The sequence below is a fragment of the Pseudomonas sp. ABa2 genome (assembly GCF_056676075.1).
Genome location: NZ_CM155239.1, coordinates 3,505,069 through 3,561,415, shown reverse-complemented (window position 1 = coordinate 3,561,415; position 56,347 = coordinate 3,505,069). Strand labels below are relative to the sequence as shown.

Annotated in this window: 49 protein-coding genes and 2 pseudogenes (2 of these 51 running past the window's edge); 27 read left to right on the top strand and 24 right to left on the bottom strand. The window is 66.9% G+C overall.

Annotated features, from left to right (window positions below; genetic code table 11):
- From AC1G9C_RS17300 to AC1G9C_RS17280, 5 genes are all read left to right on the top strand, one after another.
- Positions 1-171: the end of an aldo/keto reductase gene (locus tag AC1G9C_RS17300; RefSeq protein WP_480408303.1), read on the top strand. 693 nt of this gene lie to the left of the window's left edge; 171 of the gene's 864 nt are visible here — the last part of the coding sequence; the start codon falls outside the window, past its left edge; its stop codon occupies positions 169-171.
- A gap of 89 nt (positions 172-260) precedes the next feature.
- Positions 261-1,337: an ArsO family NAD(P)H-dependent flavin-containing monooxygenase gene (locus AC1G9C_RS17295; protein WP_480408302.1), complete on the top strand. Its 1,077-nt coding sequence runs from the start codon at positions 261-263 to the stop codon at positions 1,335-1,337.
- A 66-nt stretch (positions 1,338-1,403) separates the two neighbouring features.
- On the top strand, positions 1,404-2,756 hold the full coding sequence (locus tag AC1G9C_RS17290; RefSeq protein ID WP_480408301.1) for a permease: 1,353 nt from the start codon (positions 1,404-1,406) through the stop codon (positions 2,754-2,756).
- An 8-nt stretch (positions 2,757-2,764) separates the two neighbouring features.
- Entirely contained in the window at positions 2,765-2,995 is a 231-nt protein-coding gene (locus tag AC1G9C_RS17285) for a thioredoxin family protein (protein ID WP_397496485.1), read from the top strand.
- Between the two features lie 18 nt (positions 2,996-3,013).
- On the top strand, positions 3,014-4,333 hold the full coding sequence (locus AC1G9C_RS17280; RefSeq protein ID WP_397496486.1) for a hypothetical protein: 1,320 nt from the start codon (positions 3,014-3,016) through the stop codon (positions 4,331-4,333).
- Here AC1G9C_RS17280 and arsJ read toward each other — a convergent pair whose 3' ends face one another.
- The 11 genes from arsJ to AC1G9C_RS17225 all read right to left on the bottom strand — a co-directional run bounded on the left by arsJ (position 4,334) and on the right by AC1G9C_RS17225 (position 14,508).
- A complete protein-coding gene (gene arsJ, locus AC1G9C_RS17275; protein ID WP_480408300.1) occupies positions 4,334-5,551 on the bottom strand; it encodes an organoarsenical effux MFS transporter ArsJ in 1,218 nt (405 codons plus the stop codon).
- 148 nt (positions 5,552-5,699) lie between these two features.
- A complete protein-coding gene (locus AC1G9C_RS17270; protein ID WP_397496489.1) occupies positions 5,700-6,704 on the bottom strand; it encodes an ArsJ-associated glyceraldehyde-3-phosphate dehydrogenase in 1,005 nt (334 codons plus the stop codon).
- A 19-nt stretch (positions 6,705-6,723) separates the two neighbouring features.
- A complete protein-coding gene (locus AC1G9C_RS17265; protein WP_457789838.1) occupies positions 6,724-7,224 on the bottom strand; it encodes a cyclin-dependent kinase inhibitor 3 family protein in 501 nt (166 codons plus the stop codon).
- A gap of 15 nt (positions 7,225-7,239) precedes the next feature.
- On the bottom strand, positions 7,240-7,956 hold the full coding sequence (gene arsH / locus AC1G9C_RS17260) for an arsenical resistance protein ArsH (protein WP_457789840.1): 717 nt from the start codon (positions 7,954-7,956) through the stop codon (positions 7,240-7,242).
- Positions 7,953-9,023 carry an ACR3 family arsenite efflux transporter gene (gene arsB, locus AC1G9C_RS17255; RefSeq protein WP_480408299.1) on the bottom strand — a complete coding sequence of 357 codons (1,071 nt, stop codon included), beginning with the start codon at positions 9,021-9,023 and terminating at the stop codon, positions 7,953-7,955. Before arsB ends, arsH begins: the two co-directional genes overlap by 4 nt.
- On the bottom strand, positions 9,020-9,502 hold the full coding sequence (locus AC1G9C_RS17250; protein WP_397496493.1) for an arsenate reductase ArsC: 483 nt from the start codon (positions 9,500-9,502) through the stop codon (positions 9,020-9,022). Before AC1G9C_RS17250 ends, arsB begins: the two co-directional genes overlap by 4 nt.
- A 17-nt stretch (positions 9,503-9,519) precedes the next feature.
- Positions 9,520-9,876, bottom strand: a complete 357-nt coding sequence (locus AC1G9C_RS17245) for a metalloregulator ArsR/SmtB family transcription factor (RefSeq protein WP_397496494.1) — start codon at positions 9,874-9,876, stop codon at positions 9,520-9,522.
- A 7-nt stretch (positions 9,877-9,883) separates the two neighbouring features.
- The gene (locus AC1G9C_RS17240; protein ID WP_397496495.1) at positions 9,884-10,297 is read right to left on the bottom strand and encodes an arsenate reductase ArsC; all 414 of its coding nucleotides are present in this window, start codon (positions 10,295-10,297) and stop codon (positions 9,884-9,886) included.
- Positions 10,298-10,689: 392 nt separating this feature from the next.
- The gene (gene malE / locus AC1G9C_RS17235; protein ID WP_480408298.1) at positions 10,690-11,934 is read right to left on the bottom strand and encodes a maltose/maltodextrin ABC transporter substrate-binding protein MalE; all 1,245 of its coding nucleotides are present in this window, start codon (positions 11,932-11,934) and stop codon (positions 10,690-10,692) included.
- A 169-nt stretch (positions 11,935-12,103) separates the two neighbouring features.
- On the bottom strand, positions 12,104-13,027 hold the full coding sequence (locus AC1G9C_RS17230) for a MalM family protein (protein ID WP_397496497.1): 924 nt from the start codon (positions 13,025-13,027) through the stop codon (positions 12,104-12,106).
- 209 nt (positions 13,028-13,236) lie between these two features.
- A complete protein-coding gene (locus AC1G9C_RS17225) occupies positions 13,237-14,508 on the bottom strand; it encodes a maltoporin (protein WP_397496498.1) in 1,272 nt (423 codons plus the stop codon).
- A 363-nt stretch (positions 14,509-14,871) separates the two neighbouring features.
- Between AC1G9C_RS17225 and AC1G9C_RS17220 the strand changes: the two genes are divergently transcribed.
- The 4 genes and pseudogenes from AC1G9C_RS17220 to AC1G9C_RS17205 all read left to right on the top strand — a co-directional run bounded on the left by AC1G9C_RS17220 (position 14,872) and on the right by AC1G9C_RS17205 (position 19,388).
- The gene (locus tag AC1G9C_RS17220; protein WP_397496499.1) at positions 14,872-16,542 is read left to right on the top strand and encodes a glucan 1,4-alpha-maltotetraohydrolase domain-containing protein; all 1,671 of its coding nucleotides are present in this window, start codon (positions 14,872-14,874) and stop codon (positions 16,540-16,542) included.
- 58 nt (positions 16,543-16,600) lie between these two features.
- Positions 16,601-17,737, top strand: a pseudogene (locus tag AC1G9C_RS17215) (hypothetical protein); the annotation flags it as partial.
- A 198-nt stretch (positions 17,738-17,935) separates the two neighbouring features.
- Positions 17,936-18,640 carry a methyl-accepting chemotaxis protein gene (locus tag AC1G9C_RS17210; RefSeq protein WP_480410420.1) on the top strand — a complete coding sequence of 235 codons (705 nt, stop codon included), beginning with the start codon at positions 17,936-17,938 and terminating at the stop codon, positions 18,638-18,640.
- Between the two features lie 217 nt (positions 18,641-18,857).
- Complete coding sequence (locus AC1G9C_RS17205) at positions 18,858-19,388, top strand: REP-associated tyrosine transposase (protein WP_397496500.1); 531 nt, start codon at positions 18,858-18,860, stop codon at positions 19,386-19,388.
- Between the two features lie 284 nt (positions 19,389-19,672).
- On the opposite strand, the gene AC1G9C_RS17200 is transcribed toward AC1G9C_RS17205, so the two are convergent.
- On the bottom strand, positions 19,673-20,752 hold the full coding sequence (locus AC1G9C_RS17200; RefSeq protein ID WP_397496502.1) for a protein kinase family protein: 1,080 nt from the start codon (positions 20,750-20,752) through the stop codon (positions 19,673-19,675).
- A gap of 56 nt (positions 20,753-20,808) precedes the next feature.
- Positions 20,809-22,872, bottom strand: coding sequence for an alpha-amylase (locus AC1G9C_RS17195; RefSeq protein ID WP_397496503.1), 2,064 nt, complete (start codon positions 22,870-22,872; stop codon positions 20,809-20,811).
- A gap of 254 nt (positions 22,873-23,126) precedes the next feature.
- Here AC1G9C_RS17195 and malE (AC1G9C_RS17190) point away from each other — a divergent pair, with 254 nt between their 5' ends.
- The 6 genes from malE (AC1G9C_RS17190) to malK all read left to right on the top strand — a co-directional run bounded on the left by malE (AC1G9C_RS17190) (position 23,127) and on the right by malK (position 32,804).
- Positions 23,127-24,314, top strand: a complete 1,188-nt coding sequence (malE, locus tag AC1G9C_RS17190; RefSeq protein WP_125881655.1) for a maltose/maltodextrin ABC transporter substrate-binding protein MalE — start codon at positions 23,127-23,129, stop codon at positions 24,312-24,314.
- 101 nt (positions 24,315-24,415) lie between these two features.
- Positions 24,416-25,948, top strand: coding sequence for a maltose ABC transporter permease MalF (malF, locus tag AC1G9C_RS17185; protein ID WP_480410419.1), 1,533 nt, complete (start codon positions 24,416-24,418; stop codon positions 25,946-25,948).
- Between the two features lie 10 nt (positions 25,949-25,958).
- Positions 25,959-26,849, top strand: a complete 891-nt coding sequence (gene malG / locus AC1G9C_RS17180) for a maltose ABC transporter permease MalG (RefSeq protein WP_445580682.1) — start codon at positions 25,959-25,961, stop codon at positions 26,847-26,849.
- A gap of 77 nt (positions 26,850-26,926) precedes the next feature.
- On the top strand, positions 26,927-29,671 hold the full coding sequence (malT, locus tag AC1G9C_RS17175; RefSeq protein WP_457789851.1) for an HTH-type transcriptional regulator MalT: 2,745 nt from the start codon (positions 26,927-26,929) through the stop codon (positions 29,669-29,671).
- Positions 29,672-29,961: 290 nt separating this feature from the next.
- A complete protein-coding gene (locus AC1G9C_RS17170) occupies positions 29,962-31,590 on the top strand; it encodes an alpha-glucosidase (protein WP_480408297.1) in 1,629 nt (542 codons plus the stop codon).
- Positions 31,591-31,688: 98 nt separating this feature from the next.
- Positions 31,689-32,804: a maltose/maltodextrin ABC transporter ATP-binding protein MalK gene (gene malK / locus AC1G9C_RS17165; RefSeq protein WP_480408296.1), complete on the top strand. Its 1,116-nt coding sequence runs from the start codon at positions 31,689-31,691 to the stop codon at positions 32,802-32,804.
- Positions 32,805-33,032: 228 nt separating this feature from the next.
- On the opposite strand, the gene AC1G9C_RS17160 is transcribed toward malK, so the two are convergent.
- From AC1G9C_RS17160 to AC1G9C_RS17150, 3 genes are all read right to left on the bottom strand, one after another.
- Positions 33,033-33,392 carry a RidA family protein gene (locus tag AC1G9C_RS17160; RefSeq protein ID WP_480408295.1) on the bottom strand — a complete coding sequence of 120 codons (360 nt, stop codon included), beginning with the start codon at positions 33,390-33,392 and terminating at the stop codon, positions 33,033-33,035.
- A 24-nt stretch (positions 33,393-33,416) separates the two neighbouring features.
- On the bottom strand, positions 33,417-34,661 hold the full coding sequence (locus tag AC1G9C_RS17155) for an NAD(P)/FAD-dependent oxidoreductase (RefSeq protein WP_480408294.1): 1,245 nt from the start codon (positions 34,659-34,661) through the stop codon (positions 33,417-33,419).
- Between the two features lie 380 nt (positions 34,662-35,041).
- Positions 35,042-36,463, bottom strand: coding sequence for an aminotransferase-like domain-containing protein (locus AC1G9C_RS17150; protein WP_480408293.1), 1,422 nt, complete (start codon positions 36,461-36,463; stop codon positions 35,042-35,044).
- 160 nt (positions 36,464-36,623) lie between these two features.
- Between AC1G9C_RS17150 and dctP the strand changes: the two genes are divergently transcribed.
- The 4 genes from dctP (at position 36,624) to AC1G9C_RS17130 (ending at position 40,051) form a co-directional block, all read left to right on the top strand.
- The gene (dctP, locus tag AC1G9C_RS17145; RefSeq protein ID WP_480408292.1) at positions 36,624-37,637 is read left to right on the top strand and encodes a TRAP transporter substrate-binding protein DctP; all 1,014 of its coding nucleotides are present in this window, start codon (positions 36,624-36,626) and stop codon (positions 37,635-37,637) included.
- A gap of 21 nt (positions 37,638-37,658) precedes the next feature.
- On the top strand, positions 37,659-38,177 hold the full coding sequence (locus AC1G9C_RS17140; protein WP_480408291.1) for a TRAP transporter small permease: 519 nt from the start codon (positions 37,659-37,661) through the stop codon (positions 38,175-38,177).
- Entirely contained in the window at positions 38,174-39,478 is a 1,305-nt protein-coding gene (locus AC1G9C_RS17135) for a TRAP transporter large permease (RefSeq protein WP_480408290.1), read from the top strand. Before AC1G9C_RS17140 ends, AC1G9C_RS17135 begins: the two co-directional genes overlap by 4 nt.
- Positions 39,479-39,580: 102 nt before the next feature.
- On the top strand, positions 39,581-40,051 hold the full coding sequence (locus AC1G9C_RS17130) for a hypothetical protein (RefSeq protein ID WP_480408289.1): 471 nt from the start codon (positions 39,581-39,583) through the stop codon (positions 40,049-40,051).
- A 235-nt stretch (positions 40,052-40,286) separates the two neighbouring features.
- Here the strand turns inward: AC1G9C_RS17130 and AC1G9C_RS17125 are convergent, their stop codons facing one another.
- Both AC1G9C_RS17125 and AC1G9C_RS17120 read right to left on the bottom strand, forming a co-directional pair.
- Complete coding sequence (locus AC1G9C_RS17125; protein ID WP_480408288.1) at positions 40,287-40,682, bottom strand: hypothetical protein; 396 nt, start codon at positions 40,680-40,682, stop codon at positions 40,287-40,289.
- An 11-nt stretch (positions 40,683-40,693) separates the two neighbouring features.
- Complete coding sequence (locus AC1G9C_RS17120) at positions 40,694-41,773, bottom strand: alkene reductase (protein ID WP_480408287.1); 1,080 nt, start codon at positions 41,771-41,773, stop codon at positions 40,694-40,696.
- 124 nt (positions 41,774-41,897) lie between these two features.
- Between AC1G9C_RS17120 and AC1G9C_RS17115 the strand changes: the two genes are divergently transcribed.
- A complete protein-coding gene (locus AC1G9C_RS17115; RefSeq protein WP_480408286.1) occupies positions 41,898-42,770 on the top strand; it encodes a LysR family transcriptional regulator in 873 nt (290 codons plus the stop codon).
- Positions 42,771-42,842: 72 nt separating this feature from the next.
- Here the strand turns inward: AC1G9C_RS17115 and AC1G9C_RS17110 are convergent, their stop codons facing one another.
- On the bottom strand, positions 42,843-43,718 hold the full coding sequence (locus tag AC1G9C_RS17110; RefSeq protein ID WP_122107415.1) for a LysR family transcriptional regulator: 876 nt from the start codon (positions 43,716-43,718) through the stop codon (positions 42,843-42,845).
- A gap of 96 nt (positions 43,719-43,814) precedes the next feature.
- Here AC1G9C_RS17110 and AC1G9C_RS17105 point away from each other — a divergent pair, with 96 nt between their 5' ends.
- A complete protein-coding gene (locus AC1G9C_RS17105; protein ID WP_122107414.1) occupies positions 43,815-44,315 on the top strand; it encodes a lactoylglutathione lyase family protein in 501 nt (166 codons plus the stop codon).
- Between the two features lie 23 nt (positions 44,316-44,338).
- Here AC1G9C_RS17105 and AC1G9C_RS17100 read toward each other — a convergent pair.
- The 5 genes and pseudogenes from AC1G9C_RS17100 to AC1G9C_RS17080 form a co-directional block, all read right to left on the bottom strand.
- Positions 44,339-44,440, bottom strand: a pseudogene (locus AC1G9C_RS17100) (IS110 family transposase); the annotation flags it as partial.
- Between the two features lie 803 nt (positions 44,441-45,243).
- Positions 45,244-46,806, bottom strand: coding sequence for a DHA2 family efflux MFS transporter permease subunit (locus AC1G9C_RS17095; protein WP_480408285.1), 1,563 nt, complete (start codon positions 46,804-46,806; stop codon positions 45,244-45,246).
- Positions 46,803-47,882 (bottom strand): HlyD family secretion protein, encoded by a 1,080-nt coding sequence (locus AC1G9C_RS17090; protein WP_480408284.1) that lies wholly within the window; start codon positions 47,880-47,882, stop codon positions 46,803-46,805. Before AC1G9C_RS17090 ends, AC1G9C_RS17095 begins: the two co-directional genes overlap by 4 nt.
- Before the next feature lie 83 nt (positions 47,883-47,965).
- On the bottom strand, positions 47,966-48,379 hold the full coding sequence (locus tag AC1G9C_RS17085; protein WP_480408283.1) for a cupin domain-containing protein: 414 nt from the start codon (positions 48,377-48,379) through the stop codon (positions 47,966-47,968).
- Positions 48,380-48,448: 69 nt separating this feature from the next.
- Positions 48,449-49,210, bottom strand: a complete 762-nt coding sequence (locus AC1G9C_RS17080) for an SDR family oxidoreductase (RefSeq protein WP_480408282.1) — start codon at positions 49,208-49,210, stop codon at positions 48,449-48,451.
- 259 nt (positions 49,211-49,469) lie between these two features.
- Between AC1G9C_RS17080 and AC1G9C_RS17075 the strand changes: the two genes are divergently transcribed.
- The 6 genes from AC1G9C_RS17075 to AC1G9C_RS17050 all read left to right on the top strand — a co-directional run.
- Entirely contained in the window at positions 49,470-51,062 is a 1,593-nt protein-coding gene (locus AC1G9C_RS17075; RefSeq protein ID WP_480408281.1) for a winged helix-turn-helix domain-containing tetratricopeptide repeat protein, read from the top strand.
- A gap of 351 nt (positions 51,063-51,413) precedes the next feature.
- Complete coding sequence (locus AC1G9C_RS17070; RefSeq protein WP_480408280.1) at positions 51,414-51,797, top strand: alpha/beta fold hydrolase; 384 nt, start codon at positions 51,414-51,416, stop codon at positions 51,795-51,797.
- 119 nt (positions 51,798-51,916) lie between these two features.
- Complete coding sequence (locus tag AC1G9C_RS17065) at positions 51,917-52,426, top strand: ProQ/FinO family protein (RefSeq protein ID WP_021442373.1); 510 nt, start codon at positions 51,917-51,919, stop codon at positions 52,424-52,426.
- Positions 52,427-52,533: 107 nt separating this feature from the next.
- Positions 52,534-53,646, top strand: a complete 1,113-nt coding sequence (locus AC1G9C_RS17060) for a sugar diacid recognition domain-containing protein (RefSeq protein WP_480408279.1) — start codon at positions 52,534-52,536, stop codon at positions 53,644-53,646.
- A 209-nt stretch (positions 53,647-53,855) separates the two neighbouring features.
- The gene (locus tag AC1G9C_RS17055) at positions 53,856-55,223 is read left to right on the top strand and encodes a GntP family permease (protein WP_480408278.1); all 1,368 of its coding nucleotides are present in this window, start codon (positions 53,856-53,858) and stop codon (positions 55,221-55,223) included.
- 55 nt (positions 55,224-55,278) lie between these two features.
- Positions 55,279-56,347, top strand: the 5' portion of a protein-coding gene (locus tag AC1G9C_RS17050) for a glycerate kinase (protein ID WP_480408277.1). It continues 59 nt past the right edge of the window; the window shows 1,069 of its 1,128 coding nt (coding positions 1-1,069); its start codon is at positions 55,279-55,281; the stop codon falls past the right edge of the window.

Sequence of the window (56,347 nt, the reverse complement as noted above, 5' to 3'; positions counted from 1 at the left end):
ATGCAAGTCGCCCTGGCCTGGCTGCGCCGCCTGCCGGGGCGGCCGCTGCCGATCTTGGGCAGCCTGCGCGAGGCGCGCATCGAGGAGGCCCTGGCCGGCGCCGAGCTGCAACTGGACGCGCCGACCTGGTTCCATCTGGCCGAGGCGGCGCGCGGCGTCAGGGCGCCCTGACGCCAGACATATCCGCAGTTGCCGCAGATCATGCCCCGGCCGCCGCGAGTCGCCTATGCTGTCGGCTCCTTCAGTTCGGGAAGCCAGGCATGTCCTCCATCCCCACAGTCGATGTGCTGATCGTCGGTGGCGGCCAGGCCGCCCTGTCGGTCGCCTATTTCCTGCGGCGCACGCCGCTGTCGTTCCTGATCCTCGACGCCGAGCAGGGGCCTGGCGGCGCCTGGCGCCACGGCTGGGACTCGCTGCGGCTGTTCTCGCCGGCCACCTGGAGCTCCATCGCCGGCTGGATGATGCCGCCGGTGGCCGATACCTACCCCGGCCGCGACCACGTGCTGAACTACCTGGCCGAGTACGAGCGGCGCTACCGGCTGCCGGTGCAACGCCCGGTGTGGGTCGAGGCGCTCGCGCGCGACGGCGACCGGTTGCTGGCACGCGCCGCCGATGGCCGGCAGTGGCGGGTGCGGGCGGTGGTCAGTGCCACCGGCACCTGGCGTGCCCCCTATGTGCCCGAATACCCCGGCGCCGAGCTGTTCGCCGGGCGCCAGCTGCATTCGGCGGATTATGTCGAGCCACAGGCCTTCGCCGGCCAGCGGGTGCTGGTGGTGGGCGGCGGCAACTCCGGGGCGCAGATCCTCGCCGAGCTGTCGAAGGTGGCCGAGACTACCTGGGTGACGCCTAACGAGCCGCTGTTCTTGCCCGACGAGGTCGACGGCCGGGTGCTGTTCGAGCGTGCCACCGAGCGCTGGAAGGCGCAGCAGCAGGGGCGGGTGGTCGAGCAGCCGGTAGGCGGCCTGGGCGACGTGGTGATGGTGCCGCCGGTGCGCGAGGCGCGCGAGCGCGGCGTGCTGCACGCGGTGCGGCCCTTCGTGCGGTTCACCGAGCACGGCGTGGTCTGGGCCGACGGCAGCGAGTCGGCGGTGGATGCGGTGATCTGGTGCACCGGTTTTCGCCCGGCGCTCGGCCACCTCGCCCCGCTCGGCGTGCTCAACCAGGAGGGCAAGGTGGATGTCGTCGGTACCCGTGCGCGGCAGGAGCCGGCGCTGTGGCTGGTGGGCTATGGCGAATGGACCGGCGCGGCCTCGGCGACGCTGATCGGCGTCGCCCGTACCGCGCGCAGCACGGTAGAGGAGATCCTCGCCTGCCTGGCGCCCGAAGCGGAGCGTTGATCCCGGTCATCCGGACCTGGCTCGTAGCGGACTAAGCTGAAAACACTCCGTCCGCGAGGCTGCGCCATGACGCCCAACCCTCCCGCACCATCCGGCCTGGGCCAGCACCTGCTGGCCTTCTGGCGCGCGCAGCCCGGCGAGGCACGCCTGCTGCTGGGCATGTGCGGGCTGTTTCTGCTGATCTTCTTCCTGCCGGTGGGCCAGCCGCGTTTCGACAATGCGGTGCTCGAGGGGCTGAGCCTGGTGCGCTGGTACGCCCGCGAGCACGTGATCCTGTGCCTGCTGCCGGCCTTCGTCATCGCTGGTGCCATGGCGGTCTATATCAGCCAGGGCGCGGTGATGAAGCATCTCGGGCCGCAGGCACCCAAGCCGCTAGCCTTCACCGTCGCCTCGGTGGCCGGCACCCTGCTGGCGGTCTGTTCCTGCACCGTGCTGCCGCTGTTCGGCGGCATCTACCGCCGCGGCGCCGGCCTGGGCGCGGCCATCGCCTTTCTCTATGCCGGGCCGGCGATCAACGTCATGGCCATAGTGGTCACCGCCAAGGTGCTGGGGGCCGAGCTGGGCATCGCCCGGGCGCTGGGGGCGATCGGCTTCGCCCTGATGATCGGCGCGGCGATGCAGCTGCTCTACCGCCGCGAGGAGGCGGCCCGGGCGACCGTGGGTGCGCGGGGCTTCGCCGAGGCGGATGACGGCCATCCGCTGCGCGACGTGGTGGCCCTGTTCGGCCTGATGCTGGGCATCCTGGTGTTCGCCAACTGGGCGCCTGCCGACAGTGGCCCATGGATGCTGATCCATGCCTGGAAATGGCCGGTCACCGCGCTGCTGGCGGCGCTGCTGGGCTGGCTGCTGGTGGTGCGCTGGCATTGGTCGCCACGCCCGCTATTGCTGATTGCGGCGCTGATCGCGCTGGTGGCGGTGGCCGCGCCCGCGTGGCCGGAACTGGCCATGGTCATCGGCATCGCCGGGCTGATGCTGCAGGCCAGCCGCGAGAATGACGCGGGCCGCGAGTGGGTCGGGCAGAGCTGGGACTTCACCAAGCAGATCATGCCGCTGCTGCTCGGCGGCGTACTGATCGCCGGCCTGCTGCTCGGCCGCCCCGGCCATGAAGGCCTGATCCCCGCAAGCTGGGTGGTGGCGGCGGTGGGCGACAACAGCCTGGCCTCGACCCTGCTGGCGGCGCTGCTGGGCGCCTTCATGTACTTCTCCACCCTGACCGAGGTGCCGATAGTCGAAGGCCTGCTCGGGGCGGGGATGGGCAAGGGCCCGGCGCTGGCCATTCTGCTCGCGGGGCCGGCGCTGTCGCTGCCCAACATGCTGGTGATCCGCACCGTGCTGGGGACCGAGAAGACTCTGGTGTACTGCGCGCTGGTGGTGGTGATGGCCACCCTCAGCGGCTATCTCTATGGCCAACTGATGTGAGGCAGGCGATGAAACTGACGATCTATGGTTCCGGCTGCGCCAAGTGCCAGCAACTGACCGCCAACGCCGAGGCGGCCGCGCGCCGGCTGGGCCTCGCGTTCGAGGTGGAGAAGGTCACCGAGCTGAACGCCATCATCGACGCCGGGGTCATGCGTACCCCGGCGCTGGCGGTGGACGACGAGATCCTGGTCGAGGGCAAGGTGCCGAGCAGCGACGAGATCCAGACGCTGCTCGGCTGAGCGGGCGGGAGCCGAGCAATGCACGAGAGTCTATCCGAGGCGCCGCTGGCGCAGCTGGCTTCGCTGGCCGGGCTGAGCGTCGAGACGCTGAACAGCCGCTGCTTCTGCATCAGTCTCGATGACGAGGCGCTGCGCACCGCGCTGGAAAGCAATCTGGGCCGGCCGGAGCTGTACCGCCTGCTGCGCGAGCGCTGCCCCTACCTGTTCGCCGCCCAGCCGGTGTTCGTCGCCCCGGCTCAGCTGCAGCGCATGGCCGCGGTGATCGCCGCCATCGAGGCGGTGGTGGCGCTGCCGGCCTACCGCGAGCGGGTGCTGGCGCGGGCGCCGGCCATCGCCCGGCACGATCCCGGCGCGCGGGGCGTGTTCTTCGGCTACGACTTCCATGTCACCGAGACCGGCTTCGGTCTGATCGAGATCAACAGCAACGCCGGCGGCGCCATGCTCAACGCGTTGCTGGCGCGTGCGCAGCGCGCCTGCTGCCCGGCCCTGGAACGCCTGCTGCCGCCGGCGCGCCAGGCAGAGGCGCTGGAGCAGGCGATCATCGCCATGTTCCGCGAGGAATGGACCCTGGCCGGGCAGTCGCGCCCGCTGCGCAGCATCGCGATAGTCGACCAGGCGCCCGAGCAGCAGTACCTCTATCCGGAGTTCCTGCTGTTCCAGCAACTGTTTCAACGCCATGGTCTGCAGGCGGTGATCAGTGACCCGGGCGACCTGCAGCTGCGCGACGGCCGGCTGTGGCACGGCGAGCTGGCCATCGACCTGGTCTACAACCGGCTGACCGACTTCGCCCTGCAGGCGCCGGAGCTTGGCACCTTGCGCCAGGCCTACCTGGACGGCGCGGTGCTGCTCACCCCGCATCCGCGCGCCCATGCGCTGTACGCCGACAAGCACAACCTGGCACTGCTCGGCGACGCCCGCGAGCTGCAACGGCTCGGCGTGCCACCGGCCACCTGCGCCCTGCTGCAGGCGGCGATCCCGGCCACCGAGGCGGTGGGCCCGGGCAACGCCGAGCGCCTGTGGCGCCAGCGCAAGCAGCTGTTCTTCAAGCCCTGCGCGGGCTATGGCAGCCGCGCTGCCTACCGCGGAGACAAGCTGACCCAGCGGGTCTGGCAGGAGATCCTGGCCGGCGACTACGTGGCCCAGGCCCTGGTGCTGCCGGGGCAGCGCGCACTGTCGGAGGCGGCGCCGGCGCTCAAGTACGACCTGCGCGCCTACGTCTACCAGGGCCAGGTGCAGTGGCTGGCGGCGCGCCTGTACCAGGGCCAGACCACCAACTTCCGCACCCCCGGCGGCGGCTTCGCGCCGGTCTACCCGGGGGCCGCCGAGGGCTGCAGCTGATCAGACCGGTCGGTGTCGCGGCAGCCCCAGCGAGATCAGCGCTGCGGCCAGCACGAAGGCGCTCGACACCCACAGGCAGGCCGCCAGGCCCCAGCTCTGGAACACCCAGCCGGAGAGCAGGGTGCCGAGCAATCGGCCGAGGGCGTTGGACATGTAGTAGAAGCCGACGTCCAGCGACACGCCGTCTTCCTGGGCGTAGCTGACGATCAGGTAGCTGTGCAGCGAGGAGTTGACCGCGAACAGCACGCCGAACGCCAGCAGGCCGCCGATCAGCACCGCCTGCGCCGGTAGCGCGCTGCCCAGGCCGAGGGCGATGGCCGCCGGCAGGCCGGCCAGCAGCGCGGCCCAGACGAAAGCGGCGCGGCCGTCCGGCACCTGGCCGCTGCGCTTGCCGGTGATCGCCGGGGCCAGGCTCTGGACGATGCCATAGCCGATGATCCAGACGGCGAGGAAGCCGCCGACCCACCAGAAGTCCCAGCCGAACACAGTGGCCAGGTACACCGGCAGGGCCACCACGAACCACACGTCGCGCGCGCCGAACAGAAACAGGCGGGCGGCCGAGAGGATATTGATCGCCCGGCTCTTGGACAGCAGGTCGCGGAACTTGGGTTTGGCCTTGGCCTTGCCCAGGTCCTTCTTCAGCAGCGCCAGGCTGGCCAGCCAGATGGCGCCGAGCGCCAGGGCCATGGCCAGCACCGCGCCGGCGAAGCCGAGCAGGCTGAGCAGGGCGCCGCCGAGAAAGAAGCCGACGCCCTTGAGCGCGTTCTTCGAGCCGGTCAGGCGCGCGACCCAGGCGTACAGGGTGGCCTGCCGGTCGCCGGGCACCAAGAGCTTGATCGAGCTCTTGGCGCTCATCTTGTTGAGATCCTTGGCGATGCCCGACAGCGCCTGCGCGCCCATCACCCAGGGTACCGTGAGCATGGCCGCCGGCACCGTGAGCATCAGCAGGGCCAGCACCTGCAGCGCCAGGCCCAGGTTCATGGTGCGGTTCAGGCCGATGCGCGCACCCAGCCAGCCGCCTACCAGGTTGGTGACCACGCCGAAGATCTCGTAGAACAGAAACAGCGCGGCGATCTGCAGCGGCGTGTAGCCCAGGCTGTGGAAATGCAGCACCACCAGCATGCGCAGCGCGCCGTCGGTGAGGGTGAAGGCCCAGTAGTTGCCGGTGACCAGCAGGTACTGGCGGACTTCGGGGGTGAGCCGGGCGAGGGCGTGCATAAGATTATCCAGTAGGGTGTCGCGGGGCCGCCTAGGCTGTGCGCACCGTTGAGGAACATGACCTGTGGGAGCGGCTGGGCGGCATTTCGCTTTAGCCGCGACTTGTGGCGCTCCGGTCGCGGCTAAAGCCCCTCCCACAAGAGCAGAGTCAGCTGGCCAGACCGACCAGGCGCGCCAGCTCCACCGCGCGGTTGGCGTAGCCCCATTCGTTGTCGTACCAGGCGTAGATCTTCACCTGGGTGCCGGCCACCACCAGGGTCGACAACGCATCGACGATGGAGGAGCGCGGATCGGTGCGGTAGTCGATGGACACCAGCGGGCGTTCCTCGTAACCCAGGATGCCCTTGAGCGGCCCTTCGGCGGCGGCCTTGAGCAGGGCGTTGACCTCCTCGGCGGTGGTGGCACGCTCGACCTCGAACACGCAGTCGGTCAGCGAGGCGTTGGCCAGCGGCACGCGCACCGCGTGGCCGTTGAGCTTGCCGCGCAGCTCGGGGAAGATCTCGGCGATCGCCGTGGCCGAGCCGGTGGTGGTCGGGATCAGGCTCATGCCGGAGGCGCGCGCCCGGCGCAGGTCCTTGTGCGGTTGGTCGAGGATGCTCTGGGTATTGGTCAGGTCGTGGATGGTGGTGATCGAGCCGTGACGGATGCCCAGTGCCTCGTGGATCACCTTGACCACTGGCGCCAGGCAGTTGGTGGTGCAGGAGGCGGCGGTGACGATGCGGTGCCGGGCCGGGTCGAACAGCTGCTGGTTGACCCCCATCACCACGTTGAGCGCACCGGCCTGCTTGACCGGCGCGCAGACCACCACGCGCTTCACGCCCTGGTCCAGATAAGCCTGCAGCACCTCGACCGTCTTCATCTTGCCGCTGGCCTCGAGCACCAGGTCGCAGCCGCTCCAGTCGGTGTCGGCGATGGCCTTGTTGGCCGTCACCTGGATGCGCCGGCCGCCCACCACCACGCAGTCGCCGTCGCTGCCCGCCTCGTGCTGCCAGCGGCCGTGCACCGAGTCGAAATTCAGCAGGTGGGCGTGGGTGGCGGCGTCGCCGGCCGGGTCGTTGATCCGTACGAACTCGAGTTCCGGCCAGTCCCAGGCGGCGCGCAGGGCCAGGCGGCCGATGCGGCCGAATCCGTTGATACCGACTTTGATGCTCATGTGCTGGTCTCCGCTGGGGTCAGTGAGTGGCGTCGAACTGGTTGATCCAGTCGACGTGCGCCGGGTGTTGGATGGCCTTGGGGCGCAGCGCCTGGACCAGGGCGATGGCCTCGCTGCGCGCTACGCCGGCCTCGATCAGCAGGCGCGCGGCGATCAGCCCGGTGCGTCCGGATCCACCCTTGCAGTGCAGGGCCAGGCGCTGCCCGGCGCGCAGGCGTGCCAGGATGGCGGCGCTGGACTGCTGCCAGGCCGCGGCGAAGTCGTCCAGCGGCACCTGTTCGTCGGCCACCGGCAGGTGGAACCAGGCCAGGCCCAGGGCCTGGCAGCGCGCGTCGATGGCTTCGACCGCATTGGCGGCCAGTTCGCTGTGCGGCATCAGGCTGATCACCGCGCTGGCGCCGGCCTGCTGCAGGGTGGCCAGGGCCTCGTCGAGCGAGCTGCCCTTGGTGCCGGGGCAGGGGGTGAAGATCAGCTGGCCGGCGCAGCCGGGAATGCTCAGCAGGTCGTAGGGATGGCTCATGCAGGCTTCCTTTATTCAGATGGCGCGCTGGTTGACCCGCGCGGACAGTTGTTCGGCGGATTCCTTGCGCTCGGAGTAGCGGTCGACCAGGTAGTCGGTGCGCTCGCGCAGCAGCAGGGTGAACTTGACCAGTTCCTCCATCACGTCCACCAGGCGGTCGTAGTAGGACGAGGCTTTCATCCGCCCCTGCCCGTCGAATTCGAGGAAGGCCTTGGGCACCGAGGACTGGTTGGGGATGGTGAACATGCGCATCCAGCGCCCGAGCACGCGCAGCTGGTTGACCACGTTGAACGACTGCGAGCCGCCGCACACCTGCATCACCGCCAGGGTCTTGCCCTGGGTCGGGCGCACCGCGCCCATGGCCAGCGGCACCCAGTCGATCTGCGCCTTGAACACCGCGGTCATCGCCCCGTGACGCTCCGGCGAGCACCACACCTGGCCTTCGGACCACTGCATCAGCTCGCGCAGCTCCTGCACCTTGGGGTGGCTGTCCGGCGCGTCGTCCGGCAGCGGCAGGCCGGCGGGGTGGAAGATACGGGTCTCGGCGCCGAAGCGCTGGAGCAGGCGCGCGGCTTCCTCGGTCAGCAGGCGGCTGAACGAGCGCTCGCGGTTGGAGCCGTACAGCAGCAGGATGCGCGGCTTGTGGGCAAACTGCCGGGCGATGTCGAGGCGCTCGGCGCTGGGCGGTTGGGCCAAGTCGGCAGCGAGTTGGGGGATGTGATCGTCGTTCATTTGCTCTGCTCCTGGGCCAGTGCGGCCTCGTCGCTATCGAACCAGCGGCGTTTGAGCCACAGCGCCACGCCGACCAGGGCGATCAGCACCGGTACTTCCACCAGCGGGCCGATCACCGTGGCGAAGGCCACCGGCGAGGCCAGGCCGAAGGTGGCGATGGCCACGGCGATGGCCAGTTCGAAGTTGTTGCTGGCGGCGGTAAAGGCCAGCGAGGTGGTGCGCGGATAGTCGGCGTCGAGCAGCCTGCCCATGGCGAAGCTGATGGCGAACATCACCACGAAGTAAATGGTCAGCGGGATGGCGATGCGCAGCACGTCCAGCGGCAACTGCAGCACCATGTCGCCCTTGAGACTGAACATCGCCACTATGGTCAGCAGCAGCGCCACCAGGGTCAGCGGGCCGATGCGCGGGATAAAGCGTTCGCTGTACCACTGCTCGCCGCGGCGCGCGATCAGCAGCTTGCGGGTGAGGAAGCCGGCGAGGAAGGGGATGCCCAGATAGATCAGCACCGACTCGGCGATGGTCAGGAAACTCACGTCGATCACGTTGCCTTGCAGCCCCAGCAGCGGCGGCAGCACGCCGAGGAACAGCCAGGCGTAGAGGCTGAAGAAGGCGATCTGGAACAGGCTGTTGAAGGCCACCAGGCCGGCGACGTACTGGTTGTCGCCGCCGGCGATCTGGTTCCACACCAGCACCATGGCGATGCAGCGCGCCAGGCCGATAAGGATCAGCCCGGTCATGTACTCGGGCTGATCGCGCAGGAAGATCACCGCCAGGGCGAACATCAGCAGCGGGCCGATCAGCCAGTTCTGCACCAGCGACAGCGCGAGGATGCGCTTGTCGCGGAACACCTGCGGCAGCTCCTCGTATTTCACCTTGGCCAGCGGCGGGTACATCATCAGGATCAGGCCGATGGCGATGGGGATATTGGTGCTGCCGAGCGACAGGCTGTCGAGCCAGGCCGGCAGGCCTTCGAACCGGCTGCCCAGGCCCACGCCCAGGCCCATGGCGAGGAAGATCCACAGAGTCAGATTACGGTCGAGAAACGACAGACGGCTGTTGCTCATGGTCGGGCTCCCAGGGTGCCGATGCGGGCCAGTTCGGCCTGCAGCTGCGCGCGGCTCAGGTGTTGCAGCGGCAGGGCGAGAAAGGCCTCTACACGGGTACGGATGATCGTCAGGGCGCTATCGAAGGCTGCTTCGATCTCCCTGGTGCAGCCTGTCAGCTCGGACGGGTCGCACAGGCCCCAGTGCGCCTTCGCCGCCGGGCCGAAGAACACCGGGCAGGACTCGCCGGCGGCCTTGTCGCATACCGTGATGACCAGGTCCGGGGCGAGCTCGGCGTGGGCTTCGCAGGCCTTGCTGTGCAGGCCTTCGCAGGCGATGCCGGCGCGGCGCAGGGCGGCCAGGCTCAGCGGATGCACCTCGCCCCGGGGCTGGCTGCCGGCGCTGTAGGCGCGCAGGCCGGCCGGGGCCAGGTGGTTGAACAGCGCCTCGCTCAAGATGCTGCGGCAGCTGTTGGCGGTGCAGAGAAACAGCAATTTCATCCGGGCTTCCTTGATCTTCAGCAGCACACGGCGATGCGTTGCGGGCGCTCGCCCATGGCGGCCAGGCGTTTGCTGTCCGGGCTCAGCCAGTGGCTGTTGGCCGCCAGCGTGGCGTCGAGCACGGCGATCACCCAGTCCGGCAGGTGCGGGTGCAGGCGGTAGTAGACCCACTGGCCCTGGCGGCGGTCGGCCAGCAGGCCGCAGCTGCGCAGTTGCGCCAGGTGGCGCGAAACCTTGGGCTGGCTCTCGCCGAGGGCGCAGGTCAGCTCGCACACGCACAGCTCCTGTTCGCGGGCGACCAGCAGCATCAGGCGTACACGGGTGTCGTCGGCCAGGCATTTGAAGACGCTGGTGGGGGTGAGCAGTTCGGCCATGGCTACCTCAGCGCTTGGTCTTGACCAGCACGAACATCTTGATCCGTTCGTGGATCTCGTGCAGGCAGTGGCGGAAGGCCTCGGGCTGGGTGCTGGTCACCGGGTCCTCGAAGTGCCAGGCCAGCCGCTGGCCCTCGAAGGGGATGTGCTGGCATTCCTGGCTGGCCTTGTCGCACAGGCTGATGACGTACTCGAAATCGTTCCAGTGGAAGGCGTCCAGGCCCTTGCTGTGCAGCCCGTCGGTGTTCACGCCGAGGTGCTGCAGGGCGGCCAGGGCGCGCGAGTCGACCTCGCCCGGCTGGCTGCCGGCACTGTGCGCCTCGAAGTTGTCCGAATCGGTGTGGCGCAGCAGGGCCTCGGCCATCTGCGAGCGGGCGGCGTTGGCGGTACAGACGAACAGCACGCGGGTCTTGTAGGCCATCTCTGACATCTCGCTTAGATATGGTTTGGCGAATATATGGATTTTCGTATGAGTGGTAAAGACGTCGCTGCCTTGTGCACTTGCCCGGGATTACCCAGATTTTGCTCTGCCTGGCGGCAGTGCGTGCTTGATTGCCACACCGTTATATTCGCTTAATCGCATATTTGTGGCCGTTCACGAATCCGTCCTACCGGCGGCGCTCAGTCCTGCCCAACCCGATTCCCGCGAGGAACCTTGCGACGAGCAGCTAAGGCTCTGTTCCGTCCTCACTGACGAGAGTGCGTGTGTTGCTGGGGGCCTGCCGCGGGGCGAAGAGTCGGCGGCGGAGCGGACAAAAAAAGAGCGGCCGAGGCCGCCCGAATTTCCCTGGAGGGGATGGGGAGTGGGGGCGCTCAGGGCGCCCCCGCCGTGGAGTCGGCGAGCGGGTAGTGACGACGGCGCCAGGCCTGCACCTCGCCGGCGGCGCGCAGGCGCTGGGCGATCTGTTCCAGGGTGGCGGCGATCGGCTTCTCGCCCTTGAGCATGGCGCCCAGGCGCGAGGCGAACAGCACCCAGAAGCGCTTCATCTCCGGGATGTCCGGCATGATCTCGCCGCTGGCGGCGGACTCGTAGGTGTGTTCGATCAGCGGGTCGTGGCGCAGCTGGGCCATGACCTCTAGGTTAGCCACCGCCCCCAGCGGCTTGTCGGCGTTGAGGCTGCGCAGGCCCTCGGCGCTGCTCAGGTAGTCCTCGACAAAGCGTCGGGCCTGCGCCTTGTGCGGGCTGTTGGCGTTGATCGCTGCGGCGAGGATGCCGACGAAGGGCCGGCCCTGGCGCGTTTCGTCGATGCCCGGCACGTGGCCGACGGCGAAGTCGAGGCCGGCGTCGCGCAGCTCGTTCCACACCCAGGGACCGTTGACGATCATGGCGATGCGGCCCTGCTTGAAGCCGTCCAGGGCGCTGGCGTAATCGTCGCCGGGCTCCAGCACCCCTTGATCGAGCAGTTGCTTGAGCGCCTCCACGCCGGCGATGGCGCCGGAGGTGGCGACGCCGACATCGGCCAGGTCGTAGATGCCGCCCTGCTTGCGCAGGCTGTAGCCGCCGGCGCCGGCGATGATCGGCCAGGAGAAGTACAGGTTGTTGTAGTCCCAGGCGATGGCGCGCTTGCCCTGGGCGCGCAGGCGCCTGTCCAGCGTGGCGACTTCGGCGAGGGTGCGCGGTGGGCTGGCCAGCAGGCTGCGGTTGTAGATCAGGCTGACCACCTCGGTGGCCAGGGGGTAGCCGAAACGCTGCGCGCCCACGGTCAGCGCTTCCCAGGCGAAGCCGGGGGCGCGCTGCAGGGCTTCTGCGCTGGGCTGCACCGGCGCGAGCAGGCCGTTGTTGATCCAGGAACCGAAGCGGTCGTGGGCGAAGATGACGATATCCGGACCCTTGGCGGTGGCGGCGAGCCTGTCGTACTGGCCGGGCAGGTCATCCGGGGTGGCGACCTTGACCGGCATGCCGCTGTCGGCGGTGTAGCGCTGGCCGATCTCGGCGAGGCCGTTGAAGCCCTTGTCCTGGCCGATCCAGACGGTCAGCACGTTCTTCTCGAAGGCCAGAGCTGGCCAGGGGGTGGTGCACAGCAGAATCAGTGTCGCGAGCCTTATTGTTGTTCTCATCTCGACCTCTGGTTGGGCGGTCGGTCGTCAAGCCTGCCCGCCTCTGTAGGAGCCGCGCCCCGCGGCGAATGCGCGGGACGGCAACCCGGAGCCAGCACAGCTTCGCCCCGGGGTGGGGCTCCTACGGCTGCGGCGGTGGCGCCGGCCAGGTCACCCCGGGACGATCGTTTCAGCGGATCTGGATACGTTCGAGCAGATAGGCCTTGGCGCTGTCGTCGCCGACCCGCGCGGCCTCGTCGGCCAGGCGCAGGGCACGTTCGAGGTCCTTGCTGGCGAGGGCGGCGTCGATGGCCTGGCGGTAGTAGGCCTGGGTCTCGGGCAGTACCGCCGGGGCCGGCACGCTGGGCAGCTGGTTGCCCATCTCGCGGCCGATGCTGAACGGCGGCACGTAGCTGTTGGCCTGCTGGCCGGCGACCTTGTCCTCAATCAGCACCATCTTGATCACACCCACCGGCGCATGCTTGGCCACCGGGTCGGGGATGTTCGGCGCCTCGTTACCGAGGGCACGGGCATAGGCCTTGGCCGGGTGTTCGATGACGGTCCGGCCGCGCATCTGCGCCTCGCTGGTGTAGAGCACCAGGTAATGTTCGTTGCCCGGGTTGTCCAGGTACAGGCGGTCGACGCGCAGGCGCGCGTCCAGGCTGTCGCCCTTGAGGCCGGACGCCGGGGCGTAGACGAAATCCTCGGCGCCGAGCAGGCGCGTGACGCGGAACTGGCTGTCGAGCAGCATGGCGTTGGGCGCCAGCACCGTGTCGCCGGCCTGGCTGTACAGGCGGATCTCGAACGACTTGCTGGCGGCCGGCAGCTGGAAGGCGCGGAAATAGCTCTTGCCGCTGTCGAAGGCGAAGGCGGGCGCGCCAGTGTCGATGCGCACCTCGCCGCTGAAGTTCACCGGGATCGGCTGGTAGGGCAGCTCGCGCAGCGAGGTGCAGCAGGACGGGGCGGCGGCCAGGGCCTGTTCGGCGTTGCCGGCCGAGGTCTGCAGGGGGGCGGGGCTGGCGCTCAGGGCGTCGATGCGCCGCAGCGGTTCGCTGGCGCAGCCGGTCAATAGCAGGGTGAGCAGCGCGAGGCTGGCGATCTTGAACGGTGGCATGGGTTATTCCTCTTATTAGTCTGGAAGTCGCGCAGCGACGCCCTCCTTGATGCCCTTCTCCCCCTGGGAGAAGGTGGCGCGAAGCGCCGGATGAGGGCAGCGGGCACGCTAGGTAAAAGGCCCCGGCCTATTGCAGAACCGGGGCAAGGACCACAGGAGCAGCGTTACGGAATTTGCCAGTCATCCGGATGCAACGGATGACTGAGCGCTTACCACCAGGCTTCGGCCTGGACGCCAAAGGTGAGGCCGTCGTCGTCGCCGGCATCGATGGATTCGCTGGCGGCGTTGTACTTGCCGCCGTCCCACATGGCGTAGGTGGCGAACACGCGGATCTGCGGGCGTGCCCAGAAGCTGCGGCCGGCCGACCATTGCTGGGCCAGGGTGATCTTCTTCAGATCGCGGGATTCCTCGCCATCGGCCTGCGGGTCGATATGGTCGTAGCCGAACTCCAGCGCGGTGCTCATGGTGTTGCTCCACTTGTACACCGGGCGCACGCCGAACGACGCCCAGGTCTGCCCGGAGTCGTTGTCGAAGTCCTTATCTTCGTAGATCTGCACGTACATCATCTCGATGTCGTCGGTCAGGCCGACCACGCCCTGGTTGACCAGGCGGAACATCTTGCCGTCGCTGTTGCCGGTGCTGTTGCGCCCGGTGCTGCCGATGATGCCGTCGGTGCCGTACTGCAGGGCGAGCTTGTTGAAGCCGCCGAACCAGTTGCCCTGGATGTGTTGCGCGGTGAGCAGATGACCCTTCTGGTCGGTGTAGCCGGGATCGTCCTTCTGCTCCTCGGTGAGGTTGGCCTTGCCGTAGTCGTAGCCGAATTCCAGCTTGCCGTCGGTGTTGAAGTCGATATCGGTCAGGCGCAGGTCGAGGGTGTCGTTGGCCACGTTGGTGCCAGTGCCGGTGCCGTTGTAGACCCACTCGCCATCGGTGTTGCGCATCCAGGCCACGTGCGCCTTGGCGAAGCCCAGGTCGATGTCCTCGATGCCGGCGCCGGGGCCGGAAACGTCCCAGTAGTAGTAGTCGTTGATGTGCACGTCGTTGCGCTTGTAGTAGCGCTTGCCGGCCCACAGGGTGGCGCCGGGCAGGGCGGGCAGGAAGTTCTTGGCCTGCACGTTGAACTGGCGGATCGAGCTGGTGCCGTTGGCGTAGGGGTTGCCGTCGCTGTCGGTGGCTTCCCAGTCGTTCGCCTGATCCGACTTGTAGGCGATCATGCTGTCGATATAGAAGCTCTGATCGCCTTCCTTCCACGCCTCGTGACCGAGACCGATCTCGGCATAGGTCTCGCACTCGTTGCCGAGGCGATACTTGGCCGGCGCGCCGGCGGCCTGGAAGCAGGCCTGGTCGCCGCCGCCGGCGGTGGCGCCGATGCCGGAGCGCATGTAGCCATGGAAGTCCACGGCCAGGGCCGGGGTGGCCAGCAGCATGGCGGCGAACAGGGCGCTGGGACGCAGCAGCTGGGCGGGTTGCTTGGTGTTCATCGTGGGTCCTTCTTTCTTGTTGGATTCGGTGTCGGACTGACTGGGCGCGACAGGGCAGGCAGTCGGCCCGGTGGCGCTGCGGGCAAGAGTCGGGCAAGGCAAGGCGCCACCACATCCTCCCCGGGGCGCTTTTTTCGAGGTGGAGCGGCAGGGCGTAGCGAAGCGGCGGGGGTATGGCTGGCAGGCGGAATTTCTACGCCTGTGCCCTACGCCTGCAGAAAGTGCGCGGGGGAGGTTTGGTGGTGCGGCCAGGCGCGGCAGGCTGCCGTGATCGGGTCGCCCGCGCGGTGCTCCGATCAGTCCATCCGGGGGCTGTCCCCCGTAGTCGGATGCTCACAACAATGACAAGAACGGAGCTTCAAGATGAACCGATACCTGCGAATGGCCGGCCTGGTGCTGGCCATGGCCCCGCTCGCCTACCCCTGGGGCAACCTGGTCAGGGCGGCGGACGCGCCGGGCAAGAGCGCCAGCGGCGTGCGCTACCACGGCGGTGACGAAGTCATCCTCCAGGGCTTTCACTGGAACACGGTGCGTACCACCTCCAGCAACTGGTACGCGACCCTGTCCAGCATGGCGCCGACCCTGGCCGCCGATGGTTTCAGCGCGATCTGGATGCCGGTGCCCTGGCGCGACTTCTCCAGCTGGAGCGACCCCAACAACGGCACCTCGGGCGGCGGCGAAGGCTACTTCTGGCACGACTTCAACAAGAACGGCCGCTACGGCAGCGACAGCCTGCTCAAGCAGGCCGCCAATGCGCTGAACGCCGCCGGGGTCAAGCCGATCTACGACGTGGTGCCCAACCACATGAACCGCGGCTACCCGGACAAGGAAATCAACCTGCCGGCCGGCCAGGGGCTGTGGCGCCACGACTGCAATGACCCGGGCAACTACGCCAACGACTGCGACGACGGCGACCGCTTCATGGGCGGCGACGCCGACCTCAATACCGGCCACCCGCAGAACCAGGCGATGTTCCGCGACGAGTTCGCCAACCTGCGCAGCCAGTACGGCGCCGGCGGTTTTCGCTTCGACTTCGTCCGCGGCTATGCCGGTGAGCGGGTCGACGGCTGGATGAGCGATGCCCACGACAACGGCTTCTGCCTCGGCGAGCTGTGGAAGGCGCCGGGCGAATACCCGAGCTGGGACTGGCGCAACGGCGCCAGCTGGCAGCAGATCCTCAAGGACTGGTCGGATCGGGCCAAGTGCACCATCTTCGACTTCGCCCTCAAGGAGCGCATGCAGAACGGCGGCATAGCCGACTGGCGCCACGGCCTCAACGGCAATCCCGATGCGCGCTGGCGCGAGGTGGCGGTGACCTTCGTCGACAACCACGACACCGGCTACTCGCCCGGCCCCAACGGCGGCCAGCACCACTGGCCGCTGCCGGATCATCGCCTCAAGCAGGCCTACGCCTACATCCTCAGCAGCCCCGGCACGCCGGTGGTGTACTGGCCGCACATGTACGACTGGGGCCATGGCGACTTCATCCGCCAGCTGATCCAGATTCGCCGCGCGGCCGGGGTCAAGGCCGCCTCAGCGATCCAGTTCCATGAGGGCTTCTCCGGCCTGGTGGCGACGGTCAGCGGCAGCCAGCAGCAGCTGCTGATCGCCCTGGACTCCAACCTGTCCTCGCCCGGCCAGGTGGCCAGCGGCGACTTCACCCAGGCGCTCAACGCCGACAACGGTGCGATCCGTATCTGGCGCAGCGGCCAGGGTGACGATGAAGAGCAGGGCGAGCTGGTCAGCGTCAACTTCCGCTGCGACAACGGCGTGACCCAGTGGGGCGACAGCGTCTATGCGGTGGGTAACGTCGCCCAGCTGGGCAACTGGAGCGCGGCCAGCGCGGTGCGCCTGAGCGACACCAGCGCCTACCCGACCTGGAAGGGCAGCATCGCCCTGCCGGCCGGCCAGCAGGTGGAGTGGAAATGCATCATCCGTAACGAGAGCGACCCGACCCAGGTCAAGACCTGGCAGCCGGGAGGCAACAATAGCCTGACGGTTACGGCCGGGGCCACCACCAGCGGCGGCTTCTGAGTCTGCCGGGCCGCCGCGCCGTTCCCGGCGGCCCGGTCTCTATCGACAGGAGAGATCGATGTTGTCCCCTCTTGTAAACCGGCTGACCGCCTTCGAGGTCGGCTTCCTGCCGCGGCTGTACCTGCTGATCGCGGCGCTGGCCCTGCTGCTGGTGCTGCTCGGCGGCAGCAGCCTGAGCGCCATCGGCGAGCTGCAGGGCTCGGGCGAACGCATCGCCCACAGCGCCGCGCGGCTGCAGGCCAGCCAGAGCTTCTTCAGTGCCCTGCAGGGCCTGACCCAGAACCTGTCCGATGCCCTCGGCGCCGAACGCGCCGAGGAGCTCGAGGCCTTCGCCACCGCGCATGGGCAGCATGCCGAACGGGTCGACGCCCGCCTGGACGTCATGCGGACCCTGGGGAACGGCGCCGAACAGGCCGAGCTGGTGCGGCTGGGGCAGTTGCTGCCGCAGCTGGACGCGCAGAGCCGCGAACTGCTGGAGGCGCAGCGCCAGGTGCTGGCGCGGGTCGAGCGCACCGCGGTGACGCTGCGCAACCTGCAGCTGCAACTGTCGCGCTTCAAGCAGGACCTGCTCAGGGTGCAGGCGGTCACCAAGGACGACTACGTCGCCTACTCGCTCAAGCAGTTCATCATTCCGCTGGAGCAGGTCGAGGCACTGGTCTTCGACGCGGTCGGCAGCGCCTCGCCGCAGCGCCTGCAGCAGGCCGAGGCCAAGGTCAGGGAACGCCTGCCCAATCTACATGACAAGCTGGGGCGGGTGCTGGACGACCTACTGCCCCACCAGGACAGTCGCACCGACTATGTGCATACCTATCGGGGTGAGTTCGCCGAGATCGAGCGCAACCTGCTGCTCGACGGCCAGGGCGCGCTGGCCCAGTACGCCGGCTGGCTCGCCGACAAGCAGGCTAACCAGGAGCGCAAGCGCCAGCTGCAGGCGTTGCAGGCGCAGGTGGGCGAGCAGGTCGGGCAACTGATCGAGGCGAGCGAGCGCGACGCCCGGGCGCAGCTCGAACAGGCGCGCCTGACCTATCGGCGCGGCTTCGATCGCCTGCTGTGGCTGGCCGCGCTGTCGCTCGGCATCGCCCTGAGCATGGGCGTTTGGCTCAGCCGCACCATGCGCCGGGCGCTGGGCGCGGTGTCCGGCGCGCTGAACCGGTTGGCCGAGGGCGATCTGCGCGGCCGCTGCGATTACCAGCGGGCAGACGAGTTCGGCCGGGTCGCAGCGGACGTCAATCGGGTCGCCGGCAACCTGCGCGACGCCCTGGCGCAGCTGGGCCGCGCCGCCGACCAGCAGGACGCCATCGCCCGTGGCAATGCCGATTCCTGCGCCGACGCGCGCCAGGGCCTGGATCGGCAGCGCTCGAGCATCGGTGCGCTGGCCGCCAGCCTGACCCAGATGGAATCGAGCTTCGCCGAGGTGGCGGTGCATGCCGAGCAGACCGCGCGGCGGGTCGACAGCGTCGGCGCCTGCGTCGACAGCGGCAGCCAGATCATGGCCGGCACCATCCGCAGCACCCAGGCGCTGGCGCAGCAGCTGCAGGGCAGCGTGGCCGAGATCGCCGAGGTCGAGGCCGGCGGGCAGCGCATCGGCCAGATCCTCGCGGTGATCCGCAGCATCGCCGAGCAGACCAACCTGCTGGCCCTCAACGCGGCCATCGAGGCGGCGCGTGCCGGCGAGCAGGGCCGCGGCTTCGCCGTGGTCGCCGACGAGGTGCGTAGCCTGGCCTTGCGCACGGCCAGCTCCACCGGCGAGATCCAGTCGCATATCGACGGTCTGCTGCAGGGCATCCAGGCGGCGGTACAGTCGCTGGAGCTGAGCCGCCAGCACATGCAGGCCAACCTGGCCCAGGTCGGCGAGGCCGATCAGGCGATGCAGCGGATCCACGAGCAGGTCGGCGCCATCGCCGGCATGTCGCGGCAGATCAGCCAGGCCACCGCCCAGCAGCGCCTGGCTGCCGAAGACGTGACGCGCAGCATGCACGACATCCACGCGGTGGCCGAGGACAACATGCAGCGCATCGTCGGTATCACCGAGAGCAGCGAGCGCCAGGCGGCCATGGTGGCCGAGCAGCAGGCGCTGTGCGCCCGCTACCTGACCTGAGCGATCGGTGCCTGCTGCGCGAAGGCGTGTATCCGGCGGATTGGGGCGGTGCCGGGGACAACGATAAGGGCGGGTTCGGCGACTGACCGCGCAAGCCGCGGTGCGCACGGTGCACCCTACGAAATGCAGCACCGTGCCGAGCGTGGCGATCCCGGTAGGCGGCGCTGCGCGCACCGGAGGCTATCCTGTACAGGCAATCAGCGCCAGGAGACAGGGAATGTCCGACTACCGCCGTGCCCGGGAGCAGGGCGCCTGCTATTTCCTCACCCAGGTCAGCCACCAGCGTCGGCCGCTGCTCACCGAGGCGCCGCTGCGCGCGGCTTTGCGCGGGGCCATCGAGCAGGTGCGCCAGCGTTATCCCTTTGCCATTCACGGCTGGGTGCTGCTGCCCGATCACCTGCACTGCCTGTGGCAACTGCCACCGGGCGATGCCGACTTTGCCCTGCGCTGGTCGATGATCAAGCGCCTGACCAGCCAGGCCCTGCCGCAAGCCGATGGTGTCAGCCTGAGCCGGCGTCTGCGCCGCGAGGCGGGGCTGTGGCAAAGGCGCTTCTGGGAACACCGCATCCGCGACGAGCAGGACCTCAGTAGGCACCTGGATTACCTGCACTGGAATCCGGTGCGCCATGGCCTGGTGCGGCAGGTGGCGGATTGGCCCTGGTCGAGCTTCCACCGCCTGGTGCGCGAAGGCGTGTACCCGGCGGATTGGGGCGGGGTGGCGGAGGATGAGGGGGCGTTCGGCGAGTGACCGCGCAAGCTCGGTGCGCACGGCGCACCCGATGGTGCCGATACGCCGATATGTAGCTCTGCGGATATGGTGCGGCGAGCCCTAGGGTGCGCCGTGCGCACCAGGGATAAACGCCGATCTGCCAGGCCGGCGCCTATTCCCGATCCGGTCGGGTTGTCGCCGCTGGATGGGGTATGCAGAAAGAGCCACCGAGGCCGCGGTGCGCCGCGGCGCACCCTAAGAGCACGGCAGGCTTTTGTAGGGGGCGCGCGGGGCCGCCTAGGTTGTGCGCACCAACCCTCTGCCTATTCACCAACCTGCCACTCATGCGCCTGCTGCAGCGCCTGTTCCAGCTCGGCGCGCCAGGCGTCCGGGGTGCGCCCGGCGAGCAGTTCCAGGCGCTGCAGCTGGGCGCCGCACTCGTGCAGGCATTGCTGCAGCCAGTCGATGCGCTGCAGGGTCAGCGGCGTGCAGGTCTGGCCGCCGAGGTCGTCCTCCAGATCGCTCAGGTGCGAGCGCCAGGCCTCGCGCAGGTACAGGCCGTCGAGGCCGCCGCCCAGCGCGTCCTGCCACTGGTCGATGATGCGTTGCAGCCAGGCCAGTACCGTGGCGCTGGCGCCGCGTCCAGCCAGATGGCTGCGCAGGCGCCGGTAGCACTCCAGGGCGATGCGCTTTTCCAGTTCCAGCGCGGCCAGCGCGGCGCTCTGTCCGCGCTCGCGTTCCAGGTGCAGCAGGTGGGCGTAGTAGCAGCGCGTTTCGAAGCGTTCGGCGGCGTGGCACTGCGGGGTCAGCTGGCCGTTGCTGTTGAAGCTGTGCAGCGGCTCGAAGCGGTACATATAGCCGAAGTCGAACAGGCGGATGCGGCCGTCGTCGAGCAGGTTGCCGGGGCACAGGTCCCACTCGAAGAAGCCCAGCTGCAGCAGCGCCAGCAGCGTATCGAACAGCTGCAGCAGGCGCCGCTCGTCCCATTCGCCGATCGCCTCGCCGGCGATCCAGGGCGACAGCAGCAGGCCCTGGCGGTAGCTGGCGTAACGCGTCTCGACGATGCCGGCCAGGGCCTCGCCCCAGGCCGGCTGCTGTTTCAAGGCCTGCAGCTCTGCGCGGCGCTGCACCTCGTTGAGAAAGGAGGTCTGGCCGTCGGGGTTGCGCACCTTGCACGGGTTGCGCGCGCGCTTGAGCGTCCACAGCTGGCCGCCGGCCTCCAGCTGGTAGACCTCGGCGGTCAGGCCACCGGAGAAATGGCGACGTACCCAGGGGCTGGCGGGGCGGGTGGCCAGCAGGTGTTCGAGGGGCAGCGGGCAACCGGCGAGCGAGCCCACCTCCAGTTCGGCGCGGCTGGCGGCGAAGGCCAGTTGGCTTTGGCGGCGTTGTTGTTCGGGTGTCATATCGGGTCCTGTTGGTGAGCACAGCACACCCTACGGGTTGGCGTTGGCATATGCGCTTATCGCCCTTGCACTATCACCACCCGGTCTTTGCCCAGGGTGCGAGCGAAGGCGTAGGGCTGGGTGGACAGCTGCTGGTGGCGGCCGGCGCCGATGGCCGGGTGGCGCGCGCGGAACTGGCCGAGCAGGCGCCAGTGCGCCAGCAGTTCGGCGATGGGCGCCTGCTGCTGGGCGTCCCAGTTCATCGACGAGCGCGTGCCCTGGTGCGGGTCCGAACCCGTGGGCCCGAGCGGGCGCGCGCTTTCGTCGCCGTAGTAGATCTGCACCGCGCCGGGTGCCAGCAGCAGGGCTCCGGCCAGGCCGCGCTGGCGCGCCAGTTGATGGCCCTGGTCGGCGAAGAACAGCGAGGTGTCGTGGGACGAGGCGTAGCTCATGAAGTTGTGCCGCGCGTCGTTGGCCAGCAGCTCGGCGTAGTCGCGGTAGCCGTCCTCGATCTGGCGCAGGCACTCGCTGCCCCTGGCGGCCAGCTCGCCCTGGAAGTCGAAGTTGATCAGCGCGTCGAAGCCGTGGTCCTGGTAAACGCTGGCCTGCGGGCCGTGGCCGAACACCTCGCCGACCATCCAGAACGGGCTGCCGCTCATGGGATCATCGGGGTTGGCCGCCGACCACTCGGCGCGCGCCTTGTCGGCTGCCTGGCGCAGCGCCGCCCAGCTCTCCAGTTCGACGTGCTTGACGGTATCGGCACGAAAGCCGTCGACGCCGAATTCGCGCACCCAGAAGCTCAGCCATTCCACCAGATAGTCGCGCACCCGGTAGCCCTCGCGTGGCACGGCGCGGGTGTCGGCCTTGCGCAGCAGGAAGGGCGGCAGGGACACCGGCTGCTGACTCTCGGTCTTGAAGTCGGGGAGGAAGGCCAGCGAGCCTTGGCGCGGGTCGACCAGCACGCTGGGCGGGCTGTCATAGTCGGCGATGTCGGCGCGTACCCAGTCCTTGCCCCACCACTGGCGCCAGGCGTCGTGCTGGTAGTCGATCAGGTTGTGGTAGGCGTGCAGGTTCTCGAAGCTCTCCGGCTGCCAGTCGCTCCAGCGCGGCGGCAGGTACTGCTGCATGCCGCCGCGCAGCGCGCCGAAGCCGAGCGCCTGCATGTCGGCCAGGGTCGAATAGCCGGGGTGGTTGAGCACCACGTCGAACAGCACGCGGATGCCGCGGGCGTGAGCCTGGGCGATCAGCTCGCGCAGCTCGTCTTCCGTCCCCATGTTGGCGTCCAGGCGGGTGAAGTCCAGGGCGTAGTAACCGTGGTAGGCGTAATGGCGAAAGTCGCCCTTGTCACCGCCGCCGACCCAGCCATGGATCTGCTCGAAGGGCGCGCTGATCCACAGTGCGTTGACCCCCAGCTGCTGCAGGTAGTCGAGCTTGCCGGTCAGGCCGCGCAGGTCGCCGCCATGGAAGGTACCGATCTCCTGCTCGCCGTCGGGCTGGCGCCCGTAGCTGCGGTCGTTGCCGGTATCGCCATTGGCGAAGCGGTCGGTGATAGCGAAATACACCGTGGCATTGCGCCAGTCGTGGGCGGGCGCTGGCGCCGGCTCGGTTGGCTCGAGCAGGAGCAGGCCGTCGCTATGCGCCGCCGGGGTCAGCTCGATACGGCCGTTTTCCACCGTGGCCAACTGGCCGCTGTAGGCATCGCGCAGCACCTCGCCATCGGCGAATACCTGGCCGACCGCGACGCTCAGCGCCTCGCCCTGCCAGGTGCGGCAGGTGCTGCGCGGCGCCTGCTCGCGCAGCGGCAGCAGGCGCAGATGGGGCTGGGCGTCTTCCTGAAACAGCAGGCGATAGCGGCCGGGCTCGCCGATCTGCAGGCTGAGTGAGCTGCCCGCGTGCCAGTCCTGACGCTGGTACAAGGCCAGCGGCTGGGCGCTGCCGCTGGCATTGGGCGCCTGCAGACGCAACTGGCCGGCGCTCAGTTCCAGCTCGACGCTGTAGCGCTGCGGCGCGGAGTTATTCCATTGCAGCGGCACTGGCCGTTGATCCAGCCAGGCCTGCAGCTGCGGCTCGGCGCTGGCAAACTGGCAGAGCAGGGCGCAGGCCAGGGTGGTGAGCGAAGTAGGCAACGAAGGGCGGCGCATGGGGTTCTCCCGCAACTGGCGAGCCTCCAGTACACCCGCACCACGCCGCCTGCAACAGGCGCAGAAGGGGCAGGGGTGCATACTTTTTTCAGGGAGGCGCTGGCAGACTACGCCCCCGCTTCTACGCCCTCGAGAGCGCGACCGGGGAGGATGTGGCGCTTGCCCTTTCGGTCGAGGATGACCGGGCTGGCAGAGCGCTCACCGGCTCGCCGCGGTTGTGGATCAAAAACAAGAAGCCACGAGGACAACAAGACATGAACAAGACGCTGCTCAGCGCAGTCGCCATCGGCCTCGCCGCCACCCTGAGCCATTCCCTGCCGGCCCAGGCCGCCATCGAGGAGGGCAAGCTGGTCATCTGGATCAACGGCGACAAGGGTTACAAGGGTCTGGCCAAGGTCGGCGAGCGCTTCACCGCCGACACCGGCATCGCCGTCGAGGTGGCCCATCCGGACAGTGCCACCGACAAGTTCCAGCAGGCCGCCGCCACCGGCAACGGCCCGGACATCTTCATCTGGGCCCACGACCGCCTCGGCGAATGGGCGCAGAGCGGGCTGATCTCGCCGATCACCCCCAGCGCCAAGGTCCAGGGCGAGATCGAGGACTTCGCCTGGGAGGCGGTGACCTACGGCGGCAAGCTGTGGGGCTACCCGATGGCGGTCGAGGCCATCGGCCTGCTCTACAACAAGGCGCTGGTGCCGACCCCGCCGGCCAGCTTCGACGAGGTGCTGGCGCTCAACGCCGAGCTGGCCAAGTCCGGCAAGCGCGCCATCCTCTGGGACTACAACAACACCTACTTCACCTGGCCGCTGCTGGCCGCCAACGGCGGCTATGCCTTCGCCGCCGCCGAGGGCGGCTACGACACCAGTCGCACCGGGGTCAACAACGCCGGCGCCAAGCAGGGCGCGCAGACCCTCAAGGCGCTGATCGACGCCGGGGTGATGCCCAAGGGCGCCGACTACAGCGTCGCCGAGGCCGCCTTCAACAAGGGCGAGTCGGCCATGTTCATCAGCGGCCCCTGGGCCTGGGCCAACGCCAAGAAGAGCGGCATCGATTTCGGCGTGGCGCCGATTCCCGCGGTCGGCGACGCGCCGAGCCGGCCCTTCAGCGGGGTGATGGCCGCCGCGCTGAACGCCGCCAGCCCCAACCAGGCGCTGGCCGTGGAGTTCCTCGAGAACTACCTGCTGCAGGTCGAGGGGCTCAAGACCGTGAGCGCCGACGTGCCGCTCGGCGCCGTGCCGAACAAGGCCTATATGGCCGAGCTGGCCAGCGACCCGTTGATCAAGGCCACCTTCGACAACGCCCAGCTCGGCCAGCCGATGCCCAACGTGCCGGAGATGGGCGCCTTCTGGTCGGCCATGGCGCCGGCGCTGAGCAACATCACCTCCGGTCGGCAGACCGTGGACGCCGCGCTGGACGACGCCGCCAAGCGCATCGCCAAGTGAAATCCGGCCGCCGTCGACGCCTGGCGTCGCGGCGGCCCCGCTCCGAGGCTATAAACCTGATGTCCGTCGTCAATCTTTCCGCCGCCGTGGCCAGTACGCCCATGAAACTGTTTTCCCTGCCATCCCTGCGTGCCGGCCTGCGTTGGAGCCTGTGGGGCCTGTTCAACGCCCTGGCGCTGTACCTGGTGCTGGCGCTCTACGCCCAGCAGCAGCTGGCCTTCGCCCTGCTCGGGCTGGTGGTCACCGGCATCGCCAGCTACGTGTTCATCAGCCGCCGCGCCTACGCCCATCGCTATATCTACCCGGCGCTGGCGGGCATGCTGGTGTTCGTCATCTTTCCGCTGCTGTACACCGTGGGCATCGGCTTCACCAACTACAGCGGCAGCAATCTGCTGAGCTTCGAGCAGGTGCAGCGCTATCACCTGCGCCAGACCTACCTGGCCGGCGAGCGCTACGCCTTCAGCCTGCACCGCGATGAGGCCGGCGAGCTGCGTTTGCGCGTCGACAAGGGCGAGCGCGGCGCGTTCGTCTCGCCGCCTCTCGTTGGGGATGCGACCGGCGACGCGGCCGGCGAGCCGCTGGCGCTCAGGGCCGAACGCGAACCCGGCGAGCTGGGCGAGGCACTGGCGCTGCGCGAGGTGATCCAGCGCCGCGCCGAGCTCGAGCAGTGGGTGCTGCGCGGCAGCGACGGCGAGCTGCTGCGTCTGTACGGCCTGCGCGAGGTGGCGGCGGTCAAGCCGCTGTACCGCCTGCTGGAAAACGGCGACCTGCTCAACACGCGTAGCAACGAGCGCCTGGAGCCCGACCATACCACCGGCTTCTACCTCGACAGCCACGGCAACCAGGTGGCGCCGGGCTTCACCGTGTTTGCCGGCACCAGCAACTTCACCCGGGTACTGACCGACCCGAGCATCCGCGGCCCGTTCCTCGAGATCTTCGTCTGGACCGTGGCCTTCGCCGGCCTCACCGTGCTCTTCACCCTGGCCGTCGGCCTGGTCCTGGCCAGCCTGCTGCAGTGGGATCTGGTGCGCGGCAAGGCGTTCTACCGGCTGATGCTGATCCTGCCCTACGCGGTGCCGGCCTTTATCTCCATCCTGGTGTTCCGCGGCCTGTTCAACCAGAACTTCGGTGAGATCAACCTGTTGCTCAACGGCCTGTTCGGCATCCGCCCGGACTGGTTCAGCGACCCGACCCTGGCCCGCTCGATGATCCTGATGGTCAACACCTGGCTGGGTTACCCCTACATGCTGCTGCTGTGCATGGGCCTGCTGCAGGCCATTCCGCGCGACCTCTACGAGGCCTCGGCGATGGATGGCGCCACGCCCCTGGACAACTTGCTGAAGATCACCCTGCCGCTTCTGATCAAGCCGCTGGCGCCGCTTTTGATCGCCAGCTTCGCCTTCAACTTCAACAACTTCGTGCTGATCACCCTGCTGACCCGCGGCGGCCCGGACATCATCGGCGCCACCACCCCGGCCGGCACCACCGATCTGCTGGTGAGCTACACCTACCGCATCGCCTTCCAGGATTCCGGGCAGAACTTCGCCCTGGCGGCGGCCATCGCCACGCTGATCTTCCTGGTGGTGGGCGCGCTGGCCTGGCTCAACCTGAAACTGTCGAAAGTCAAAGTCTGAGGAACCCGCCATGGCGATGGTGCAACCGAAATCCGTGAAATACCGCCTGTGGCTGACCCATGCCGGTCTGCTCGGCTTCATCGCGCTGATCGTCTTCCCGCTGCTGATGGTGGTGTCGATCAGCTTCCGCGACGGCAACTTCGCCACCGGCAGCTTGCTGCCGGACAACCCGACCCTGGAGCACTGGTCGCTGGCCCTCGGCATCCCCTACCAGCATGCCGACGGCACGCTGACCCAGCCGCCGTTCCCGGTGCTGACCTGGCTGTGGAACTCGGTGAAGATCGCCTTCATCAGCTCGGCGCTGATCCTGCTGCTGTCGACCACCAGCGCCTATGCCTTCGCCCGCCTGCGCTTCGCCGGCAAGGGGCCGATCCTCAAGGGCATGCTGATCTTCCAGATGTTCCCGCCGGTGCTGTCGCTGGTGGCCATCTACGCCCTGTTCGACCAGCTTGGCAAGCACGCCGGCTGGCTCGGAGTGAACAGCCACGGCGCGGTGATCGTCGCCTCGCTCGGCGGCATGGCCCTGCATATCTGGACCATCAAGGGCTACTTCGAGAGCATCGACGCCTCGCTGGAGGAGGCCGCTATCGTCGATGGCGCCACCACCTGGCAGGCCTTCGTGCACATCCTGCTGCCGATGAGCGTGCCGATCCTCGCCGTGGTGTTCATCCTCGCCTTCATCACCAGCATCACCGAGTACCCCATCGCCTCGGTGCTGCTGCTGGACGTGGACAAGCTGACCCTGTCGGTCGGCGCCCAGCAGTACCTGTACGAGCAGAACTACCTGTGGGGCGACTTCGCCGCCGCCGCGGTGCTCTCCGGCCTGCCGATCACCGCGGTGTTCCTCTATTGCCAGAAGTGGATAGTCGGCGGCCTGACCGCGGGGGGCGTGAAGGGGTAGGGTGGTGGAACCCGCCGCCCCGATACCGATGTAAGATTCGCCATAGCCCGGACAACTACAAATAACGGGAGAGGATCATGACCACAGCGGCGCGTCCGCCCCTGCCCCTGATACCGGCCAAGCTCGCTGCGCCGGCGCTGCATCCCGGCCTGCTGCCGCGGCCGCGCTTCGACGAGTGGCTGCAGCGCCTGCCGCAGGTGCGCCTGGCCGTGCTGCAGGCGCCCAGCGGCTTCGGCAAGACCGTGCTGGCCAGCCAGTGGGCGGCGGCCTTTGCCGGCGCCGTGGCCTGGCTCAACCTCGACGGCAACGACAACAGCCCGCGGCAGTTCGGCCGCTATCTGCTCAACGCCCTGCATCGCCAGCTCGACGGCGGCTGCCCGCAGTGCGTCGGCCGCGCCGAGCAGGGCGACGACGGCCTCGACGGCCTGCTCACCCGCCTGCTCGCCGAGCTGCCGGCCGAGCATGCGCCGCTGTTGCTGGTGCTCGACGAGTTCGAGGTGCTGCGCAACCGCGAGGTGATCGCCGCGCTGCGCTTCTTTCTGCGCAACGCCCCCGACTGGCTGACCCTGCTGGTGTGCAGCCGCGGCCTGCCGGACCTCGGCGTCGCCGAGTTGCGGGTCAAGCGCCAGCTGCTGGCGCTGGATGCCGGCCAGCTGGCCTTCGAGCTGGACGAGGTACAGGCGCTGCTGGAGCTGGGCCTGCGGATCGAGGTAAACCGCGAGCAGGTCGAGCGCCTCAACCGGCGCATCGGCGGTTGGCCCTGCGCCCTGCAGCTGACCCTGCAGGAGGTACAGACCGGGCGCGGCATGGACCTGTTCCTCGAGGCGCTGCAGCTCGGTCACCCCTATATCCGCGACTATTTCCGTGAGCAGGTGCTCTATGGCCTGGACGGCGCCACCCAGGATTTCCTCCAGTCCACCTGCCTGCTGGAGCGCTTCAGTGCGGCGCTGGCCGACCGTCTGACCGACAGCTGCAACGGCCGCGAGATGCTCGAAACCCTGGAACGCAGCGGCCTGTTTATCCAGGCGGTGGACCCGCTGCGCCAGTGGTTCGCCTACCACCCGCTGTTCGCCAGCTTCCTGCGCAACGAGCTGTCCACCCACCAGCCGCAGCGCGTCGCCGAACTGCACCTGCGCGCCGCCGAGGCGCTGCTGGAGGAGAAGATGGCCGAGGAGGCGGCGCGCCATGCATTGCTGGCGCGCGACCCGCAGCGGGTGGCGCAGATCCTCGAGGCCCATGGCCGGCATTTCTACCGCCAGGGCCGCCTGGAACTGCTGCAGCGCTGCCTGGCCGTGCTGCCGGAGAGCCGTGTGGCCGAATCCCCGCTGTTCACCCTGCTGCAGGCCTGGGCCTCGCAGAACCAGTATCAGAGCGATCAGGTCGAGCGCTGGCTGCAGGCCGGCGAGGCGGTGCAACGCGAGCAGTTCAGCGCCGAACAGTGGCAGCGCATCGAGGCCGACTACCAGGCGGTACGCGCTCAGGTGGCGATCAACCAGGGCGACCAGCAGCGCGCCATGGCCTTCGCCCGCCAGGCGCTGGCCTTCGAGCCGCTGACCATGCGCACCTCCAAGGTGGCGGCGATGTCGGTGCTGGCCGAGGCGCACTTCGTCCAGGGCGAGCTGGCCAAGGCCCAGCAGCAGCACGAGGAGACCGTGCGCCGTGCGCAGCAGATCAACGCCTCGCACCCGGTGCTGTGGAGCCTCGGCCAGCTGTCGGAGATCGCCGTGGCCCAGGGCCACCTGCAGAAGGCCTACAACCTGCAGGAGCGGGCGCTGCAGTACATCGAGCAGGAGCAGTTGCCGATCACCCCGATCATGGAATTCATCCACCGCGTGCGCGGCCAGGTGCTGCTCGAATGGCACCACCTGGATGCGGCCGAGCAGTGCGCCCTGCAGGGCCTGGAGATACTCGACACGGTGGGCGACCACTGGTTCCTGCAGTGCTACGTGCTGCTCGCCCGCGTCGCCCACGCGCGGGGCCAGCAGAGCCAGTGCGCCGACTACATCGGCCGGCTGAAGAGCCTGCTGGCCGGCGACGACTACCACATCGACTGGCAGGCCAACGCCCACGCGGCGATGCTCGCCTACTGGGACTCGACCCAGGACAAGGACAGCATCCGCCAGTGGCTTTCCACCGCGCCGCCGCTCAAGCCCGGGGCCAACCACTTCGCCCAGGGCAACGCGCGCAACCACGTGCGCGCCTACCTGGCATTGAACCAGGGCGAGCGTGCGCTGCCGATCCTGCGCCAGTTGCAGCTAGACGCCGAGCGCCATCAGCTGGTGATGGACCAGAACCGCAACCATATCCTCCAGGCGCTGGCCTACTGGCAACGCGAGGAGCGCCAGAGCAGCCTCGACCACCTGCACCAGGCGCTGACCCTGGCCAGCGGCACCGGCGCCATCGGCAGCTTTCTCAGCCTGGGCAAGCCGCTGATCGCCATGCTCAAGGCGCTGCAGCTCGAGCGCCGGCTCGACGAGCTGGAGCAGCAGCGCGCAGAACGCCTGATCCAGCTGGCCCAGCAGCAGCGCGACTTCAGCCGGGCGATCCGCATCACCCTGGATGAGGCGGTGATTCAGGACATCATCAACCGTCCCGACGTGCCCGAGCTGATCCGCCATTCGCCGCTGACCCGGCGCGAATGGCAGGTGCTCAGCCTAATCCACGCCGGGCTGTCCAACGAGCAGATTTCCGAGCACCTCAACGTCGCCCCGACCACCATCAAGACGCATATCCGCAGCCTCTACCAGAAGCTCGCCATCACCCAGCGCAGCGAGGCGGTGCAGCTGGCGCGCAGCCTGCTGAGCAAGATTCAGGGCGAGTAGGGGAGAGCCGATACCCCGACCTCGCAGGGTGTCGCGGGGCCGCCTAGGCCGTGCGCACCGATGCATTTCCCAGGATCGCCGTCGTGCGTGTCGTTCCTCCCAGTAAGCGCGGATTGGTGCGCACAGCGCACCCTACGGTTCGCCCCCGCGCCCGCGGTGTCCATCCCGAAAACTCCTCCCCCTTGCCGGCCGAAAGCTACGCCGGCGAAAACCCCGCCGGGGAGGATGTGGCAGCGATCACCCTTGCCTAGAGTGGTAAGCACACCACGAACAACAAAAGGCTTTGCTGTATGGCTGTTATCCGCAAGGAATGGTGGCGCGGCGGCGTCATCTACCAGGTCTACCCGCGCAGTTTCCTCGACAGCAACGACGACGGCGTCGGCGATCTGCCCGGCGTGCTGGCCAAGCTGGACTACATCGCCAGCCTCAACGTCGACGCCATCTGGCTGTCGCCCTTCTTCACCTCGCCGATGAAGGACTTCGGTTACGACGTCTCCGACTACCGCGGCGTCGACCCGCTGTTCGGCACCCTCGACGACTTCCGCGCGCTGGTGGCGGCCGCCCACGAGCGCGGCCTGCGCATCATCATCGACCAGGTGCTCAACCACTGCTCCGACCAGCATCCCTGGTTCGCGGAGAGCCGCAGCAGCCGTACCAACCCCAGGGCGGACTGGTTCGTCTGGGCCGAGCCGAACCCGGACGGCACGCCGCCGAACAACTGGCTGTCGGTGTTCGGCGGCTCGGCCTGGAGCTGGGACGGCCGGCGCAAGCAGTACTACCTGCACAACTTCCTGGCCAGCCAGCCCGACCTCAACTTCCACTGCGCGGCGGTGCAGCAACAGCTGCTCGACGACATGCAGTTCTGGCTGGAACTGGGCGTCGACGGCTTCCGCCTGGACGCCGCCAACTTCTACTTCCACGACCAGGCGCTGCGCAGCAACCCGCCGAATCCGGACATCCGCGAGGGCGGCATCGGTGTGCGCGCCGACAACCCCTACGCCTACCAGCGTCACCTGTACGACAAGACCCAGCCGCAGAACCTCGACTTCCTGCGCCGCCTGCGTGCGCTGCTGGAGCGCTACCCCGGCACCGCCACGGTGGCGGAGATCGGCTGCGACGACTCGCTGCGCACCATGGCTGCCTACACCAGCGGCGGCGACACCCTGCACATGGCCTATTCCTTCGACCTGCTCACCGCCCAGTGCAGCCCGGCCTTTATCCGCCACACCATCGAGAGCATCGAGCGCGAACTCAGCGACGGCTGGCCCTGCTGGTCGGTAGGCAACCACGACGTGGTGCGGGTGATGAGCCGCTGGGCCCTGGCCGGCGAGGAGAGCCCGGCGCGCGGTCGTCTGCTGATGGCGCTGCTGCTGTCGCTGCGCGGCAGCGTGTGTTTGTACCAGGGCGAGGAGCTGGGCCTGCCCGAGGCCGAGCTGGCCTTTGATGACCTGGTCGACCCCTACGGCATCCGCTTCTGGCCCGAGTTCAAGGGCCGCGACGGTTGCCGCACGCCGATGCCCTGGAGCCGCGACGGCGCCCACGCCGGCTTCTCCAGTGAGCGGCCCTGGCTGCCGCTGGACGAACGCCACCGCGCCCTGGCGGTGGACGTGCAGGAGGCCGACGCGGCCTCGATGCTCAACACCTACCGGCGCTTCCTCGCCTGGCGCCAGGAGCAGCCGCTGCTGATCGAGGGCGAGATCCAGGTGCGCCACCACGACGAGGACCTGCTGGTGTTCGAGCGACGCCTGGGCGAGCAGGCCTGGCTGTGCCTGTTCAACCTCGGCGCCCGCGAGCGGCGTTACGACCTGCCGCTGATGGTCGAGCCGCTGGATGCGGTGCCGGCCAGCACTGCCGAGTTCCTCGGCAGCTGGGTACACTTGCCGGCCCACGGCTTCGGCTTCGCCCGCCTGCTGGGCTAGGGCCCCTGCGTTTGCAGGAGCCCCGGCTCCTGCAGGTTTATCAAGCTTTCCGGCCGGGCCGAGTCCATCGCTGCCCGGCCCCGTTCGAGAGGCATCCCATGGCCAGCCTTACCCTGCGCAACATCTGCAAGCACTACGACGGCACCGCCATCACCCGCAACATCGACCTGGACATCGCCGACGGCGAGTTCGTGGTCTTCGTCGGCCCCTCCGGCTGCGGCAAGTCCACCCTGCTGCGGCTGATCGCCGGGCTGGAGGAGATCAGCTCCGGCGAGCTGCTGATCGACGGTCAGCGGGTCAACGAGCTGCCGCCGATGGAGCGCTCGGTGGGCATGGTGTTCCAGTCCTATGCCCTCTACCCGCACATGACGGTGGCGGAGAACATGGCCTTCGGCCTCAAGCTGGCCAAGGTGGGCAAGGCGCAGATCCGCAGCAAGGTGGAGGAGGTCTCGCGCATCCTGCAGCTCGATGCGCTGCTCGAACGCAAGCCCAAGGACCTCTCCGGCGGCCAGCGCCAGCGCGTGGCCATCGGCCGCACCCTGGTGCGCGAGCCCAAGGTGTTTTTGTTCGACGAGCCGCTGTCGAACCTCGACGCCTTCCTGCGCGTGCAGATGCGCATCGAGATCTCGCGCCTGCACCAGCGCCTCAAGGCCACCATGGTCTACGTCACCCACGACCAGGTCGAAGCCATGACCATGGCCGACAAGATCGTCGTGCTCGAAGCCGGGCGCATCGCCCAGGTCGGCGCGCCGCTGGAGCTCTACCACTACCCGCGCAACCGCTTCGTCGCCGGCTTCCTCGGCTCGCCGCAGATGAACTTCCTCCAGGTGCGCGCGCTCAGCGCCAGCCGCGAGGCGGTGGAGATCGAACTGCCCGGCGGCTACCGCATGCAGGTGCTGGTCGACGGCACCGGCGTCGAGCCCGGCGAGCAGCTGACCCTGGGCGTGCGCCCGGAGCACTTCGTCGCGAGTGAGCAGGCCGACTTCGCCTTCTACGGGCAGATCAGCGTGGCCGAGCGCCTGGGCGATCACAACCTGATCTACCTGAGCCTGGAAGGGGTGGAGCACATCATCACCCTGCGCAGCGACGGCGACCGCCGCGTGGCGGTGGGCGAGACCTTCGCCGCCGGACTGATGGCCAACAAGTGCCACCTGTTCCGCGCCGACGGCCAGGCCTGCCCGCGGCATTACCGCGAGCCGGCGATCTACGGCTAAGGCTGCGCGGCGCAGCTTCTCTGAAGGCGCCGCGCCGGCGGCGAATGGCGGCAGGGGAGGGGCTCCTGCAGGTTCCGGTCGTTTGCCGGGAATGCTGCTGCACCTTCCGGCGTGGCGGTAGCTGGTGGATGAAAAGAGCGTCATCCACCCTAGGGGTAAGCTCTCAGGACCCCTGCATCCGCGGCGTGGTGACCGGCGTGTGCAGGCCCTCCCGCGTCAGAGCATTGTTCAAGCCGGTACGCGCGCGATCGCCGCGGTAGCGATCAGTTCGACCTTCAACCCCGGCGCGGCCAGACGCGCTTCACCGCAAGCGCGTACCGGCGCATGCCCGGCGGCCACCCAGGCATCCCAGACGGCATTCATCGCGTCGAAATCGGCGATGTCGGCCAGCCAGACGATCACCTGAAGCAGGTCTTCACGCCTGCAGCCGACCTCGCCCAGCAGCGCCTCCACGCGGGCCAGCGCCTCGCGGGTCTGCTCCTCGACAGTGCCGCCCGCGTTGCCGACCTGGCCGGCCAGGTAGACGGTGTCACCATGGATGACGATTTGACTCATACGGGAGCCGGTGTGATAGCGCTGGATCGACATGAGCAGATTCCCTTGGCAGTGAACTTAGAAGCGGCTCACCGAACAGGCGGCGAACCAGTCGGGCTGGCGACCGGACAGGCAGTCGGCCACCAGGCGCCCGGTCACCCCACCCAGCGTCAATCCCAGGTGTTGATGGCCGAAGGCGTAGATCAGCCGCGGTTCGCGCGGCGAAGGACCGAGGACCGGCAGCGAGTCCGGCAACGACGGGCGAAAGCCCAGCCAGGTGCGCGCCACCTCGTCCTCCAGACCGAGTACACGGCGCACCCGCTCCTCGATGTAGCGCAGCCGCTGCGCATTGGCCGGATCGTGCAGCGAGCCCAGTTCCACGGTACCGGCGGCCCGCAGGCGGCCGCGTAGCGGCGTCATGTAGAAGGCGCTTTCGACCGGACAGGTCGGCCGCGTCAGCAGCGGTCGCTGCAGATCGAACTCGATGTGGTAGCCACGCTCGGTGTCCAGCGGTATGCGATCGCCGACCTGGCGTGCCAGCCCTGTCGACCAGGCACCGCCGGCCAGTACCACGTGCTCGGCCAACAGCTCGCGACCGTCGGCGCAGCGCAGCTGCAGGCCTCCCGGGCGCCGCTGCAGCGCCACCACTTCGGCGTGGCGCAGCCGCCCCTCGTGCAGCAGCGGCGTGGCGAGGGCCTCGATGAAAGCCTGCGGGTCTTCCAGGTGACTCGAGCCGGGAAACAGGATGCCGCCCACGCTATGCCCGGCCATTACCGGTTCCAGTGCCGCTACCTCGTCGGCGTCGAGTACCTGCTGGACGATGCCGAGGCGCTCGCGCAACTCGATATCGCTACGAGCGGCGCGCAGGTTGCCTGCCTGCCCGTAGGCATACAGACAGCCGCGGCGCCGGATCAGCGCGGCGGCGGCCGGTGCGTCGTCCAGCAACGGTGCATAGTCGTCATAGGTGCGCTGCAGCAGGCTCGCCAGCACCTCGGCATTGGCGCGAAAGCGGCTGGCGTTGCACTGGCCGAGAAAGCGCATCAGCCACGGCAGCAGACGTGGCAGACGGGCCCAATTGACCACGAAGGGCGAATCGGAGGAGAACAGCAGACGCGGCAGATTGCTCCAGATCTCCGGTCGGGCGATGGGCGTGCAGCCATAGTCGGCCAGCGTGCCGGCGTTGCCGTAGGAGGCGCCGGCCGCTATGGCATCGCGCTCGAGCAGCAGCACCTCATGGCCCAGCCGGCGCAGCCAGAGCGCGCAGGACACTCCCACCACGCCGGCGCCAATTACCGCCACTTCCGTTCGTTCGAATCCGCTCATGACTTGCTCGTCTAGATGATGGCTGACATGCCCGGCGCCCCCGCCACAGATCGACGCTCGTGGCGGCCTTGCGACCAGCACAGGCACAGCATGTTGTAATGCATTTGTACCCAAACAATGGCGGATGTGCAATGACAATAACGAGATATTTGCGGGGAGTTATATCGGTAAGCCGGGCACCAGGCTCATCGTTGCGACTGGCTGCGACATGCCGGGGCGGATCGGGGCCTGATCAGGCGCGACGCCTACCCCGAGCGCCTTGATCGACGACGAGCGCCTGCACGCCTGGCCGGGATGTCGGGCGGCAGCGCCGAGGCGCTGGCCGCTTGCGGGGCATGGGCGAGAAACCGGGGACAGGCCGGCCGAGCGTCGGCTGTCTGTCAGACGCTGTCGTGCATATGCAGATGCCCCTGGCGGGCGAGCCGGGCGATGATCTGCAGCGCCCGTGTCAGTTGCTCGCGGCTGCGCGCCGCGGCCAGGTTGATGCGCACCGCGTGCGGCGGGTGCTCCTGACGCAGGGTGAAGGCCACGCCGGGCAACAGGCCGATGCCATGCTCCTGGCAGGTCTGGGCGAAGCTCGAGGCGCGCCAGGGCTCGGGCAGGTGCAGCCAGACATGCGGCGCGGTGGCGCTGGCCTGCACCTGCAGATCGCCGAACTGCTCACGCAGCAAGGCCTGGCGGGCGCGCAGCTCCTCGCGTTGGGCGACGACCATTTCGCCGGCCTGACCGCCCTCGATCAGGCGAGTGGCGACCAGCGCGGACAACGGCGAGATGCTCCAGCAATCGATGCGCAGCGTCGCACTGATGTCCGCCACCCACTGCTCTGGGGCCAGCACGAACCCCATGCGCAGGCCGGGCGCGATGCACTTGGACAGTGCCGTGACGTGGATGGTCCGCGCCGGCAGCAACTGCGCGAAGGACGGCAGCGAATCGTCCAGCAAGGGCCGGTAGACGTCGTCTTCGATCAGCAGCAGCCCGTGGCGCTCGATCACCTCGGCCAGGGCCCGGCGCCGCGTCAGCCCCAGGGTGATGGCGGTCGGATTGTGGATCGACGGCACCAGGAACAAGGCCTTCGGCGCATGCAGGGCGCAGGCCCGCTCCAGTGCCTCCGGCAGCATGCCTTCGGCGTCGCCATCGACGCCGACCAGATTCAAGCCCAGGGTCCGGCACAGGGCATTGATGCCCTGGTAGGTCACCGCATCGGCCAGCAGCGTGTCGCCACGCGTGGTCATGGCGCGCAGGATGCAGGCCAGGCCGTGCTGCGCGCCTTCGGTGATCAGCAAACGCTGCGCAGGAGCCGTCACGCCATACTGGCTCAACCAGGCCGAGGCGGCCTCGCGCGCCCACAGCGGCCCTTCCGAAGGGTGGTAGTCCTGGGTCTCGAGAAAACGGGGATCGCGCGACAGCTCCGGCAGCAACTGCCCCAATACCTGGCTGTAGACGTTGGTGGCTGGGCGGTTGATGCTCAGGTCGACGCGCCCCGGCGCATCGCTCGGCGCGCTCTGGAACTGGGCGTGCGGCTGACGCAGCAGGGGTTTGACCAGGGTGCCGCGACCCGGGCGGCTTTCCACCAGGCCGGCCTCCTGCAGCATGGCCATGGCCTTGGTCACGGTGGTGATGTTGATGTTCAGGCGACGTGCCAGCTCGCGGTGCGGCGGCAGGCGTTCACCGCTGACCAGAGTGCCGTTGCGAATACCTTCGGCCAGGGCGTCGGCCAACTGCTCGTACAGCGGCTCGGCGCGGTTGCGTGGCCCGCTCATGGTCTGCGCCACACTGGTCAGCAAGGTGTCGATGGAAGTCATTCCGGCATGCGTCTCCTGAAGGTCGGACTCGCTAAATGTCATGCATTTGTACCTACAACAAAAGCGCTTGACAATGATAATAGCGAGATATAGGTTCTAATTGTATCGGTTGAAACCCATTACAAGTATAACTTCCTGCTACCAATACGAGGCACTCATCATGCACGCCCCTCTTCGCAAGCTTCTTGCGCTTAGCGCCGCCGTCCTCAGCCTCGGCCTGGCCCCTCTGGCGGTTCAGGCCGCCGACACCACGCTGCGCCTTTCCACCCTGTTTCGCCCCGATTCGGATGGCGGCAAGGCGGCGCAGCAGTTCGCCGACGAGGTCAAGGCGCGCAGCGCTGGTCGTATCGAGGTCACGGTGTTTCCGGCCAGCCAGCTCGGAGACTGGGTCGAAACTCATTCGCAGCTGATGCAGGGCGCCATCGATATCGGCCTGCAGCCCCTGTCGACCAACTTCGACAAGCGCCTGGCGATCGCCTGGTTCCCCTATATCGCCCCGACCTACGCCGAGGCCCAGGAAGTATTCAGCGCCAACGGCTTCGCCTACAAGTTGGTCGACGACATGATCGCGCCGCAAGGCCTGCGCCTGCTTGGCGTCTACAGCGCCGGCATGGGCGGCGCCGGCTTCACCAAGGCGGTGCCGGAGCCGGGTAACCCCGAGACCAAGCGCGGCCTGCGCATCCGCGTATGGCCGGGCGGCACCACCCACCGGGTGATGATGGAGCGCCTCGGTTACCAGGTCGCCACCGTGCCCTGGGCCGAGCTGTATACCGCCATGCAAACCGGGGTGATCGACGGCCAGATTGGCGGCACCGCGGAAATGGCCCTGGACAATTTCAAGGACATCACCAAGACCTGGGTGCAGTACAACGATCACCTGGAGCTGGCCTGGTTCGTGATCAACAGCAAACGCCTGGAGAGCCTGCCCGAGCAGGACCGCGAGATCATACTGGCGGTGGCCCAGGAAATCTCTCACAAGCGTTTCGATGAAGTCCGCGAGGCCGACACCCAGTACCTGAAGAACATGGAAGAAGCGGGCATCGAAGTGGTGCGCTTCGACGACGAGACCCTGGCGAAACTCGCCGACTACACGCGCAAGAATGTCTGGCCGCAGATCGCCGGCGAACTCGATGCGGCCACCATGCAGCGCCTCAACGACGCCGTCAGCCACTAACCGCTCGCCCGAGGTAGGCCCATGTCGCTCAGCCCGGCTTCCTGGCTGCGCAAACTCTGGCAGGGCGCGCTGCATGTGCAGCGCACCCTGCTGGTGCTAGGCGCAGCGCTATTGACCCTGTTGATCTTCGCCCAGGTGGTCGCCCGCTACCTGTTCCAGACCGCGATCTTCGGCATCGAGGAGACCGCGGTGTACATCGCCATCTGGTTCTATTTTCTTGGCGGCGCGGTGGGCGCTGAGCAGCGCGAACACATATCCGCCTCGCTGGCCGACGTGCTGGTCAAGAGTCCGACTGCGCAACAGGCGATCAAGCTGCTCGCCTGCCTGATCTCGGTACTGGTCTGCGCCTGGATGGTGGTCTGGTCCTGGGGGTTGGCGCAGTGGTCGCTGAGCCTGGGCATGACGTCCACCGAACTGCACATTCCCGTTGGCTACGTCCATCTGGCCATGCCCGTCGGGCTCGGCCTGATGACCCTGTATTTCTTCGTCGAGCTGGTCGAGCACGGCGTCGAACTTGTGCGGAGACTGCGCACCCCATGAACTGGATCATTCTGTTGGACGCCGTGCTGCTGGTCCTGTTGCTGGTCATCGGCGTACCGGTACCGCTGTGCTTCGCCGCCGCCGTACTGCTGCTGTTCCTGCTCGGCGACTTCGGCAGCGCCTCCTTCCTGGTCAGCGCCGGTTTCAGTCAGGCCAGCTCGGTGGTGCTGCTGGCGATTCCGCTGTACATCATCGCCGGCAACATCATGAGCCAGGGCGGCATTGCCACGCGCCTGGTGGACTTCGCCGAAAGCATCGTCGGGCGCTTTCGCGGCGGCCTGGGGATAGTGGTGGTGTTGACCACCGCAGTCTTCGGCGCCATTTCCGGCATGGCCTCCTCGGCGGTGGCGGCGATCGGCAGCACCATGATCCCGCGCATGGTCGAGCGCGGCTACGACCGCGGCTACGCTGCCAGCCTGGTGGCCTGCTCGGCCGTGCTGGCGCTGATGATTCCGCCGAGCGCCTCGATGATCCTCTACGGCTGGGTCAGCGGCACCTCGATCACTGCCGCCTTCCTCGCCCCGGTTCTGCCGGCGCTGATCCTGATCGCGCTGTTCTGCTTCTGGAACTGGGTGCTTACCAGGCGCATGCCGCTGCACACCGAGGCGCCGTTGCCGGCCGAGCAGTGGGTCAAGCATGTCGCTCAGCGCGGGCGGCGTGCCGGCCTCGGTCTGCTGATGCCGATCATCATCCTTGGCTGCATCTACGGCGGCATCACCACTCCCACCGAGGCGGCGGCCATCGCCGTGGTCTATGCGGTGCCGGTGAGCGTGCTGATCTACCGCGAGCTGGGCTGGAAAGGGCTTTACACGCAGCTGTGGAAGGCCGGCCAGGTCACCGGCGTGCTGTTGATCCTGGTGTTCTTCGCCTCGATGCTGGCGCGCATGTTCACCATGCAGAGCGTGCCGCAGCTGCTGCTGGTGGGCTTCACCACGGTCAGCGACAACCCGATCATCCTGTTGCTGATGATCAATGCCTTCCTGATGTTGATCGGCATGTTCATGGACGATGCCAGCGGCATTCTCCTGGCTACGCCGATGCTAATGCCGATCGTGCACAAGCTCGGCATCGACCCGGTGCACTTCGCCGCCATCATCGCCACCAACCTCGGCATGGGCCTGATCACCCCACCGACCGCGCCGATCCTCTACCTGGGCGCCCTGGTGGGCAAGACGCCGTTGAGCGGCATGCTCAAGCCGACCATGGTGTTCCTGCTGTTCGCCTATCTGCCGGTGGTACTGCTGACCACCTTCTTCCCGGCGCTGTCGCTGACCCTGCCGCGTCTGTTGCTGGGGGGCTAGGCAGTGGTCGCACTCGAGCGCCGGTAGCGAGGAAAAGCCGGCGGCTCGAACTCTCGAACGAAAGGCCTTCCGATGCAGGACGCGCACCAGTTAACGAGAACCATGAGTCAACGGGCAGATCAGCGTGGCCGTGCGGGTCGGCGACCCCAGACTGATCTGCCTTGGCCTGGAAGGGCTGGAAGCACATCATCACTCTGCGCGCAGGCGCTGCGCCGCATCGGCCTGGCCCTGGCCGCCTGCGAGAAGAGCGTACAGGTGGTCTACGAGCACAACCTGAGGCCGCGCGAGAAACTGCACCAGCCCTGGCTGGAGCGGGTGACCGGCCAGCTGCACGCCGCCCTGCAGGCGCTGCAGGACGAGTGGGAAGGGCGGGTGCCCGAACTGAGCGAGGCGAACATCGACCAGGCCGCCGTCAGCACGGCGGTGGCCTTGCAGTTCGCCGTGCAGATGCTGCCCGAGTTGATCGACCCGGCGCGCTACCCGGCGCTGGTCGAGCTCTCGACCCGCGCCGAACGCCTGGCGCCCTTTCGCGCGGCGCCCCATGGGCTGGGGACCTGCAGCGACTCGGCCTGATACGCGGTGCGACGGGGATGTCGCCATGCTCGATGGGGATGCGGGCAAGGAGCTATGGGAGCGGGGGGCTTGGCCCAGAGCGGGTTGTCAGCGCCGGCAAAGCGGCCAGAAGCCGTAATGAAGGTTTCTACAAAGCGGTGGCGACTCAACAGCGAGCACTAGCCGGCCAGTGCTCGCCGCAAGTTGGCAGCCAGTCACAGCGCAACCGTGCAGCCAATCCAGTCAGAGGCGATGTTCACCTCTCGTTGGATCGCTGCAGCAGCACGCCCAGCCCTGTGATGCCAAGTAGCACTGCTGCCAGTATCAGATTGATCGGGATCCCCAACTCACGCAAAGATTCGCTGGCATATACGTCTGTACCAGGGATTAGGTAGGCCACGAACAGACCAGGCCAGAAGCTTGCCGGTGCCAGTGCGGAAGCCCACACCTGGCCACGCCTCAGCGCGGCCAGGGAAAACAGGCTGACCAGCACCAGGGTGGTGAACTGCATGCCGATATGAAATCGCGCATGGCCTGGCCAATCCGGATTGAACAAGTGGCTAGCGTTGAATACGTCGGCGATGGCCACTATTGCCACGGTGGCGACAATAGCGAAACCAAGCATGACTTTACCAAGCGATGAGCGAGTCATGATGGACGGCCTCACAGGCTCGGATAATCAATGAAGCCCGCATCCTCGCCGCCATACAAAGTGGCTCGGTCGGCTTGAGCCAGTTCGGCGCCTCGGGCAAATCGCTCCGGCAGGTCTGGATTGGCCACGAATGGGGTGCCGAATGACACTAACGCGGCCTCGCCGGCTTTGAGGGCCGCCTCGCCACCCTCTGCGTCATAGCCACCGTTGGCGATCAATGGGCTGTTTATTTGCGGACCGAAAGTTGCCAGCACGTCACGCGGCCAGTGGGGGAAGTTGTCCAGCGGAAACAGTGCGCGCATCAGGTGCACATAACCGGGCTGCAGCCTATTTAACTCACCAATCAAGTAGCTGTAGAGCGCCAGTGGATCGCTGTCGATCATGCCGTTGAACGGAATCGCCGGCGACAGTTTGATCCCCACGCGAGTGGAGCCCCACACCTCGATCAACGCCTGCATCACTTCGAGCACGAAACGGCTGCGCTTGGCTATGCTGCCGCCGTAGGCGTCGGTACGCAGGTTGGCCGAGTCCACCAGAAACTGGTTCGGCAGATAGCCGAACGCGGCATGCAACTCGACACCGTCAAAACCGGCACGCTTGGCGTTTTCCGCGGCGCGGCGGTAATCGGCGATGACCGCCTGGATTTCGCTCAAGGTCAGTGCGCGCGGCACCTCGTAATCCTGCATGCCGTCCAGGGTGAAGTGCTGTTGCCCCTGGATCGCCACCGCCGACGGCGCCACCGGCAACAGGCCGCCGCGCACGCTGGAGTGGCCGACCCGGCCGGTATGCCAGAGCTGCGCGAAGATCTTGCCACCTGCCGCATGCACCGCCGCTGTCACCTGTTGCCAGGCGGCAATTTGCTTCTCGCTGTAGAGGCCGGGAGTCAGCGGACTGCCGACGGCATCTGCCGAGATATTGATCGCCTCGCTGATGATCAGCCCGGCACTGGCTCGCTGGGCGTAGTAAGTGGCCGTGGACGCCCGCGGCACCCCGGCAGCATCGGCTCGTGAGCGCGTCATCGGCGCCATCACCATGTGGTTGCGCAGATCAAGATCATGTAAGCGAGCCGGGCTGAGCAATTGAGCGGTCATGGGAAAGTCTCCAGGTTCACGCAGAGGGACATTAGGCGTGAACGGATCATCCGGCCCGGCATGCATAGGATAAAGTCACGAAATCAGGAATGATTGCTCCACCAATGGAGCAATGGAGTGCTGGATGAAGCTGCTCAATGACATGGCCCTGTTCGTCGAGGTGATCAAGGCCAACAGCTTTCGCGGCGCCGCCGAGGCGCTCGGCATACCCAACTCCACGGTCTCGCGGCGCATCGCCGAATTGGAAAGACGTATCGGCCTACGCCTGCTCAACCGCACTACACGGCGTATCGAACTCACCGAAGGCGGTCGTCTGTATTTCGAGCGCTGCCGGCGTATCGTCGACGAGGCGCGCCTGGCCCATGAAGAGATTTCCGAGCTTGTGGACAACCCGAGCGGCCTGATCCGCTTGTCCATGCCCATCGACTTCGGGGTGGTCTACCTGGCACCACTGTTGGCCGAATTCGCCGAGCGCTACCCGCAGATCCGGTTCGACTTGGACCTCACGCCCAAGCGCCTGGACCTGATCCGCGACCCGGTTGATCTGGTGATTCGTATCGGCGCCCTGCCTGACTCACAGTTGATTGCCCGGCCCCTTGGCACCCTGCAGCGCAGTCTCTTTGCCAGTCCGGGCTACCTGGCCCGGCATGGTGTGCCGGACAGCCCGGCAGCACTGCTGCAGCATGAGTGTCTGCGCATGCTTGATGCACCCTGGGTACTGCACGATACCCAGCAGAGACTTAGCCTGGCGGTGGAGGGGCGCTACTTGCTGAACAACATCGGCATGCTGCGTCGCCTGGCCCTGCTCGGCCAGGGAATCGCCATGCTGGTGGACGAAATGATCAGCGAGGATCTTGCCCAAGGCCGCTTGCATCGCGTACTGCCCGACTGGAAGGCGGAGGCTCTGCCGGTTTACGCGATTACCGAGACGCGTCTCGTGCCGGCCAAGGTACGGGTGTTGATTGATTTCCTCACGGACCAGTTCAACCGTGGCTGAAGGAAGCCAGCTGCATGCTCTTTGGTAAATGCCTGGCAAGAAAGCCGAACTGAGTCGCCTCGACTTTCTCAGTCACAGACCTTCAACCTCTATCCTCAGTTTTTGAACGACCAGTTCCGTCCGACTAGACAGTGGCCATTCGGCACGGTGTATCAGCCACAGAGTGTCCTCGACCAATCGTGGCCCCCTGATGACCTGGATACTGTCTGGACGTTGAAAAGCCAGACGTGCATAACGCGGTAACACAGTAAAGCCTAAACCTCGCGCTACAGGTTCAAGGATCAGACCAATCTGGTTGGTAAAGCCACGACAGGGGAGACTGCCGACGCCTGGTGCTTCAGGGAAGTAACGACTGAGCAGACGACTACCCATGGCTCGGCCGTCAGGGTGATCGATGAAACCTATGCGTTGCAGATCCTCCCAGCCCTCGACACGCTCTGAGGCTGGCGCGATTAGCTCCAATGGCTCCTCGGTGAAACGGCTCACGCAGAGGCGAGGGTCATCAGGCTTGAGTGTGACCAAGCCCAACTCGAAGCGATTTTCCAGTACGGCTTCGAGCACCTCTCTATCCGGGGCAAAACGTTGACGAATGATCAGACCGGGATTCGCCTGCTGCAAGTTCAGCAGCATGGGATAGAGGGCCAGCCCGATGCTGCCGGGACAGATCAAACCGATCTCTCCGCGCTGGTCATCATGCTCGGACAGGCGCTTGTGCAGACGCTGGTCGGCCGCGCTAACCTCCTCGCAATACTCCAGTAGCGCACGCCCAGCGGGAGTTAGTTCGAGCTGGCGAGGACGGCGTATCAACAATGGACCGAGCCGTTCCTCAAGCTTCTGTACATGTTGACTGACAGCGGCCTGGGTCAGGTCCAGGTACTCGGCGCAGCGTGTGAAATTGCCCTGCTCAACCAGGGTCGCGAAGGTACGTAGCCATTGCGGACTAAGCATAACGATCTCTTATCAGTGCGATAATCTGCCGATGGTTTTTATTATGGCTGCACCTTCCTAGACTAACCACAACCCAATCAGCAAGAGGTACAGGTTATGTCGCTCGTCTACCCGCGTAGCTTTTCTCATATCGGCCTATCAGTCACCGATCTAGACGCCGCCGTGAAGTTCTACACAGAAGTCATGGGCTGGTATCTGATCATGCCGCCGACCACGATAAGCGAGGATGATTCAGCAATCGGAGTCATGTGTACCGATGTATTCGGTGCCGGCTGGGGTTCGTTCCGTATTGCGCACCTGTCCACAGGCGATCGGATCGGCGTAGAGATTTTTGAGTTTCGTAATGCCGAAAGGCCACAGAACAACTTCGAGTACTGGAAGAGCGGTATCTTCCACTTCTGCGTCCAAGATCCAGACGTAGAAGGGCTGGCCGCCAAGGTAGTTGCTGCGGGTGGTAAGCAGCGCATGCCAGTACGCGAGTACTTCCCGGGTGAGAAGCCCTATCGCATGGTTTATATGGAAGACCCATTTGGGAACATTCTAGAAATCTATAGTCACAGCTACGAACTGATTTATTCGGCTGGGGCTTACCAGTAATGGCTGGCGGCCCAGTTGCAGAGAGCTTCTCGGTTCAGCCGCTTACGCTGCAACTCCTGGCCGGAACGGACACCCTCGGCAACTTGGTAGACGGACTTGGCCAGATCAACTGCGATTTGCCTCATAACGGCTCTCCCACTTTTCAATCCTCAACGTCTTGGTATAGAACCGGGGTGTTGGGAGAGTCCATTACAGCAGTCCAGCCGACGCCGCTGCGCGGCGCGGCTTGATTCCGCCCTTAGCGTCCGGTATTGGCCGACTCTGTTGAAAAGTCGGCTTCTGAGAGGGCTGCTTATCGGCAGCTCAAAAAAGCGCGATTTCGGCGTTGCTACGCAAATAACAAGGCAGCACTGTCTTTGAGCGCACCAGATTTCAGCCTCGCCTACGCTCTTTCATGAGCAAAAATCGCGACGGGATTTTTTCAACAGAATCGGCCAATACCGGACGCTAGTTACAGAGCGCTATCAGCCAGAAGTACCTTTTAAGTAATTAAGCCGACGACTGTCACTGGCGTACAGCACATGTACTTTCCCGACGGCATCGTTGTTACGAGCAGTCCGCTCTTTCGGTCCTCGAGAAGCTGCCGAAACGAATGCTCGCGACACAGCCCCCAGCATACGCAGCAGCCTGTCCAGCTCGATGGCAGCAAAGTGCCGGACCATTTCCGTCGGCGTGCTCCAGAAGCCGCTGAATACCCATAGCCTCGGGTGCCAGGCGCTTCGGGTTACCCCGTAGGCTACGCAGCCAGGAAGTCGTCCGAGCCGTTCAGCAAACTTACACAGGACATGTTCTAGCCATTGTTCCGCGCCTGGTCGGGCGCAGATTTCCAGAATACTCACGGCATTAATAGGCATTGCGATGATCTCAAGGGTGTGGGCCGGTGGCGAGCACCGGTCGGGTGGGATGGGAGATTGTTCGAGTGGGGCGGCTATGCAGGGGCGTGTGACTTGCCGTGCCGGGCGAATCCGATCTTGATGCCAATCAGAATTGGGAAGGCAACGGCGAAGAGCAGGGTGACCGCCATGAACGCCGTGTCGAAGGCGATCACCGTCGATTGCTTCGCCGCGCTGCGCCCCAGCAGGCTGGCGGCCGCCTGGCTGGAGGCGAGCGCATCCATGCCTTTCATCGCCAGCATGGCGGTGGTGCTCGTCAGCCGCTCGATGACGAGCTGCCCCCCGGTGGTGACATGGCTGCCCAGTACGCTGAGATTGCCCACGAGGTTGTGATCGATCAGCGTCTGCAGGCCCGCTACGCCGATAAGTCCGCCCAGCTGCCGGCCGGCATTGAACAGACCGATGCCACTGGCGAGGTTGCGGCTGTCGAGCTTGCCGAAGGCAATCAGGGTGATGGAGAGGAACAGTAGCCCCAGGCCAAGGCCACGCAGCAGGATGGCGGTCATCATGTCGTCCGCGCCGCTTTCGCTGGTCGAGCCGGACAGCATCCACATGGCCAGCATGATCAGCAGAATTCCAAAGGGTACAGTGGCGAAAGGTGGGATGTGACGGCCCTGAAAGAGATATGCAGAAAGCAGTAGTCCGCCAACGAAGAGCGCCCCGCTGGGCAGCAGTAATAGACCGGCATCGGTCGGAGTAAAGGCAAGAACCGACACGGCAAAGGACGGGATGAGGTAGGCGCTGCCGAACAATGCCGCTCCGGCGACGAAGCTGACGATGAAGGCAAAAGAGAAATCCTCCGAGCCGAACAGGGCGAAGTCGATAATGCCCCGCTTGCTGCGCAGCACCTGCTGGCCGAGTAAGGCCAGCAAAGCAGCTGCACCGATCAGCGTGAGCCAGAGAATGTGCGGTTCCTCGAACCAGTCCCAGCGATGGCCTTGGATCAGTACATAGCTCAGGCAGAACAGGGTGACGGAGACCAGCACGAAGCCGATCCCGTCGCAAGGGCGGTTGTCCGCCTCGGCTGGTATTGGTCGGCTCGAAATCATCAGCGAGCCGCTTGCGGCCAGTGCCAGCGGAATCACGCAGAAGAAGATCCATGGCCAGGACTGGCTGTCGATCAGCCATCCCTGAAGGGCGGGAGCGAGGGTGGCCGGCGCCACCACCGAACCCATGGCGAACAGGGCCTGGACAAGCGGCTGCGTGCCTCGCGCAAAAGAAACGAACAGGACGGTCTGGCCCACCACCAGCAGGGCGCCACCGGCAAAGCCTTGGACGACGCGCAGTGCAATCAGCAGCTCCAGGTGCGCGGTGATGCCGGCCAACCCGCATGCCGCGGCCATGCTCATGACCACCGTGATGATCAGCTGGCGCGGCGGCATACGGCTCATCAGCCAGGGCGCCACCATGAAACCGATAAGCTTGGATGCCGTATAGCCGATATCCAGCCAGGCGAATTCATCGGGGGTCGCATAGATGTCGCCGATGATGTCGCTGCGACCGAGTGACAGTGCGGTTCCGGCGATCGCTTCTGTCAGTGTGGCCAGGATGATGCCGACCAGAAGCGGGCCGCCGCCCGTGGTGGTTGGCGTGTTCATGAACCGCCCCCGTACTCGACCTCGACCCGCGCGGACAGACCCGGCACGATGTGACCCCGCAAAGGATTGTGGGTAAAGCGGATCTTGACCGGGACGCGCTGCACCACACGCACGAAATTCCCCGTGGCGTTATCGCTGGGCAGCAGACTGAACGCCGAGCCGCTACCGGGTGCGAAGCTGTCGACCACTCCGTCAAGCTCTTCGCCCGGATAGCCGTCGATGGTGATTCGCACGCGTTGCCCGAGGCGGATGTGCCTGAGCTGGGTTTCCTTGAAATTCGCCACGATCCATACATCCGCGACCGGCACGATATCGAGCAGGGCTACACCCGGCGTGACGAAGCGGCCAACGCGAACCTGGCGATTGCCGACCACGCCGGATACCGGCGCGCGGACCACGGTGCTGTCGAGATCGATCTGCGCGATCTCTTGTGCGGCCTCAGCCTGCATCACCGCGGCCACGGCAGCTTGCGTCTGCGCCTCGAGAACGGCGATCCGCTGCTGCTGGGCCTCCAGGGTTGCGGAGGCGGCCAGGACGGCAGCTTCGGCTCGGTGTCGTGCAGTGCCGCTTTCGTCGACGGTGGCCTGGCTGATCGCATGAGTTCGGACGAGGATACGGCTGCGATCATGGGTCTTGTTCGCCAGCTCCATCTCTGCCGTGGCCGAGCGCCGCTGGGCTTCGGCCTGGCGAATCATGGCTCGTTGCAGTTCGCTTTCCGCCTCGGCATTTTTCAGCCGCGCTTTGGAGGCCTGCACATTGGCCGTCGCCTGGGCGAGATGTGCGCGATAGTCCCGGTCGTCGATGCGAAACAGCACGTCACCTGCCTGAACGCTCTGGTTGTCCTCGACTTCCACGGTGGTGACATAGCCGGCCACCTTGGTCGCCAGCGAAGTGAGATCACCGCGGACATAGGCATTGTCGGTCGAGGTCCGTTCGGCTCCGACCACCAGCCAGCCAGCGGCCAACACCAGGGCCGCGCCGGCGCAAAGCAACAGGCCGATCGCCTTCCTGTTCCGGGTTGGTACCTGGTTGTTGGCATCAGCGGTAATGGCGACCGGGTTCTCGAGCGCGTTCATTTCCGATGTCCTATTCCATGCAAGCAACTCCGGCAGCCCTGTGTTGGAAGCAGGGCTGCCGCGAGTCGCCGGCGTGTTGACGGTTATTGTCCGGCGGGTGTAACGAGCTCCTGTTCGTCACTGTCGAGGACGAACACGGCCATCAGTCGCGACGGTTTGGTGTCGCTGGCGTTGGCGCTTACCGCATGGAAGGAGCCGGGCTCTTCAACGAAGCTTTCGCCGACCTGGTAGACCTTTTCTTCCGAGTCGTTGACCTTGCTGCGCACCGCGCCCTCGAGAACCGTCGCGTAGATGAAGGCCGACTTCGGGTGGGTGTGGGAGGGCGACTGACCACCCGGGGCGTATTCGACGAGCACGACCCTCATGCTCTTGCCGGGAACGTTGGGTAGCGGCTGGTTGAAGACCTCCGTCACCTTGCCTGCTGGGCGGTCGTCGGCCGATGCGGCGGTAATCGAAAGGGTGGCGAATACAGCGGCCAGGAAGTATCGAGTGAACATGACGGAATCCTCCGGTTGTACGGGCGTAAGGCGCACCGCGCGAGCAGGGCGCACACCTGGTTGGCTGCGCTAGTGCTTTGCCTGGGCCTGTGACCGCGCGAGCCAGTCTTCGAAATGGATGGCGCCTAGACGCGGGGCGTGGCCCGGGGTCAGCGACTGGTCGTCGAGCTCGGCGCCGAAGTAGCGCGCGTGCACATCCGCAACGACGTTGCGCGTGTCCCCCGTGCTTCTGAGGAAACGCTTGACCAGTTCGTCGAGTGGCATAGCCTCGGGGCCGGCGACTTCGGTCGTGCCGTTGAGCGGCTTCGCCAGCGCGACCTCGGCCAGCGCTGCGGCCACGTCGTCGGAGGATATGGGCTGGATCAACGCCGGCGACAGGCGAACCTCTGCGCCTACGGTGGCCGCCTGCGCAATACCGCCTACGAACTCGAAGAACTGCGTGGCGCGTAGTAGGGAGTAAGGAATGCTGGATGCCTTGATGAGCTTTTCCTGGGCTACCTTGGCGCGGAAGTAGCCGTTGTCGGGCAGGCGTTCGCAACCGACGATTGACAGCGCTACATGATGGCCGACGCCAGCGGCCGCCTCCGCCGCCAGCAGGTTGCGCGTTGAGGTTTCGAAGAACTCCAGTACCGCCTGGTCTTCCCACACCGGCGCATTGGTCACGTCCACGACCACATCGGCACCGTCCATGGCTTCTGCCAGACCCTCGCGGGTGATGGTATTAACGCCTGTATTCGGGGAAGCCGCGAGGGCGTCATGGCCTCGTTCGCGGAGCATTTTCACAAGCTTTGTTCCAATGAGGCCGGTGCCTCCGATGACAATGATCTTCATGGCTGTTCTCCGTTCCTCCGGCGGCAGGGATTGCCGTCGATGTGGAGGAAGAGTGCCTGCGCCTTTGCTCGAAGTCCTTGCCGTCTCCTTGGATTGTTCTTGGGGAAATCTTGCTTATTCGTCCAAATGAATAAAGTGCCGATTACCGACCATCGCAAGCGGTGCGGCGCGTTGCGCGCTGCAGTACCATCGGTAGCCGATACTGATTGAAAGTCGCCTGGGACACGGAGCGTTGGGCGTTCACCAGGGGACCTCAGCTTTGTTATTCGTGTTTGAAGACTACATGCTCGACCAGGAGCGCCGCGAATTAACCGTTCGTGGCGACGTGGTTGATATCGGGCCACAGGTTTTCGATCTCCTGTTGCATCTGCTCAGTCACCGCGACCATGTCGTCAGCAAGGATGACCTGCTCCAGGCGGTTTGGAGTGGTCGCATCGTTTCCGAGTCCACTATTACTAGCCACATCAACGCCGTGCGCAGGGCGGTTGGTGACACGGGTGAAATACAGCGGCTGGTCCGCACCATTCCCCGCAAAGGTTACCGTTTCGTTGGCGAGGTAAGGGTTAGCGAGGCCGAGCCTGGCCAACTGCCTGACCCACCAGCAGTCGCCGGCAACACCCCCCTGGCCACCCAGGAAACACCCGCACTCGCACTGCCGGACAAGCCCTCCATAACCGTGCTGCCGTTCCATAACCTCAGTGGTGACAAGGAGCAGGACTACTTCGCCGATGGGGTCGTGGAAGACATCATCGGCGCCTTGTCCCGTATCCGCTGGCTGTTCGTCATCGCCCGTAACTCGAGCTTCACCTACAAAGGAAGAGCGGTGGACGTAAGGGATGTCGGTAATGAGCTCGGTGTGCGCTATGTGCTGGAGGGCAGTGTGCGCAAGAGCGGCAACAGGATTCGCATTACCGGCCAACTGATTGATGCCACGACAGGCATGCATATCTGGGCGGAGCGTTTCGAGGGCCAGATCGCCGACATCTTCGAGCTGCAGGATCAAATCGCCGAAAGCGTTGTCGGTGCGATAGCGCCACAGCTCGAAAGGGCTGAGATAGAGCGTGCCAAGCGCAAACCGACGGAAAGCCTGTGCGCCTACGACTATTACCTGCGCGGGACGGCGAAACTGCACAATGGTACCCGGGAGGCCATCGCGGAAGCGTTGGACCTGTTCTACAAGGCCATTGAGCTGGATTCCGACTTCGCCTCGGCCTACGGCATGGCAGCCTGGTGTCATTTCTGGCGCAAGCTCAACGGTTGGATGGGCGACCGCTCGCTGGAAATCGCCGAGGGCGCCAGGCTTGCTCGCCTGGCGGTGAGCCTGGGGCGCGACGATGCGGTGGCGCTGACCCGCGGTGGGCATGCACTGGTCCATTTCGCCGGCGATATCGATGGCGGTATCGCCCTGCTCGACAGGGCTCGCCTGCTCAACCCCAATCTCGCCCCCGCCTGGTACCTGGGAGGCATTCTGCGTGCCCTGCGAGGGGAAACAGAATCCGCCATCGAGAACCTGAACCACGCGACGCGCCTCAGTCCGCTGGACCCGGAAATGTTCAGGATCCAGGTGGGCATGGCGCTCGCGCATTTCTTTGCCGGGCGCTTCGATACGGCCGCACACTGGGCGGAAAAGTCGTTGGGAAACCTGCCCAGCCTGCTGGTTCCGACCGCACTGCTGGCGGCCAGCCACGCCCATAGCGGGCGACCGGAAAGGGCTAGGCAGGCATCGCGGCGGCTACTGGAGTTGGACCCCTCGCTGCGTGTCTCCAGGTTGAGGGACTGGTTGCCGATCCAGCGGGCGGAGGACGTCCAGCGATTTGCGGAAGGCCTGCGGCTCGCGGGGGTTCCGGAATGACACTGATTTTGCGTCGAGGCAGGTAGGCTTCATCTGCTGAATAGTCTTTGGAGTTGAGGTGCGAAACGGCAGCTTTCGGCCGACTTTGTTGAAAAAGTCGGCTTCTGAGAGAGCCGCTTATCGGCAACTCAAAGAACGCTCGATTTCGGCGTTGCTACCCGTCACGACCAATTGATATCGGGCGGTTCCGGCCCTTGATGATGGCTCCTTGCGCCCGCCAGATCGGATGACCAACGTCGCCAGCATCCGTATGCGCCTGGTTGCCAGCCATCAGTCCACGCACCGGTGCGCGCGGCGCCTGTTACGGGGTTATGCTCGGCGCTTCGTTGATGGTTCGGAAAGGATTGCGCCATGCACGCCCCCATCGTTTTTATCCACGGCCTGATCGGCAGCCTGCAGCTGCCCGAGCTGAGCGTCGCCTTCGCTCCGGGGCGGGCGTTGGCGCCCGATCTGCTCGGCTACGGCGCGCAGCGCCAGGTGCCGGTCGAGGCCATCGATCTGCCGGCGCAGGTTGAGCATCTGTATCGCGTGCTCGAGGAGCAGTTGCCGGGCGAGGCGGTGCATCTGGTCGGTCATTCGGTGGGCGGGGCGGTCGCCATGCTGTTCGCCCAGGTCCATGGCGAGCGGGTGCGCAGCCTGGTCAGCGTCGAGGACAATTTCAGCCTGTGTGAAAAGGGGGGCAGATTTATTTATCGGGATCACTGTCCGCTTTTGGCCGAAAACCGCCCTCCATAAGTTTCTGCGGCCTGTCCATCACCTACCGCCGGGCACGCCAGCCGCCAATAAGGCTGTAAGAAACGAGCACATAAGATACCTTTGCGCCACGAACCAACCAGGACAATGCGAACCGAACGATGGGTTTTGAACAATTAGCTGAGCTACGTGACCGCCTGCGGGCTGAAAAAGAGCAGATAAAGACCGCAAGCGCGAAGCCGCAAAAGCGCAAGGCGCCGCAGAAAGCCAAGCCGCGCGAGCAGGATCCTACCGTCGAGGCGATCTGGAGGTTGCAGAAGCACTTCCCCTTGGCTTTCCCGGTCAATCCGGCACCCAAGGTGCCGCTGAAAGAGGGCATTCTCAAAGATGCCGAGCAGCATCTGCAGTTGCTCGGCATCACCGGTGAGCAGCTCAAGCTGGGTATTGCCGCCTGGTGCCGGGGCGGTCGCTACTGGGCTGCCATGACGGAAAATGCGCCGCGTCTGGATCTGCAAGGCCAGCCTGCTGGCGTGGTGACGGCGGCGCAGGCGCTGCATGCCAGGCAGCAGGCCAGGCGGCAACGTGCCGAAGCACGGCGCAATCAGGCCAAGGCGAAGGCGCCAGCGGACGACAAGGCCGTTGAGAGCGTTGCGCAGCCAAGCGCGGAGTAAGCCCTCTGGCAGCCTGATGGCGTTTCGACTCATTTGCGTCTGGATGGCCGCATCGTGAGGGCCGCTGATCGGCCTACAATGGCGGCCTTCCCCGCGAGGCCGCCCGCATGCTCGAACTCGACTCCACCCTGGCGCAGCACATAGTCGACCGCGCCATGGCCATCCTGCCGCACAACATCAACGTGATGGATGCCCAGGGCATGATCATCGGCAGCGGCGATCCCAGTCGCCTGCACACCCGTCACGAAGGCGCGCAGCTGGTGCTGGCCAACCGCCGCGTGGTGGAGATCGACGCCCAGGCCGCCGCCTGCCTGCGCGGCGTCAAACCCGGGGTCAATCTGCCGCTGCTGCATGGCGAACGGCTGATCGGCGTGCTCGGCATCACCGGCGACCCGGAGCTCGTGCGGCCCTACGCCGAGCTGGTGCGCATGGCCGCCGAGATGCTGGTCGAGCACCGTGTGCTGCAGGCCGAGCGCCACTGGCAGCGCCACCAGCAGGAGGCCTGGCTGCGCCAGTTGCTCGATCCGCAGCAGAGCCTGGCCAGCCTCGAGGTCGAGGCCGAGCGCCTGGCGCTGCAGCTCGCCTGGCCGCGGCAGATGTGCCTGCTGCGGTTGAGCGAGGAGGGCGACCCGCTGCCGCGCCAGGCGCGTCTGCTCGCCGCCCTGGGGGGCAAGAGCGAGCACCTGGTGGCGCCGCTGGGGCGGCGCGAACTGCTCTGGTGCCGGCCCCATAGCGCCAGCCGCGACGACCGCGCCTGGCTGGTCCAGGCCGACGAGCGCGAGTGGGGCGTGCAATCGCTGGCGCTCAGCGATCCGCTGCAGGACCTGGCGGCCCTGCGTCAGGCCAGCCTGGCGCTGCGCGACCTGCAGGCCTACGGTCAGGCGCGCTTTCCCGAGAGGCGTCTGCTGCGCCTGGACGAACTGCGCCTGCCGACTCTGCTCTACGCCCAGCGCCACAGCTGGCTGCTGCAGGGCTGGCTGGCGCCGCTGCGCCGGGTGCTGGCGCAGGACGCCCAGGGCACGCTGCGCGCCACCCTGGAGGCCTGGTGCGCCCACGACGGCCAGGTGCAGGCCTGCGCCCAGGCCCTGGGCATTCACCGCAACACCCTGCGCTATCGCCTGGAGCGCATCGGCGAGCTCAGCGGCCTGGACCTCAACCGCTTCGACCAGCGCCTGCAACTGTCGCTCGGCCTCGGGCTGCTGGAGCCGGGAGAGGGCTGACAGCGCCGTGCCGGCGCCGCTGCTAGGCTGCTGGGCGAGGTAGTCAGGGAACCGCTCTTGTGCGCCTGCACAGGTCGGGGTGTTTGCTGGTCGGGCTTTTGGTGCTTGCGCACAGGGTCTGGGCGGGGCGGGCTGAGCCACAATGGCGCGCCTGTCGGCATTCCCGTCCGGGCCTCGCGCCCGCCATAACAACAATGAGGAGACTGGTCATGGGCCTGGTCCTGATCCTGGTGGCACTGATCGCGTTCATCGTGCTGTCCACCACCCGTTTGAAACTGCATCCCTTTCTCGCCCTGCTGGCCGCCGCGCTGATCGCCGGTTTCGCCTATCAGGTGCCCGCCGGCGAAATTCTCAAGACCATTGCCGCCGGCTTCGGCGGCATTCTCGGCTACATCGGCATCGTCATCGTGCTCGGCACCGTCATCGGGGTGATCCTCGAGCGCAGCGGCGCGGCCATCACCATGGCCGAGACGGTGATCCGCCTGCTCGGTCAGCGCTTTCCCACCCTGACCCTGTCGATCATCGGCTACCTGGTATCGATCCCGGTGTTCTGCGACTCCGGCTACGTCATCCTCAACTCGCTGAAGAACGCCCTGGCGGCGCGCATGAAGGTCTCCGTGGTGGCCATGAGCGTGGCCCTGGCCACCGGTCTGTACGCCACCCACACCTTCGTCCCGCCAACCCCGGGGCCGATCGCCGCGGCCGGCAACCTGGGCCTGGAGGCCTCGCTCGGCCTGGTGATCCTGGTCGGCCTGCTGGTCGCCGCGGTCACTGCCTGCGCCGGCATGCTCTGGGCCAACCGCTACCTTAAGCAGGACGACCATCAGCTGCTGGAGGAAGCTCCCAGCGAGCTGCTCGCCGACGACGTCGACTTCGAGGTGCTCAAGGCCCGCTACGGCAAGCTGCCCAGCGCCTGGCAGGCGTTCTCGCCGATCTTCGTGCCGATCGCACTGATCTGCCTCGGCTCGCTCGCCGCCTTCCCCAGCAAGCCGCTCGGCGAGGGTGTGCTGTTCGACCTGCTGAGCTTCCTCGGCCAGCCGGTGGCGGCGTTGCTGGTGGGCCTGGCGCTGGCCTGCACCCTGCTCAAGGGCGAGGACAAGCGTCAGCAGTTCCACGACCAGGTGGCCGACGGCCTCAAGGCCGCCGCGCCGATCCTCCTGATCACTGGTGCCGGCGGCGCCTTCGGCGCCATGCTCAAGGCCACCGCGCTGACCGGCTACCTGGGCGACAGCCTGTCGGCCCTGGGCATTGGCCTGTTCATGCCGTTCCTGGTGGCGGCGGCGCTGAAGACCGCGCAGGGCTCGTCCACCGTGGCGCTGGTCACCACCTCGGCGATGGTCGCGCCGCTGCTGGCCAACCTCGGCCTGGACAGCGAGATGGGCCGGGTGCTGACCGTGATGGCCATCGGCGCCGGCGCCATGACCGTGTCCCACGCCAACGACAGCTTCTTCTGGGTGGTGACCCAGTTCAGCCGCATGAAGGTGGCCACCGCCTACCGTGCGCAGACCCTGGCCACGCTGATCCAGGGGCTGGCCGGCATGCTCACCGTCTGGCTGCTGAGCCTGGTTCTGCTGTAATCCGCTCTATCGGCGGACGGCCGGCGGCCGTCCGCCTCCGTCGAGGTTAGCCATCATGAAAATCGTCATCGCCCCGGACTCCTTCAAGGAGAGCCTCAGCGCACCCGAAGTGGCCGTCGCCATCGCCCGCGGCTGGCAGCAGGTGTTCCCCGACGCGGAATGCCTGCTGCGGCCGATGGCCGACGGCGGCGAGGGCACGGTGGACGCGCTGCTCGCCGCGGTCGGCGGCGAGCGCCGCGAGTGCCGGGTACGCGGGCCCATGGGCGCGCCGGTGGCGGCGCACTGGGGCTGGCTCGGGCAGGGCACCGCGGTGATCGAGATGGCCGCCGCCAGCGGCCTGCACTGGGTGCCGCGCGAGCAGCGCGATGCGCGCCTGGCCAGCAGCTTCGGCACCGGCGAGCTGATTCTGCAGGCGCTGGACGCCGGCGCCACGCGGATCATCCTCGGCCTCGGCGGCAGCGCCACCAACGACGGCGGCGCCGGCCTGCTGCAGGCCCTCGGCGTACGCTTTCTCGACGTCGCCGGACGCGAGCTGGCGCCCGGCGGCGCGGCCCTGGCGGCGCTCGATCAGCTCGACCTGAGCGGCCTGGACGCGCGCCTGCTGAAGGCGCAGGTCGAGGTCGCTGCCGACGTCGACAACCCACTGTGCGGACCGCGCGGCGCCTCGGCGGTGTTCGGCCCGCAGAAGGGCGCGACGCCGGCGCAGGTCGCCGAGTTGGATGCCGCGCTGGGGCGTTACGCGCGCATCGTCGCCGCCACCCTGGGCGAGGATCATGCGCAGTTCCCCGGCGTCGGCGCGGCCGGCGGCCTCGGCTTTGCCGCCCGCGCCTTGCTCAAGGCCAGCTTCCGCCCCGGCATCGAACTGGTCGCCGAGCTGTCCGGGCTGGCCGACGCGGTGCTCGGCGCCGACCTGGTGATCACCGGTGAAGGGCGGATGGACGCGCAAACCCTGCACGGCAAGACGCCGGTGGGCGTGGCGCGGGTGGCACGCGCCGCCGGGGTACCGGTGATCGCCCTGGCCGGCAGCCTCGGCGAGGGCTACCAGGCGCTGTACCAGGCCGGTATCGAGGCGGCCTTCAGCCTCGCCCCGGGGCCGATCTCGCTGGAGCAGGCCATGCATGGCG

Excerpts from the sequence above, each read along its gene's own strand:
- malG (WP_445580682.1), top strand. The coding sequence starts at position 25,959 with ATGGCGATGGTGCAACCGAAATCCGTGAAATACCGCCTGTGGCTGACC.
- AC1G9C_RS17280 (WP_397496486.1), top strand. The coding sequence starts at position 3,014 with ATGCACGAGAGTCTATCCGAGGCGCCGCTGGCGCAGCTGGCTTCGCTG.
- AC1G9C_RS17055 (WP_480408278.1), top strand. The coding sequence starts at position 53,856 with ATGGGCCTGGTCCTGATCCTGGTGGCACTGATCGCGTTCATCGTGCTG.
- AC1G9C_RS17270 (WP_397496489.1), bottom strand. The coding sequence starts at position 6,704 with ATGAGCATCAAAGTCGGTATCAACGGATTCGGCCGCATCGGCCGCCTG.
- AC1G9C_RS17090 (WP_480408284.1), bottom strand. The coding sequence starts at position 47,882 with ATGAACGCGCTCGAGAACCCGGTCGCCATTACCGCTGATGCCAACAAC.
- AC1G9C_RS17070 (WP_480408280.1), top strand. The coding sequence starts at position 51,414 with ATGCACGCCCCCATCGTTTTTATCCACGGCCTGATCGGCAGCCTGCAG.
- AC1G9C_RS17225 (WP_397496498.1), bottom strand. The coding sequence starts at position 14,508 with ATGAACACCAAGCAACCCGCCCAGCTGCTGCGTCCCAGCGCCCTGTTC.
- AC1G9C_RS17085 (WP_480408283.1), bottom strand. The coding sequence starts at position 48,379 with ATGTTCACTCGATACTTCCTGGCCGCTGTATTCGCCACCCTTTCGATT.
- malT (WP_457789851.1), top strand. The coding sequence starts at position 26,927 with ATGACCACAGCGGCGCGTCCGCCCCTGCCCCTGATACCGGCCAAGCTC.
- AC1G9C_RS17115 (WP_480408286.1), top strand. The coding sequence starts at position 41,898 with ATGAAGCTGCTCAATGACATGGCCCTGTTCGTCGAGGTGATCAAGGCC.
- AC1G9C_RS17065 (WP_021442373.1), top strand. The coding sequence starts at position 51,917 with ATGGGTTTTGAACAATTAGCTGAGCTACGTGACCGCCTGCGGGCTGAA.
- AC1G9C_RS17295 (WP_480408302.1), top strand. The coding sequence starts at position 261 with ATGTCCTCCATCCCCACAGTCGATGTGCTGATCGTCGGTGGCGGCCAG.
- AC1G9C_RS17250 (WP_397496493.1), bottom strand. The coding sequence starts at position 9,502 with ATGAAATTGCTGTTTCTCTGCACCGCCAACAGCTGCCGCAGCATCTTG.
- AC1G9C_RS17170 (WP_480408297.1), top strand. The coding sequence starts at position 29,962 with ATGGCTGTTATCCGCAAGGAATGGTGGCGCGGCGGCGTCATCTACCAG.
- AC1G9C_RS17140 (WP_480408291.1), top strand. The coding sequence starts at position 37,659 with ATGTCGCTCAGCCCGGCTTCCTGGCTGCGCAAACTCTGGCAGGGCGCG.
- malE (WP_480408298.1), bottom strand. The coding sequence starts at position 11,934 with ATGAGAACAACAATAAGGCTCGCGACACTGATTCTGCTGTGCACCACC.
- AC1G9C_RS17105 (WP_122107414.1), top strand. The coding sequence starts at position 43,815 with ATGTCGCTCGTCTACCCGCGTAGCTTTTCTCATATCGGCCTATCAGTC.
- AC1G9C_RS17290 (WP_480408301.1), top strand. The coding sequence starts at position 1,404 with ATGACGCCCAACCCTCCCGCACCATCCGGCCTGGGCCAGCACCTGCTG.
- AC1G9C_RS17125 (WP_480408288.1), bottom strand. The coding sequence starts at position 40,682 with ATGACTCGCTCATCGCTTGGTAAAGTCATGCTTGGTTTCGCTATTGTC.
- AC1G9C_RS17160 (WP_480408295.1), bottom strand. The coding sequence starts at position 33,392 with ATGTCGATCCAGCGCTATCACACCGGCTCCCGTATGAGTCAAATCGTC.
- malK (WP_480408296.1), top strand. The coding sequence starts at position 31,689 with ATGGCCAGCCTTACCCTGCGCAACATCTGCAAGCACTACGACGGCACC.
- AC1G9C_RS17245 (WP_397496494.1), bottom strand. The coding sequence starts at position 9,876 with ATGGCCGAACTGCTCACCCCCACCAGCGTCTTCAAATGCCTGGCCGAC.
- AC1G9C_RS17230 (WP_397496497.1), bottom strand. The coding sequence starts at position 13,027 with ATGCCACCGTTCAAGATCGCCAGCCTCGCGCTGCTCACCCTGCTATTG.
- AC1G9C_RS17155 (WP_480408294.1), bottom strand. The coding sequence starts at position 34,661 with ATGAGCGGATTCGAACGAACGGAAGTGGCGGTAATTGGCGCCGGCGTG.
- AC1G9C_RS17210 (WP_480410420.1), top strand. The coding sequence starts at position 17,936 with ATGGAATCGAGCTTCGCCGAGGTGGCGGTGCATGCCGAGCAGACCGCG.
- AC1G9C_RS17060 (WP_480408279.1), top strand. The coding sequence starts at position 52,534 with ATGCTCGAACTCGACTCCACCCTGGCGCAGCACATAGTCGACCGCGCC.
- AC1G9C_RS17220 (WP_397496499.1), top strand. The coding sequence starts at position 14,872 with ATGAACCGATACCTGCGAATGGCCGGCCTGGTGCTGGCCATGGCCCCG.
- AC1G9C_RS17080 (WP_480408282.1), bottom strand. The coding sequence starts at position 49,210 with ATGAAGATCATTGTCATCGGAGGCACCGGCCTCATTGGAACAAAGCTT.
- AC1G9C_RS17195 (WP_397496503.1), bottom strand. The coding sequence starts at position 22,872 with ATGCGCCGCCCTTCGTTGCCTACTTCGCTCACCACCCTGGCCTGCGCC.
- arsJ (WP_480408300.1), bottom strand. The coding sequence starts at position 5,551 with ATGCACGCCCTCGCCCGGCTCACCCCCGAAGTCCGCCAGTACCTGCTG.
- AC1G9C_RS17265 (WP_457789838.1), bottom strand. The coding sequence starts at position 7,224 with ATGAGCCATCCCTACGACCTGCTGAGCATTCCCGGCTGCGCCGGCCAG.
- arsB (WP_480408299.1), bottom strand. The coding sequence starts at position 9,023 with ATGAGCAACAGCCGTCTGTCGTTTCTCGACCGTAATCTGACTCTGTGG.
- AC1G9C_RS17150 (WP_480408293.1), bottom strand. The coding sequence starts at position 36,463 with ATGACTTCCATCGACACCTTGCTGACCAGTGTGGCGCAGACCATGAGC.
- arsH (WP_457789840.1), bottom strand. The coding sequence starts at position 7,956 with ATGAACGACGATCACATCCCCCAACTCGCTGCCGACTTGGCCCAACCG.
- AC1G9C_RS17110 (WP_122107415.1), bottom strand. The coding sequence starts at position 43,718 with ATGCTTAGTCCGCAATGGCTACGTACCTTCGCGACCCTGGTTGAGCAG.
- AC1G9C_RS17240 (WP_397496495.1), bottom strand. The coding sequence starts at position 10,297 with ATGGCCTACAAGACCCGCGTGCTGTTCGTCTGTACCGCCAACGCCGCC.
- malF (WP_480410419.1), top strand. The coding sequence starts at position 24,416 with ATGAAACTGTTTTCCCTGCCATCCCTGCGTGCCGGCCTGCGTTGGAGC.
- AC1G9C_RS17130 (WP_480408289.1), top strand. The coding sequence starts at position 39,581 with ATGAGTCAACGGGCAGATCAGCGTGGCCGTGCGGGTCGGCGACCCCAG.
- AC1G9C_RS17095 (WP_480408285.1), bottom strand. The coding sequence starts at position 46,806 with ATGAACACGCCAACCACCACGGGCGGCGGCCCGCTTCTGGTCGGCATC.
- dctP (WP_480408292.1), top strand. The coding sequence starts at position 36,624 with ATGCACGCCCCTCTTCGCAAGCTTCTTGCGCTTAGCGCCGCCGTCCTC.
- malE (WP_125881655.1), top strand. The coding sequence starts at position 23,127 with ATGAACAAGACGCTGCTCAGCGCAGTCGCCATCGGCCTCGCCGCCACC.
- AC1G9C_RS17200 (WP_397496502.1), bottom strand. The coding sequence starts at position 20,752 with ATGACACCCGAACAACAACGCCGCCAAAGCCAACTGGCCTTCGCCGCC.
- AC1G9C_RS17135 (WP_480408290.1), top strand. The coding sequence starts at position 38,174 with ATGAACTGGATCATTCTGTTGGACGCCGTGCTGCTGGTCCTGTTGCTG.
- AC1G9C_RS17120 (WP_480408287.1), bottom strand. The coding sequence starts at position 41,773 with ATGACCGCTCAATTGCTCAGCCCGGCTCGCTTACATGATCTTGATCTG.
- AC1G9C_RS17285 (WP_397496485.1), top strand. The coding sequence starts at position 2,765 with ATGAAACTGACGATCTATGGTTCCGGCTGCGCCAAGTGCCAGCAACTG.
- AC1G9C_RS17205 (WP_397496500.1), top strand. The coding sequence starts at position 18,858 with ATGTCCGACTACCGCCGTGCCCGGGAGCAGGGCGCCTGCTATTTCCTC.